At 64.9% G+C, this 57671-nt stretch carries 47 protein-coding genes and 1 pseudogene (1 of these 48 running past the window's edge); 25 read left to right on the top strand and 23 right to left on the bottom strand.

Annotated features, from left to right (window positions below):
- The first annotated feature begins 95 nt into the window (after positions 1-95).
- Both FJV83_RS16065 and FJV83_RS16060 read left to right on the top strand, forming a co-directional pair.
- A complete protein-coding gene (locus FJV83_RS16065; RefSeq protein WP_142885837.1) occupies positions 96-1655 on the top strand; it encodes an RNA-binding protein in 1560 nt (519 codons plus the stop codon).
- A gap of 844 nt (positions 1656-2499) precedes the next feature.
- Positions 2500-3903, top strand: a complete 1404-nt coding sequence (locus tag FJV83_RS16060) for an RtcB family protein (protein ID WP_185973370.1) — start codon at positions 2500-2502, stop codon at positions 3901-3903.
- Positions 3904-3942: 39 nt separating this feature from the next.
- Here the strand turns inward: FJV83_RS16060 and FJV83_RS16055 are convergent, their stop codons facing one another.
- Positions 3943-4821 (bottom strand): helix-turn-helix domain-containing protein, encoded by an 879-nt coding sequence (locus FJV83_RS16055; RefSeq protein ID WP_095792453.1) that lies wholly within the window; start codon positions 4819-4821, stop codon positions 3943-3945.
- A 95-nt stretch (positions 4822-4916) separates the two neighbouring features.
- Between FJV83_RS16055 and FJV83_RS16050 the strand changes: the two genes are divergently transcribed.
- Both FJV83_RS16050 and FJV83_RS16045 read left to right on the top strand, forming a co-directional pair.
- Entirely contained in the window at positions 4917-6461 is a 1545-nt protein-coding gene (locus FJV83_RS16050) for a 4-hydroxyphenylacetate 3-hydroxylase N-terminal domain-containing protein (protein ID WP_142885916.1), read from the top strand.
- A gap of 6 nt (positions 6462-6467) precedes the next feature.
- Positions 6468-6977, top strand: a complete 510-nt coding sequence (locus tag FJV83_RS16045) for a flavin reductase (RefSeq protein ID WP_027040919.1) — start codon at positions 6468-6470, stop codon at positions 6975-6977.
- A 31-nt stretch (positions 6978-7008) separates the two neighbouring features.
- Here the strand turns inward: FJV83_RS16045 and hpaR are convergent, their stop codons facing one another.
- On the bottom strand, positions 7009-7404 hold the full coding sequence (gene hpaR / locus FJV83_RS16040; RefSeq protein WP_245318148.1) for a homoprotocatechuate degradation operon regulator HpaR: 396 nt from the start codon (positions 7402-7404) through the stop codon (positions 7009-7011).
- A 212-nt stretch (positions 7405-7616) separates the two neighbouring features.
- Between hpaR and FJV83_RS16035 the strand changes: the two genes are divergently transcribed.
- The 5 genes from FJV83_RS16035 to hpaH all read left to right on the top strand — a co-directional run bounded on the left by FJV83_RS16035 (position 7617) and on the right by hpaH (position 12448).
- On the top strand, positions 7617-8003 hold the full coding sequence (locus tag FJV83_RS16035) for a 5-carboxymethyl-2-hydroxymuconate Delta-isomerase (protein ID WP_095792452.1): 387 nt from the start codon (positions 7617-7619) through the stop codon (positions 8001-8003).
- A gap of 12 nt (positions 8004-8015) precedes the next feature.
- On the top strand, positions 8016-9533 hold the full coding sequence (hpaE, locus tag FJV83_RS16030) for a 5-carboxymethyl-2-hydroxymuconate semialdehyde dehydrogenase (protein WP_142885838.1): 1518 nt from the start codon (positions 8016-8018) through the stop codon (positions 9531-9533).
- A 15-nt stretch (positions 9534-9548) separates the two neighbouring features.
- Positions 9549-10529, top strand: a complete 981-nt coding sequence (gene hpaD / locus FJV83_RS16025; RefSeq protein WP_142885839.1) for a 3,4-dihydroxyphenylacetate 2,3-dioxygenase — start codon at positions 9549-9551, stop codon at positions 10527-10529.
- Between the two features lie 243 nt (positions 10530-10772).
- Entirely contained in the window at positions 10773-11645 is an 873-nt protein-coding gene (locus tag FJV83_RS16020; RefSeq protein ID WP_142885840.1) for a fumarylacetoacetate hydrolase family protein, read from the top strand.
- Positions 11642-12448 carry a 2-oxo-hept-4-ene-1,7-dioate hydratase gene (hpaH, locus tag FJV83_RS16015; RefSeq protein ID WP_095788558.1) on the top strand — a complete coding sequence of 269 codons (807 nt, stop codon included), beginning with the start codon at positions 11642-11644 and terminating at the stop codon, positions 12446-12448. The genes FJV83_RS16020 and hpaH overlap by 4 nt, the downstream gene beginning before the upstream one ends.
- A gap of 9 nt (positions 12449-12457) precedes the next feature.
- Here hpaH and FJV83_RS16010 read toward each other — a convergent pair whose 3' ends face one another.
- Genes FJV83_RS16010 through FJV83_RS15985 form a run of 6 tightly spaced genes read right to left on the bottom strand, consistent with a single transcriptional unit; the run spans position 12458 to position 18908 of the window.
- Positions 12458-13480, bottom strand: a complete 1023-nt coding sequence (locus FJV83_RS16010) for a phosphotransferase (RefSeq protein ID WP_142885841.1) — start codon at positions 13478-13480, stop codon at positions 12458-12460.
- The gene (locus FJV83_RS16005; RefSeq protein ID WP_142885917.1) at positions 13477-14784 is read right to left on the bottom strand and encodes an aminotransferase class III-fold pyridoxal phosphate-dependent enzyme; all 1308 of its coding nucleotides are present in this window, start codon (positions 14782-14784) and stop codon (positions 13477-13479) included. The genes FJV83_RS16010 and FJV83_RS16005 overlap by 4 nt, the downstream gene beginning before the upstream one ends.
- 37 nt (positions 14785-14821) lie before the next feature.
- Positions 14822-16171, bottom strand: coding sequence for an aminotransferase class III-fold pyridoxal phosphate-dependent enzyme (locus FJV83_RS16000; RefSeq protein WP_142885842.1), 1350 nt, complete (start codon positions 16169-16171; stop codon positions 14822-14824).
- A gap of 21 nt (positions 16172-16192) precedes the next feature.
- Positions 16193-16861, bottom strand: a complete 669-nt coding sequence (locus FJV83_RS15995) for an HAD-IA family hydrolase (protein ID WP_142885843.1) — start codon at positions 16859-16861, stop codon at positions 16193-16195.
- Complete coding sequence (locus tag FJV83_RS15990; protein WP_142885844.1) at positions 16858-18138, bottom strand: Tm-1-like ATP-binding domain-containing protein; 1281 nt, start codon at positions 18136-18138, stop codon at positions 16858-16860. The genes FJV83_RS15995 and FJV83_RS15990 overlap by 4 nt, the downstream gene beginning before the upstream one ends.
- Entirely contained in the window at positions 18138-18908 is a 771-nt protein-coding gene (locus tag FJV83_RS15985; protein WP_142885845.1) for an IclR family transcriptional regulator, read from the bottom strand. The genes FJV83_RS15990 and FJV83_RS15985 overlap by 1 nt, the downstream gene beginning before the upstream one ends.
- A gap of 186 nt (positions 18909-19094) precedes the next feature.
- Between FJV83_RS15985 and FJV83_RS15980 the strand changes: the two genes are divergently transcribed.
- The 5 genes from FJV83_RS15980 (at position 19095) to FJV83_RS15960 (ending at position 25011) form a co-directional block, all read left to right on the top strand.
- Positions 19095-20543 (top strand): APC family permease, encoded by a 1449-nt coding sequence (locus FJV83_RS15980; RefSeq protein ID WP_142885846.1) that lies wholly within the window; start codon positions 19095-19097, stop codon positions 20541-20543.
- A 55-nt stretch (positions 20544-20598) separates the two neighbouring features.
- Positions 20599-22086: an aldehyde dehydrogenase gene (locus tag FJV83_RS15975; protein ID WP_142885847.1), complete on the top strand. Its 1488-nt coding sequence runs from the start codon at positions 20599-20601 to the stop codon at positions 22084-22086.
- A gap of 243 nt (positions 22087-22329) precedes the next feature.
- Positions 22330-23184, top strand: a complete 855-nt coding sequence (locus FJV83_RS15970) for a MetQ/NlpA family lipoprotein (RefSeq protein WP_142885848.1) — start codon at positions 22330-22332, stop codon at positions 23182-23184.
- Between the two features lie 92 nt (positions 23185-23276).
- On the top strand, positions 23277-24374 hold the full coding sequence (locus FJV83_RS15965; protein ID WP_142885849.1) for a methionine ABC transporter ATP-binding protein: 1098 nt from the start codon (positions 23277-23279) through the stop codon (positions 24372-24374).
- Entirely contained in the window at positions 24355-25011 is a 657-nt protein-coding gene (locus FJV83_RS15960; protein WP_095773447.1) for a methionine ABC transporter permease, read from the top strand. The genes FJV83_RS15965 and FJV83_RS15960 overlap by 20 nt, the downstream gene beginning before the upstream one ends.
- A gap of 9 nt (positions 25012-25020) precedes the next feature.
- Here the strand turns inward: FJV83_RS15960 and FJV83_RS37710 are convergent, their stop codons facing one another.
- The 5 genes from FJV83_RS37710 to FJV83_RS15935 all read right to left on the bottom strand — a co-directional run bounded on the left by FJV83_RS37710 (position 25021) and on the right by FJV83_RS15935 (position 29805).
- Positions 25021-25335 (bottom strand): Fic family protein, encoded by a 315-nt coding sequence (locus FJV83_RS37710; protein WP_348645163.1) that lies wholly within the window; start codon positions 25333-25335, stop codon positions 25021-25023.
- A 76-nt stretch (positions 25336-25411) separates the two neighbouring features.
- On the bottom strand, positions 25412-25537 hold the full coding sequence (locus FJV83_RS37705) for a hypothetical protein (RefSeq protein ID WP_348645164.1): 126 nt from the start codon (positions 25535-25537) through the stop codon (positions 25412-25414).
- Positions 25538-25540: 3 nt separating this feature from the next.
- Positions 25541-25747: a hypothetical protein gene (locus tag FJV83_RS15950; RefSeq protein ID WP_142885850.1), complete on the bottom strand. Its 207-nt coding sequence runs from the start codon at positions 25745-25747 to the stop codon at positions 25541-25543.
- Between the two features lie 271 nt (positions 25748-26018).
- Positions 26019-27704 carry a hydantoinase B/oxoprolinase family protein gene (locus tag FJV83_RS15940; RefSeq protein WP_142885918.1) on the bottom strand — a complete coding sequence of 562 codons (1686 nt, stop codon included), beginning with the start codon at positions 27702-27704 and terminating at the stop codon, positions 26019-26021.
- Positions 27705-27720: 16 nt separating this feature from the next.
- On the bottom strand, positions 27721-29805 hold the full coding sequence (locus FJV83_RS15935; protein ID WP_142885851.1) for a hydantoinase/oxoprolinase family protein: 2085 nt from the start codon (positions 29803-29805) through the stop codon (positions 27721-27723).
- A 220-nt stretch (positions 29806-30025) separates the two neighbouring features.
- Here FJV83_RS15935 and FJV83_RS15930 point away from each other — a divergent pair, with 220 nt between their 5' ends.
- From FJV83_RS15930 to FJV83_RS15910, 5 genes and pseudogenes are all read left to right on the top strand, one after another.
- Positions 30026-30853: a ferredoxin--NADP reductase gene (locus FJV83_RS15930; RefSeq protein ID WP_142885852.1), complete on the top strand. Its 828-nt coding sequence runs from the start codon at positions 30026-30028 to the stop codon at positions 30851-30853.
- A 184-nt stretch (positions 30854-31037) separates the two neighbouring features.
- Positions 31038-32058: pseudogene (gene deoC, locus FJV83_RS37700) on the top strand (deoxyribose-phosphate aldolase).
- A gap of 67 nt (positions 32059-32125) precedes the next feature.
- Entirely contained in the window at positions 32126-34498 is a 2373-nt protein-coding gene (locus FJV83_RS15920; RefSeq protein ID WP_142885854.1) for an aldehyde dehydrogenase family protein, read from the top strand.
- Positions 34499-34689: 191 nt separating this feature from the next.
- Positions 34690-35421: an SDR family oxidoreductase gene (locus tag FJV83_RS15915; protein ID WP_142885855.1), complete on the top strand. Its 732-nt coding sequence runs from the start codon at positions 34690-34692 to the stop codon at positions 35419-35421.
- A 193-nt stretch (positions 35422-35614) separates the two neighbouring features.
- Positions 35615-36460: a fumarylacetoacetate hydrolase family protein gene (locus FJV83_RS15910; RefSeq protein ID WP_142885856.1), complete on the top strand. Its 846-nt coding sequence runs from the start codon at positions 35615-35617 to the stop codon at positions 36458-36460.
- 211 nt (positions 36461-36671) lie between these two features.
- Here the strand turns inward: FJV83_RS15910 and FJV83_RS15905 are convergent, their stop codons facing one another.
- The 6 genes from FJV83_RS15905 to FJV83_RS15880 form a co-directional block, all read right to left on the bottom strand.
- Positions 36672-37670 carry an ABC transporter ATP-binding protein gene (locus FJV83_RS15905; RefSeq protein WP_142885857.1) on the bottom strand — a complete coding sequence of 333 codons (999 nt, stop codon included), beginning with the start codon at positions 37668-37670 and terminating at the stop codon, positions 36672-36674.
- A gap of 58 nt (positions 37671-37728) precedes the next feature.
- The gene (locus tag FJV83_RS15900; RefSeq protein ID WP_142885858.1) at positions 37729-38790 is read right to left on the bottom strand and encodes a Gfo/Idh/MocA family oxidoreductase; all 1062 of its coding nucleotides are present in this window, start codon (positions 38788-38790) and stop codon (positions 37729-37731) included.
- Positions 38787-39626, bottom strand: coding sequence for a carbohydrate ABC transporter permease (locus FJV83_RS15895; RefSeq protein ID WP_010912697.1), 840 nt, complete (start codon positions 39624-39626; stop codon positions 38787-38789). The genes FJV83_RS15900 and FJV83_RS15895 overlap by 4 nt, the downstream gene beginning before the upstream one ends.
- 9 nt (positions 39627-39635) lie before the next feature.
- Positions 39636-40565, bottom strand: a complete 930-nt coding sequence (locus tag FJV83_RS15890) for a sugar ABC transporter permease (RefSeq protein ID WP_095773339.1) — start codon at positions 40563-40565, stop codon at positions 39636-39638.
- Positions 40566-40801: 236 nt separating this feature from the next.
- Positions 40802-42061: an ABC transporter substrate-binding protein gene (locus FJV83_RS15885; RefSeq protein ID WP_010912695.1), complete on the bottom strand. Its 1260-nt coding sequence runs from the start codon at positions 42059-42061 to the stop codon at positions 40802-40804.
- Between the two features lie 2 nt (positions 42062-42063).
- Positions 42064-43023: an N-acetylmuramic acid 6-phosphate etherase gene (locus FJV83_RS15880; protein WP_142885859.1), complete on the bottom strand. Its 960-nt coding sequence runs from the start codon at positions 43021-43023 to the stop codon at positions 42064-42066.
- 198 nt (positions 43024-43221) lie between these two features.
- Here FJV83_RS15880 and FJV83_RS15875 point away from each other — a divergent pair, with 198 nt between their 5' ends.
- The 6 genes from FJV83_RS15875 to FJV83_RS15850 all read left to right on the top strand — a co-directional run bounded on the left by FJV83_RS15875 (position 43222) and on the right by FJV83_RS15850 (position 50337).
- On the top strand, positions 43222-44103 hold the full coding sequence (locus tag FJV83_RS15875; RefSeq protein WP_142885860.1) for an N-acetylglucosamine kinase: 882 nt from the start codon (positions 43222-43224) through the stop codon (positions 44101-44103).
- Entirely contained in the window at positions 44100-44882 is a 783-nt protein-coding gene (locus FJV83_RS15870; RefSeq protein ID WP_095773342.1) for a GntR family transcriptional regulator, read from the top strand. The genes FJV83_RS15875 and FJV83_RS15870 overlap by 4 nt, the downstream gene beginning before the upstream one ends.
- Positions 44879-45913 (top strand): SIS domain-containing protein, encoded by a 1035-nt coding sequence (locus FJV83_RS15865; protein ID WP_142885861.1) that lies wholly within the window; start codon positions 44879-44881, stop codon positions 45911-45913. Before FJV83_RS15870 ends, FJV83_RS15865 begins: the two co-directional genes overlap by 4 nt.
- Complete coding sequence (gene nagA, locus FJV83_RS15860; RefSeq protein ID WP_095792432.1) at positions 45910-47082, top strand: N-acetylglucosamine-6-phosphate deacetylase; 1173 nt, start codon at positions 45910-45912, stop codon at positions 47080-47082. The genes FJV83_RS15865 and nagA overlap by 4 nt, the downstream gene beginning before the upstream one ends.
- Positions 47083-47091: 9 nt before the next feature.
- Complete coding sequence (locus FJV83_RS15855) at positions 47092-48204, top strand: NAD(P)/FAD-dependent oxidoreductase (protein ID WP_142885862.1); 1113 nt, start codon at positions 47092-47094, stop codon at positions 48202-48204.
- Positions 48205-48279: 75 nt separating this feature from the next.
- Positions 48280-50337 (top strand): ABC transporter ATP-binding protein/permease, encoded by a 2058-nt coding sequence (locus tag FJV83_RS15850; protein ID WP_142885863.1) that lies wholly within the window; start codon positions 48280-48282, stop codon positions 50335-50337.
- 117 nt (positions 50338-50454) lie between these two features.
- On the opposite strand, the gene FJV83_RS15845 is transcribed toward FJV83_RS15850, so the two are convergent.
- From FJV83_RS15845 to FJV83_RS15830, 4 genes are all read right to left on the bottom strand, one after another.
- A complete protein-coding gene (locus tag FJV83_RS15845; RefSeq protein ID WP_142885864.1) occupies positions 50455-51969 on the bottom strand; it encodes a malonyl-CoA synthase in 1515 nt (504 codons plus the stop codon).
- A gap of 179 nt (positions 51970-52148) precedes the next feature.
- On the bottom strand, positions 52149-52892 hold the full coding sequence (locus FJV83_RS15840; protein WP_142885919.1) for a GntR family transcriptional regulator: 744 nt from the start codon (positions 52890-52892) through the stop codon (positions 52149-52151).
- A gap of 353 nt (positions 52893-53245) precedes the next feature.
- Entirely contained in the window at positions 53246-53923 is a 678-nt protein-coding gene (rpe, locus tag FJV83_RS15835; RefSeq protein WP_095773449.1) for a ribulose-phosphate 3-epimerase, read from the bottom strand.
- A 188-nt stretch (positions 53924-54111) separates the two neighbouring features.
- Positions 54112-57671 carry the 3' portion of a hypothetical protein gene (locus FJV83_RS15830; RefSeq protein WP_142885865.1) on the bottom strand. It continues 298 nt past the right edge of the window, so 3560 of the gene's 3858 nt are visible here — the last part of the coding sequence; its start codon lies off the right edge, out of view; the stop codon is at positions 54112-54114.

Raw genomic sequence — 57671 nt, 5'->3', positions numbered from 1 at the left:
CGGCTAGCCGAATTTAAGCGGATCGGCACGCGTTCATTCTTCAAACTGGCACGCCACCTGCTTTGATGCCGGTGTAAAAATGAAGGATGAGAACAATGGCGAACAAATCCGTGTTTGCGACGATCGCAGGAAAGCGGCTCCCGCCGGCTGACGCCAGGAATCGTGAAGGCGCCCAGGCTTACCGCCTGTCGCCGCATCAGGCTCTGGCGCAGCTGGCGGCGACGGGCACGTTCAACGCGACTTTCTATGCCGAGCCGCGGGAGCAGCTGGACGAGGTGCTGAAGCTCGCCTGGCAGGTCGAGCCGGGATTCCTGGCGCGCACCGCCGTCCACGCTTTCGAGCAGGGCTACATGAAGGATATGCCGGCGCTGCTGCTGGCCGTTCTGTCCTGCATGCAGGGCGACGAGTTCAATCGTGCTTTCGGGCGGATCGTCAGGAACGGCAGGATGCTGCGCAACTTCGTGCAGGTCATGCGTTCGGGCGCCACCGGGCGCAAGTCGCTCGGCACGCGGCCGAAGCGGCTTATCCAGGCGTGGCTCGAGCAGGCCGCCGACTTCGAGCTAATGCGGGCCGCTGTCGGCAACGATCCGTCGCTGGCCGATGTCATCAAGATGGTTCACCCGAAGCCGAAGTCGGCCTCGCGTGAGGCGCTTTATGGCTATCTGATCGGCAAGCCGCATGATGTGGCTATGCTGCCGGACGTGGTGAAGGCATTCGAGGCGTTCAAGCGCGATCCGTCGCTGCCGGTGCCGGAAGTGCCGTTCCAGATGCTGACCTCGATGCCGCTGTCGCGCGAGCATTGGGTGCAGATCGCGGCGACGGCCGGATGGCAGATGCTGCGCCAGAATCTGAACACTTTCGCCCGCAACGGCGTGTTCGAAGTGGACGGGTTTGGCGAGACGCTGGCGGCGCGCCTGCGCGACCCCGAGGAGATCCGGCGCGCCCGTGTGTTCCCGTATCAGCTCATGGTGGCGTTCACCATGGCCGGTGCGGAGGTGCCTGGCGTGGTCAGGGACGCGCTGCAGGATGCGATGGAGATCGCGCTCGGCAACGTGCCCCTGGTCAAGGGTAATGTGGTCGTATGTCCGGACGTTTCGGGCTCGATGAGTTCGCCGGCGACCGGCTACCGCAAGGGCGCGACGTCGGCCGTCCGCTGCATCGATGTGGCCGCCCTGGTGGCCGCCGCGATACTGCGCCGCAACCCCACGGCCCGGATCCTGCCGTTCGAGAACGATGTGGTGGAGATCCGCCTCAACGCGCGCGACACGGTGATGACCAATGCCGCCAAGCTTGCAGCCATCGGTGGCGGCGGAACCAACTGTTCGGCTCCACTGGCACGGCTGGTTCGTGAGAAGGCTGATGTCGACCTGGTGGTGTTCGTGTCGGACAACCAGTCCTGGGTGGATGCGACGGCGCATGCGCATCAGGGGACGGCGACGATGCAGGAATGGCGGAAGCTGAAGGGGTTGAACCCGGCAGCCAAGCTGGTCTGCATCGACATCCAGTCTCATCTGACGACGCAGGCCAAGCCGCAGGCCGACATCTTGAATGTCGGCGGCTTCTCCGACCGCGTCTTCGACGTGGTGGACACGATGGTGTCCTCGAACGACGACCCGGACCATTGGGTGCGCACGATCGAGGCGGTGGAGCTCTAGACAATGGTCCCGGCGGCGCGTCCGCCGGGACTAGCAGAAACAAAAATCCGGGCATGACGAATGCCGATGGAACTACAGGCTGTTCACCTCCAGGTCGCGGGTTCGAATCCCGTCGGGTCCGCCACTATGGACCCGTAGCTCAGCGGATAGAGCGGGACGTTTCGTCAAACCTTGTCGTCATGCCCGACGACTTTTGCGCGACATCGGTCGCAACTGGACAGAAAGGAACTGAACAAACGGCGTGACGAATGCCCGTGGAACTACATTCTAACTTTCGGGTCGCGGGTTCGATTCCTGCCGGAGCTGCCAATCGGCTCTGTAGCTCAGTCGGTAGAGCAGAAAGGCAGTTTCACAACAGACTTTGTCGTCACACCTCGCAAGAAACAGCCGCGGCGAATGCCCGATGGAACTACAGTACAACCAAGCGGGATGCTCCGTGAGGTTCGACTCCTCACCTTGCTGGCGCTCTCTGGCACGAGCGGGACTCCCGGGTTTCATCCTCTTTTGTCGCCGCGGCGACGCGAATACATGGCGAATGCAGGCAGGACTACAGGTAGCGCGCCCGCCGAAAAAGCGGGAGGTCGGGTGTTCAAATCACTCTCCCGCTCTGCGGAGCGGGGTGGCGCAGTCACCGTCTTGCCGATCCTTGTCGCCAGCCGATTGAAACAGGGCGAATGCCTGCGGGAATACACTGGTATCTGGCGGTTCGAATCCGCTCGTCGATCATCGATCGATCGGTTTCTCGCATCGACTTGTCGCCCGCCGGAGAGAAAGAGAACGAATGGCGAATGCAGGCAGGACTACAGGAAAGAGCAGTGCTTGATATGGACCGAAAGTGAAAGACATGACCGAGATTTTGAGTGGACAGGATTTGATCGACGCCGGCATGCCGCAGGGCAAGTGGTTCGGCAAGGCGCTCGCCGCCGCCAACGCGGTGCTGGAGAGCGGCGGATCGCAGGGCGATGCGCTCGAGGCCGCGCGTGCCTTCGCGCCGCAGCCGGCCATGAAGCTGAATGCGGCCGCGTCCATGCCGCTGCACCTGAACATCGAGGCCGAAACGCCTGACGAGGCTGCCAATGTCGAGGCGGTGACGCGCTCGATGGCCGAGCTGATGCGTACGCCGGTGATCCGTGCCGGCGCCATCATGCCGGATGCTTGTCCGACCGGTCCGTCGGGCACGATTCCCGTTGGCGGCGTCGCGGTCTCCGAGGCGATCCATCCCGGCATGCATTCGGCCGACATCTGCTGCTCGATGGCGATCTCAGTGTTCCCTGATGTGACGCCAGCCGTGTTGCTCGATGCCGTTCATGGCGTCACCCATTTCGGACCGGGCGGGCGTCCGCGTGGCCAGCAGATCCGGCCGGCCAAGGAGATCTTCGAGCGTTTCGAGGCCAACCCCTTGCTGCGTGACCTAACCAGTGCGGCGATCGAGCATTTCGGCACGCAGGGCGACGGCAACCACTTCGCCTATGTCGGCACGCTGAAGTCGAGCGGCGAAACGGCGCTGGTTACGCATCACGGCTCACGGTCGCCGGGTGCGCGGCTCTATGCCAAGGGCATGAAGATCGCCGAGGGCGTGCGCAAGACGCTGTCGCCGGAGACCTTGCCGCAGAACGCCTGGATTCCGGCCGACACGCGGGAAAGCGATGACTATTGGGAGGCCCTGCAGACGATCCGCGAATGGACCAAGGGCAACCATATGCTCATCCACGACCTGGCGGCGGAAAAGCTGTCGGCGAAGGTGTCGGACCGGTTCTGGAACGAGCACAACTTCGTCTTCCGCCGTTCGGACGGGCTGTTCTACCACGGCAAGGGCGCCACGCCGGCCTTCGACAACTGGGCCGACGACGCGACCGACCTGACGCTGATCCCGCTCAACATGGCGGAACCGGTGCTGATCGTGCGCGGCAAGAACGCGGCGCATGGACTTGGCTTCTCGCCGCATGGCGCCGGGCGCAATTTTTCGCGCACCCAGCACCGGCGCATGCAGGCGGGACGCAGCGACGCCGATATTTTCGCGCAAGAGACGAAAGGCATCGATGCCCGCTTCTTTTCCGGCGTGACGGATATTTCGGAGCTGCCTAGCGCCTACAAGAACGCGGCCTCGATGCGCCGCCAGATCGAGCATTTCGGCCTGGCGGAAATCGTCGACGAAGTGCTGCCCCATGGCTGCATCATGGCCGGCGACTGGGAAGCCAATGCGCCCTGGCGCAAGAAGCGGGAAGCGCGCCTACAGCAGGGGCGTTAGCCGGAAAATTGGATGCGGGTCGCGAGGCCCGCATCCACCCTATGTACGATCAGCGCCCTGCAGCTGCTTGCGCCGCCAGGCGGCAGGCGCTTCGCCTATCCGTTCGCGGAAGAAACGCGAGAAATAGGCGGGGTCGTCGAAGCCGATCTCGTAAGCGATGTCCTCGACCGTGCGCACGGTGAACAGCAAGAGCCGCTTAGCTTCCAGCAGCCGCCGCTCGCTGACGACGCGCTTGACGCCGCTGCCCAGCACCGCATGGGCAGCCTTGTCGAGGAGATGCGGCGTGGTGGCCAGCGTCGCGACGTAGCGGTCGACCGGCCAGTTGTCGCGGAAATGCGCATCGACAAGCCGGCGCAGGCCCATGGCCAGCGACGCATCGGAAGACGGTGCGGCGGCGACTGTCGCCGGCGCGAGACGCGCGATGTGGGAGAGCGCTACGGCAATCAGCGACGGCAGGATTTTGTCATTGCCGGCCTGCGCCTCGGCATATTCGGCGGCGATCATCTCCAGCACCGTCGCCAGCTTTTTCCATGCGGCGTGTCGGGGCAGGCCGTCGGCAAAGACCGGCCTGTCCAACGGCAACAGGCTATGGCCGGCAAGGGCGGCGAGCGCATCGTCCGCGACGGAGACGACGATGGCGTCGGTGCCGGGGCCGATCGAGAAGCCATGCACGATGGTGCTCGGCACGAAGCTGACGGCCGGCGCCGAAAAGTCCCAGGCGCGGTCCTCGATGCGGTAGGTGCCGGAGCCGCTGGTCCAATAGGTGATCTGACCCATCTGCGGATGCTTGTGCGCCGCCACCTGGCCGAGATGGATGTTGCTGCGCGCAAGCACTGTCTCGACATGCAGGAAGCCGACATCGAGCGGCCGCACCGGCTCGCCATAGACGAAGAAATCGGGAATACCAGTTTCGCTCATGCCAGTGGAAAAAGTCCAAGCGGATTCGTGCTTTTGTCCATAAACCTTTGTAACGGCCAGCGCTATTGTTAACACGTTAAGGGAGGATGATGATGATGCGATCGGAAGATTTCCGGGCCGACACGAAACGCCCGTTCACCGGGGCCGAGTATCTGGAGAGCCTGCGCGACGGCCGCGAGGTCTATATCAACGGCGAGCGTGTGGCCGACGTCACCACACATCCGGCGATGCGCAATTCGGTCCGCTCGCTCGCCCGCCTCTACGATGTCTTGCACGACCCGGCGCGGCAAGCGGCGCTGACCTCGCCGACCGACACCGGTTCGGGCGGCTACACCCACAAATATTTCCGCGTCGCCCATTCCGCCGCCGATCTCGCCGCCCAGCAGACGGCGATCGCGCAGTGGTCGCGCATGTCGTATGGCTGGATGGGGCGCACGCCCGACTACAAGGCGGCGCTGATGAACACGCTCGGCGCCAATGCCGACTGGTACGGGCCGTTCAAGGACAATGCGCTCGCCTGGCACAAACGGGCGCAGGACGCCGTGCTGTTCATGAACCATGCCATCGTCAACCCGCCGATCGACCGCCACAAGCCGGCCGAACAGGTGAAGGACGTGTTCGTCCACATCACCAAGGAGACGGATGCCGGCATCCATGTCTCCGGCGCCAAGGTGGTGGCGACGTCCTCGGCGCTGACGCACTACAATTTCCTGGCGCAGGGCTCGGCGACGGTCACCGAGGATCCGTCGCTGTCGGTGATGTTCATCGTGCCGATGAACGCGCCGGGGATAAAGATGTTCTGCCGCGTCTCTTATGAACAGACAGCCAATACGGTGGCGGCACCCTTCGACTATCCGCTGTCGTCGCGCTTCGACGAGAACGACGCGATCCTGGTGCTCGACAATGTCTTCATCCCCTGGGAGGATGTTCTGGTGCTGCGCGACGCGCAGAAGATCCTGTCGTTCCACCCGGCGTCGGGCTTCATGCATGGCTATTGTTTCCAGGGCTGCACGCGCTTCGCCGTCAAGCTCGACTTCCTCGCCGGTCTGCTCGCCAAGGCGCTGCGCGCCACCGGCGGCGACGCCTTCCGCGGCAATCAGGCGGCACTTGGCGAGGTGATTGCGCTCAGGCACATGTTCTGGAGCTTTTCCAACGCCATGGCCTACAATCCGATCCCGTGGGCGAATGGCGCGGTGCTGCCCAATCTCGACGCCGCCCTCGCCTACCGCACCTTCATGTCGGAAGCCTATCCGCGCGTCATCGACACGGTGCGCCGGGTGATCGCATCGGGGTTGATCTATTTGCCGTCATCGGTGCGCGACTTCAACAATCCCGAAATCGACAAGTACCTGGCGCAATATGTGCGCGGCTCCAACGATATGGGCCATGTCGAGCGCATCAAGATCATGAAGCTGTTGTGGGACGCGACCGGCACCGAGTTCGGCGGCCGCCACGCGCTCTATGAGCTCAACTATGCCGGCGCACCGGAAGAGGTGCGGCTGCAGGTGCTGAAGGGCGCCGAACGCGGCGGGCGGCTGAAGGCGATGGAGGAATTGGTCGACACCTGCATGGCCGACTATGACGTGAATGGCTGGACTGGCGACACCTGGCTGCCGCCGCTGACCTCGACGGCTGGATGAACTCCGATGGCCACGCAGATCTCGAAAACCGATTTCCGAGACGCCATGGCCAGGGTCTGCGCGCCGGTCAACATCGTCACGACGGACGGCCCGGCCGGGCGCGGCGGCTTCACCGCCACCGCCATGTGCAGCGTTTCCGACGAGCCGCCGACGCTGCTGGTCTGCATGAACGGGCGTTCGACGCAGGCCGCCATGTTCCTCGCCAACCGGCGCTTCTGCGTCAATGTGCTGACGCATGACCACATGCACCTGGCGGGAAAGTTCGCCGGTGCGACAAGGGACATGGAGGCCCGCTATTCGGCGGCGCGCTGGCAGACGCTGACCTCGGGCACGCCGGCGCTGTCGGACGCGATCGTCAATTTCGATTGCGAGATCGAGGACGTGCATATCGTCGGCACGCACAATGTCATGATCGGCCGCGTCATCGACGTGCGGCACGGCAGCGGTGGCTCGGCGCTGCTCTATGTCGACCGCAACTACACGCAGCCGACACGGCTCGGAAGCTTTGGAGGGTGAGGCGGGGCGAACGGCGCGGGACGGAGAGCGCTCAGCTCTCGCCGTCGATCAGCGCCTCCAGCAGATCGAGCAACTGCTCCAGCCGCTCATGGCCGAAGCGCTTTTCGATGTCGTCGTAGATGACGCGGCGTTCGGGGGACAGGGCGTCGATCAGGGCAGAGCCGGCCGGGGCGATGGTCAGGATGACGCGGCGGCCGTCGCCTTCCGCTTTGTTCCGGGTGATGAACTTTCGGCCCTCGAGCGCCTTGATGATGCGCGTCAGGCTGGGCGGCAGCACCGAGGCGCGATCGGCAAGCTCGGTCGCCTCGACCGGGCCGGCCTCGCTCAGCACGCGCAACACGCGCCATTGCTGTTCGGTCACGTCATGCGCGGCGAGCATCGGGCGAAACCGCGCCATCACCACTTCGCGGGCATGAAGGAGCGCCATTGGCAAGGAGCGGCGGGTGTTCTCGGGCAGCAAGTAAAATTCTCTCCAGCGCTGGCTTGCGATCGGCGGCGGGCTTTGCCCGGCAGCGCTGGCCGTCAAAGCCTGTCATCCCGTATCGTCGCCTCGGGCCGGATGCAAGGCTTGACTTCGGCGACATCGTATGTAATTAACGCGTTAACTACAACAAGCAATGTTCCAGGGAACGAGACGCGGTGCCTCACTTCTCCATCGAGTATTCAGCCAATCTCGATGCCAAGGTCGACATGGCCGAATTGTGCGCGCTGGTGCTGCGCACCGTGCTCGACACCGGGCTGTTCGAGACCGGTGCGGTGCGGGTGCGGGCCTTCCGCGCCGAGGCCTACGCCATAGCCGACAATCTGCCGGAAAATGGCTTTCTCGACATGTCGTTTCGCGTCGGGGCGGGTCGCGGCGCCGAGGACAAGAAACGCACCGGCGATGCCGTCTTCAAGGCGGTGAACGAATATCTGGCGCCGCTGTTCGAGACCCCGCATTTCGCTTTGTCCCTGGAGATCCGGGAAATTGATCCGGCGCTGAGCTGGAAGAAGAATGCCATCCACCCGCGGCTTCGCGGCAAGTGACGGAAAGCTGACATGTCCGACCTCGAAGGCAATCTGAAGAAGGCCGAGGCCTATCTGGCCCGTTTCAAGAGCGACGGCGTGCTGAACCAGATCGGCGGCGAACCGGTGCCGGCCGCTGACGGCTCGACCTTCGAGACGCTGTCGCCAGTCGACTTGAAGCCGCTGGCCAAGGTCGCGCGCGGCAACAGTGCCGACATCGACCGCGCCGCCAAGGCGGCCAAGGCGGCCTTTCCGGCCTGGGCGGCCATGCCTGGCGAAGCGCGCAAAAAGCTGCTGCACAAAATCGCCGACGCGATCGAGGCGCGCGCCGAGGAGATCGCCTTCGTCGAATGCATGGACACCGGCCAGGCGCTGAAATTCATGGCCAAGGCTGCGGTGCGCGGTGCGGAGAATTTCCGTTTCTTCGCCGACCGCGCGCCGGAAGCGCGCGACGGCGAGACGCTGCGGACGACCGGCCAGATCAATATGACCACCCGGGTGCCGATCGGCCCGGTCGGCATCATCACGCCCTGGAACACGCCATTCATGCTGTCGACCTGGAAGATCGCGCCGGCGCTGGCGGCAGGCTGTACGGTGGTTCATAAGCCGGCTGAGTTCTCGCCGCTGACGGCGCGCCTGCTGGTCGAGATCGCCGAGGAGGCCGGCCTGCCGAAAGGCGTCTGGAACCTGGTCAACGGGCTTGGCGAACATGCCGGCAAGGCGCTGACCGAGCACCCCGACATCAAGGCGATCGGCTTCGTCGGCGAGAGCCGCACCGGCTCGATGATCATGAAACAGGGCGCCGACACGCTGAAGCGTGTGCATTTCGAGCTCGGCGGCAAGAACCCGGTGATCGTCTTTGCCGATGCCGATCTCGAACGCGCCGCGGATGCGGCGGTGTTCATGATCTATTCGCTCAACGGCGAGCGCTGCACCTCGTCGTCGCGGCTGCTGGTTGAAGCCTCGGTCTACGACCGGTTCACCGATCTGGTGGCGGAGAAGGCCAAGCGCATCAGAATAGGCCATCCGCTCGATCCGAAGACCGTGGTCGGGCCGCTGATCCATCCGGTGCATGAGGAGAAGGTGCTGTCCTATATCGAGATCGGCAAATCGGAGGGCGCCGTGGTCGCCGCCGGCGGCGGCAAGTTCGCTGGCCCCGGCGGCGGCTGCTATGTCAGCCCGACGCTGTTTACCGGCGCCACCAACCGGATGCGCATAGCCCAGGAGGAGATTTTCGGGCCGGTGCTGACGGCAATCGCCTTCAAGGACGAGGCCGAAGCGCTGGCACTGGCCAACGACACGCAATACGGCCTGACCGGTTATCTCTGGACCTCCGACGTGACACGCGCCTTTCGCTTCACCGACGCGCTGGATGCCGGGATGATCTGGGTCAATTCGGAGAATGTGCGGCATCTGCCGACACCGTTCGGCGGCGTCAAGAATTCCGGCATCGGCCGCGACGGCGGCGACCATTCCTTCGATTTCTACATGGAGACGAAGAACATCGCCTTCGCCACCTCAGCGCATGCGATCCAGAAACTCGGCTGCTGACCGGAGGAGATCAGAATGGCCTTGCCCAAGCCCAACCTCTATCCGGCCTTCAACATCGTGCGCCTCAGCCATGTCGAGCTGGCGGTGACCGATCTGGCCAGATCGCGCGCCTTCTATGTCGACACGCTCGGCCTGCAGGTCACCGACGAGACATCGGGCGCCATCTACCTGCGCGCCATGGAGGAGCGTGGCCATCACTGCATCGTGCTGCGCAAGGCGACGACGCCGGAAGCCCGTGACCTCGGCTTCAAGGTCTTTTCGGACGAGGATCTCGACAAGGCGGCGCATTTCTTCAAGGGCAAGGGCCTGCCGGTGGACTGGGTCGAGCGGCCCTATCAGTCGCGCACCTTCCGCACGCGTGACCCGCACGGCATTCCGCTGGAATTCTATGCCGAGATGGCAAGGCTGCCGCCGATCCACCAGAAATACGCGCTCTATCGCGGCGTGAAGCCGCTGCGCATCGACCATTTCAACTGCTTCTCGCCCAATGTCGACGAGTCCGTCGCCTTCTACAACGAGCTCGGCTTCCGCGTCACCGAATACACGGAGGATGCCTCGAGCGGAAAGCTGTGGGCGGCCTGGACGCACCGCAAGGGCGGCGTGCACGACATCGCCTTCACCAATGGGATCGGACCGCGCCTGCACCATGTCGCCTTCTGGGTGCCGACGCCGCTCAACATCATCGACCTGCTCGATCTGATGGCGACGACCGGCTATCTCGCGAACATCGAACGCGGCCCCGGCCGGCACGGCATTTCCAATGCCTTCTTCCTCTATGTGCGCGACCCAGACAACCACCGCATCGAGATCTATTGTTCGGACTACCAGACGGTCGATCCGGACCTCGAACCGATCAAATGGGACCTCAAGGACCCGCAGCGCCAGACGCTGTGGGGCGCGCCGGCGCCGAAAAGCTGGTTCGAGGAAGGCAGCGCATTTGCCGGAGCGGAGGTGCGCCAGCCGGATCTGACGGCCTCGCCGATTGTGGCGCCCTGATGAGATTTGATCGATGACGGCATTCCTTCGCGCCCCCCTCTGTCCTGCCGGACATCTCCCCCACGAGGGGGGAGATTGGACGTCATCTCCGCCTTCGCCAATCTCCAACGCTGCAAGAAGAGCGCCATCCGTCCGAGCTGCCAATCTCCCTCCGTGTGAGGGAGATGTCCGGCAGGACAGAGGGGGGCGCCGTAGGGCTCCAACCTCGCCGATATTCCGCATCACCATCGGCGGAGCCGCCGCATGACCCCGTCACGCCTCGCCACCTTCACCGCCGGCGGCAAGGCGCGCTATGGCGCGGTCACAGGCAAGGGCGTCGTCGACCTGTCGGCCTGCTACAGCCAGTGGCCGACATTGCGCGAGGTGATCGAGGCCGGCGCCTTGCGGCGGCTGGCGGAAGAGGCGGAGGGGTTTGCCGCCGATTTTCCGCTCGACGCCCTCGCCTACGACATCCCTGTCCCGTCGCCGGAAAAGATCATCTGCGTCGGCGTCAACTATCCGGACCGCAACGAGGAGTACAAGGACGGGCAGGCGGCGCCGGCCAACCCGTCGCTTTTCATCCGCTTCCCGCGCTCCTTCGTCGGACACGGCGCGCCGCTGGTGCGGCCGCCCGAATCGCCACAACTCGACTATGAGGGCGAGATCGTCATCGTCATCGGCAAGGGCGGCCGGCGCATCGCGGAGACCCAAGCGCTCGGCCATATCGCCGCACTGTCGCTGTGCAATGAAGGCACCATCCGCGACTGGGTCCGGCATGCCAAGTTCAACGTCACGCAAGGCAAGAATTTCGACCGCACCGGCTCGATCGGCCCGTGGCTGGTGCCGTTCACGGACGAGGCGCAGATCGCCGACATTACGCTCTCCACCCGGGTCAATGGCGAGCTGCGCCAGCAGGACCGCACCAGCCGCATGATCTTTTCCTTCCGCAAGATCATCAACTACATCTCGACCTTCACCACGCTGGTGCCAGGCGATATCATCGTCACCGGCACGCCGACCGGCGCCGGCGCCCGCTTCGACCCGCCGGTCTGGCTGAAGCCGGGCGACGTGATCGAGGTCGAGGCCGACGGCATCGGCGTGCTGCGCAACAGCGTCGTCGACGAGGCAGCTTCATGACCCCGGAACAAGTGGAAGACGCCGCCAACCGGCTGTTCGAGGCCGAGCGCTCGCGCCGCCAGATCCGGCTGCTCAGCCTCGATTTTCCCGACGCCACCATGGAGGACGCCTATCGCGTCCAGGCGGCGCTGGTGACGCGCAAGATCGATGCCGGGCTGAAGCCGAAGGGCTGGAAGATCGGCCTGACCTCCAAGGCGATGCAATATGCGCTGGCTATCGACACGCCGGATTCCGGTGTGCTGTTCGACGACATGTTCTTCAACGACGGCGCGACGGTTCCGGCCGGCCGCTTCATCCAGCCGCGCGTCGAGGCCGAGATCGCCTTCGTCATGAAAGCGCCGCTCAAGGGGCCAGGGGTGACCCTCTTCGACGTGCTCAATGCCACCGACTACATCACGCCGGCGCTGGAAATCCTCGACACGCGCATCGAACGCGTCAACGCCGAGACGAAGAAGGCGCGCAGCTTCTTCGACACGATCTCCGATAACGCCGCCAATGCCGGCATCGTCATCGGCGGGCGGCCGCAGCGGCCCGATGAGGCCGACATGCGCTGGATCGGCGCCATCGTCTCGCGCAATGCCGAGGTCGAGGAAACCGGGCTCGGCGCCGGCGTGCTCAACCACCCGGCCATGGGCGTTGCCTGGCTGGCCGACCGGCTCGCCCGCTACGGGATGTCCATCGCCGCCGGCGAAGTGGTGCTGTCGGGCTCATTCGTGCGTCCTGTGGAGGCGCGGCCCGGCGACACGATCGTCGCCGATTTTGGCAGTTCAGGCACGGTCAGCATTCATTTCGCCAAGGGCTGACGGTGCCGCCTATTCGCCGCGCAGATAGGCGATCACCACATCGGCCGCGATGTTGGACATGCGCAGGCCGACCTCCCTGGTGATGTCGCCTTCGACGCGGCTCTGCACCCAGCCCAGAAAGGCGAATGACCGCAGCGCGGCGAACAGCGGTAGCGCGGCGACATCGTGCGGCGTCAACGTCCGCTCCTGCCGGTAGCCCTCGAGCAGCGATGCCTCGATCAGCGGATAGAGCGGCTCCTGCCGGTTCTGATACAGGGCGACGGCAAGGTCGTACATATGCCAGCCAAAGCCGCAATCGTCGAAGTCGATGATGCGCACCGCGCCGTCATGGATCAGCACGTTCTCGCGCACCAGATCGGCATGGATGATGCCGAAGTTGCGAGGGCTGCGCTCATGCTCCGAAAGCGCCTTCACGGCTTTGTCCCGTGCCTGCAAAACAAGGTCGCGGCGCGGACCATCGAGAAAGGGCGAGGTCTCGAAGCGGCCCCAGGTCGGGCTCGGGCCGAAGAAGCCGTCGAAATCCCAGGCATGGCGGGCAAAACCGGCGGGCGGCGTCCAGCTGGCGCTGATATTGTGCATCTGCGCGATGGTTCGGCCGATCGCGGTGAAGACCTGCCTTGCCTGTTCAGGAGTGTAGGCCAGGGGTACGCCCCGCGCGCCGACGGCGCGGCCTTCGAGCCAGCTCAGGCAATCGGCCTGGCGAGGCGGTCCTGAAGCGGCCTTCCTGACAAACACGAACAGATCGCCGGCCGGTGTCGGCACCGGAGACGGCGTGGCGATACCGGCGGATTGCAGAAACCTCATCCATTGCAGTTCCGAGCGCAGCGCGGCATCCGTGTGGTAGCCAAGCCGATGGATGCGCATGGCGGCCGGCTGGCCGTCCGGCAGAGAGACGCGGAAGACCGCGTTCTCGCGGTATTTCAGCAGCTCCGGTTCGCCGTCGCGGACGCCCCAATAAGCGAGCGCATGCCGGGCAAGTGCGGTAACATCCGCCGCCGTCTCGGGCTCGGCTCGCTCGAAAACCGCGTTCACGCCGTCCCTCCGCCGACTTCACCAAGCACTTCGTCGAGCGTGCCGATCAAAAGCTCGGCATGGGCGCGTGAAAACGGCATGGGCGGGCGGATCTTGAGCACATTGCCGTGGATGCCGGTCTTCCCCATTAGCACGCCGCGGTCGCGCATCGCGTTGATGACGCGCCCGGCGATATCGGGCGCGGGCTCGCGCGTCTCGCGGTCGCGGACCAGTTCGGCGCCGAAGAACAGGCCGGCGCCCCTGACTTCCCCGATGCAGTCATGCCGATCGGCCAGCGGCCGCAGCAGGCCGAGCGCATAGGCGCCGATATCGCGCGCATTAGCAACGAGGTTTTCGTCTTCCAGGACATCGAGGACGGCATTGGCGACCGCACAGGAAACCGGATTGCCGCCGAAGGTGTTGAAATAGCGGAAGGCGTTGCGGAACGTCGCCAGGATCTCTGTGGTGGTGACGACAGCGGCGACCGGGTGGCCATTGCCCATCGGCTTGCCCATGGTGACGATGTCGGGAACGAAGCCGGCGCGCTGATGGCCCCAGAAATGGCTGCCGGTGCGGCCAAAGCCGGGCTGCACCTCGTCGGCGATGACCAGACCGCCGGCCTCGCGCACCGCCGCCACGGTGTCGTCGAAGAATCCGGTGGGCAGCGTCGGGAAACCTTCATTGGCGAGCAGCGGGCAGAGGATCATGCCGGAAAGGCCGATACCGTCCTTTGCCAGCGAGGCGATGGCTTCGCGCACCGCGTCGCCGAACGCCTTGCCGTTGGCCATGGCGTGGGAATGGCGATAACTGTCGGGCGCCAGCACCAGCCTGACATAGGGCGCACGGCCGCCGACCGGAGGCATGCGCGTTGAGACCTGCGAAACGGCGGAAGTGTTGCCGTGATAGGTGGCGTCGGTGGCGATGATACCCATCTGGCCCGACGTCGCCTGCGCCATGCGCAGCGCGATGTCGTTGGCCTCGCTGCCGGTGCAGGTCAGGATGGCGGTGGACAGGCCGGCATCGAATGTCGCGGTCAGCCGCTCGACATAGTCGAGGATGGCGGTGTGGAGATAGCGCGTGTGGGTGTTGAGCAGGCCTGCCTGCCGGCACAGCGCCTCGACCACATGCGGATGGCAGTGGCCGACATGGGCGACATTGTTGTAGGCGTCGAGATATTGGCGGCCGTCGGCGTCGTAGAGCCAGACGCTTTCGCCGCGCACCAGATGGACCGGTTCGTCATAGAACAATTGCGATTTCGCGCCGAGCAGGCGGCCACGCCGGCCAATCAGCGTTTCTCCAGCCGGTTTCTTCTGGGATTGAGCCATCTGCATGTATCAAAACTCCGTTGTGTCAGCCGCTTTGTCAGACCTTCGAGAGGCCGGCGTCCAGCGCTTCGCCAATCTTCGCCACATCGGCGGCGCTGATGATGAGGGGCGGCGACAGGATGATGTTGTTGCCGGAGACACGCAGCATGACGCCGGCCTCGTAGGCCGCCTCCGAAACCACGGCCATGGTCTTCTTGTCGGTCGGCTTCTTGGTCGCGCGGTCGGAGACCAGTTCCAGTGCCGCCATCAGGCCCTTGTACCTGACATCGCCGACGATGGCGTGCCGGGCCTTCAGCCCTTCCAGCACCGCCCCAAGCTCGACGCCGCGCGCGGCCGCGTTCTCGTTCAAACGGAGCCGTTTGGTCTCGGCAAGTGCCGCCAATCCCGCCGCGCAGCCGACCGGGTGGCCGGAATAGGTGTAGCCATGGCCGATCGAGCCAAAACTGGTCTTGTCGGCCTCGAATACATCGGCCACCTTGGCGCCGATCAAGGTCGAGCCGAGCGGGAAATAGCCGGAGGTGATCGCCTTGGCGATGGTCATGAAATCCGGCTTCACACCGGTCAGCCGCGAGCCCGACCAGGCGCCTGTGCGGCCGAAGCCTATCACCACCTCGTCGGCGATCAGCAGGATCTCGTGGCGGTCGCAGATCTCGCGCACCAGCGGCATGAAGCTTTCGTGTGGAACGATGACACCGCCGGCGCCGAGCACCGGCTCCATGATGAAAGCGGCGATGGTGTCGCCGCCCTGGAAGGCGATCTCCTCCTCCAGCGCCCTGGCGCAGAGTTTGGCCAGCCGCGCCGGGTCTGCCTCGTCGAACGGGTTGCGGAAGGTCCAGGGTGCCGGGATATGGAACACGCCGGGCAGCAGCGGCTCGTAGTTGCGGCGGAAATTCGCGTTGCCGTTGACCGAAGCACCGCCGAAATGCGTGCCGTGATAACCCTTCTTCAAGGCGAGGAACTTGGTGCGGTCGGCCTGGCCGCGGATCTTCCAGTATTGCCTCGCCAGCCGCAGTGCTGTCTCGACCGAATCCGAGCCGCCCGAGGTGAAGAAGGTCCGCACCATGCCTTCCGGCGCGAACCATTCGGCGAGTTCGTAGGCGAGCTCGATCGACGGCCCGGTCGAGGTGCCGCGAAAGCCTGAATAGTAAGGCAGCGCGCCGAGCTGGTCGGCGATCGCCTTCTTGATCGGGTCGCAACTGTAGCCGAGATTGACGTTCCACAGGCCTCCGACCGCGTCGAGCACGCTCCTGCCATCGATATCGGTGACGGTGACGCCCTCACCCTTCATGATCACCTTGGGCGGATTGGCCCGCATCTCGGCCGGATGCGCCATCGGATGCCAGATCGGCTTGGCATTGGTCTCGGTGAGGAAATTGATGTCGCGCATCACAAGGCTCCGCAAATGGTCTCAGGCAACTGGGACGAGGTCGAAATGGGCAAGGACTTCGGCGTAGGAAAGCGCTGGCCGGGCAACGTCGAAATGCACCGTGCGCATGCCGGCGGCACGGCCGCCATCGACATTGCGCTGCTGGTCGTCGACGAAGACACAAGCCTCGGCAGGCAGGCCTAACGCCTCGGTGACGAAACCATAGGCGCGCGCGTCGGGCTTGAGGATGCCGGTATAGGTGGCGTCGACGATCACGTCGAACAGGCCGAGCAGCGGCAGCCGCCGGCGAAAATCGGCACCGTAGAACAGGTCGAGTTCGTTGGACAGGATCGCCAGGCGAAAGCCGGCGGCATGAACGGCGCGGATGGCATGTTCGGCTTCGGGCCGCACCACCTTTTCCGGCTCGGCCCCCCGTGCGCGCTGGACGAAGGTTTCCATTGCCTGCCAGTCCTCTCCGACGAGACGCCCGACCTCACTGGTGCGGGTGCGCCAATAGTCACGCTCGCTGATCTCGTCGGCCTGCATCGAGCGCCACAGCGGATCGCTGGCTGGATCGAACGGGCCGCGCCATTGCAGCGTTCCCGGCTTCAAGCCGAGCGCCTGTTCGGTCAGGGCATGGGTCTCGAACAGCGTGCGGGTGACGACGCCGCCGAAATCGAGGACGAGCGCCTGGGCCGGAACAGCGCTCACGCTGCCACCCCCTTGGCCGGCATGCCGCGCGGGATGACGCCTTCCTCGACCCAGCGGTCGAAGATTTCGAGTGCCTTGGCGACAAAATCGTCGCTGTTGATATGGGCGTCGATCTCGTGGAACTCGACTTCGGGGGAAATCGCCTTGCGCATCTCGTCGACGAAGGCTGCGAGGGCTTCCGGCTCATAAAGCGGCTCGCCCTGCATGTCCCATTCCTGGATGCCGCGGGAGGGCAGGATGAGGGCGGAGCGCCCTTTCGAGACGCCGAGCTTGGCGGCGATGGTCCTGGCGACCTCGCGGCGGTCGTCGGCATCGACGGTGATCGAGGCGATCAGCCTGTTATGGGCGTGAAACGGGCGCTCGGAAAATTTAGCCGGCAAATCCTGCCAGGTCGGCAGGTCGACCATGTCGACCGCGCCAGGGGCGGCGATCTGCGGAATGCCGCGGGCGCCGGCATTTTCCAGCCGGTCATTGCCGGAGGAGACGACGGAACCGGCCAGATGGTTGGTGATCTCCTGCAGGCTGAAATCGAAGACGGCGCAGAAATGATCCTGGCCGGCGATCGATTCGAAGGCGCGGCCGCCCATGCCTGTGGTGTGGAAGACGGCGACGTCATAACCCCGGCGTTCCAGCGCCGGCTTCAGCGTCTTCATGTAGCGCAGGCAGGAACTGCCGAGCGAGGTCATGCCGATGGTCGGGCCGATCGCCGGGGCCGAGGCGCGGTTCTCCAGCACGATCCTGGCCGCGCCGACCACCGCGCCGCAGGCCTGCGACAGGACCAGCCTGCAGATCGAGTTGAGGCCATAGAGCCCGCCGGCCCAGAGGATCATCATCAGGTCCGGTGCGACGCGTTCGGGCGGGATCAGGTGCGAATAGGCGATGGTGGAGACGACGAATTTCGGCACGCCGAGCGGCAGGGAAAGCGCGACGTCGAGCGCCAGGTCGGTACCCATCGAACCGCCTATGGCGATGAAGGCGTCGATCTCGCCATTGCGGTGCAGCTGGCGCACCAGTTGCACGGCCCCGCCCGCCATCAGCGTCATGGCAGTGTTCTCGTCACCGCTCGCGACGATCTCCTCGATCGTCACGTCGACGGCGCGGGCCACGCCGTGCTTGTCGTGATCGGGGCTGTAGGGCGGATTGCCCAGTACACTGACATCCATCATCACGGCGCTGCCGCCCGATGCCTCGATGCAGGCTTTCATGAACAGCAATTCGTCGGCCTTGGTGTCGCCGGTGCCGATGACCAGGATGCGGGGCGCGGTCTCTGCGGACATCAGGCCTGCCTCCTCAGACTTTGCAGATTGTCGCCATTGAGGCGCATCGAAATCTCCCGTGCCGTTGCCATGACCGCAAGTCCGCGTTGCGTGATGTCGGCCGTCGTCGTCCTGGCCTTCGGCGCGGCCACGGCGATGGTGCCGAGCGCGAAGCCGTCCGCCGCCAGGATTGCCGCCGCGACGGATATGACGCCTTCTTCCAGGCCCTGATCGCAGATCGAATAGCCGCGCTCGCGCGCCTCGGCCATGGAACGGGAAATGGCCGCGGGTTCGGTCAGCGTGTGCGCCGTGAAGGCCTCGAGAGGACCCGCCAGGCATGCCTTGACGACTTCCTCCCTGGCAAAGGCCAGATAGGCAATGCCCGACGCGGTCGAATGCAGGGGCAGAAGCTGGCCGATATCGATGTTGACGCGATTCGCCCGGGCCGGATGCTCGACATGGACCGTGACCAGCCTGTCGATGCCGATTTCCGACAGATGCACGGTCTCGGCCGTGGCGCTGGCCAGATCCCGCACCAGCGGTACCGCGGTCGGCAGGAAAGGGAAGCGCGCCTCGCGGATGCGTGCCAGCCGCGACAGGCCGGCACCGAGCCTGTAGTGCCGCGTGGCGGCGTCCTGCTCGACGAAGCCATGGCGCGTCAGCGCCACCAGCAGCCGCCGCGTCGTTGCCTTGTCGAAGCCCGAGCGGCGCGCCAGATCGCTCAGCCCGAGTTCGGGTTCGGCCACGGTGAACAGCTCCAGAAGTGAAATCGCCTTGCCGACCGTACCCAATGCATCCTCCCGGCATTTGCTCCCAGCAGGGGCAATCAATTAACGTGTGAATTAACTTGACAGCAAGCCGCTTGGTTTGCAAGTCTATATTCAAAATAACGGTTCAAATAATGAACCAGCATCCAGAGCATATGGGACAGGCCATTCGGCCGGCAAGCCAAACCGGTTTGCAAACAGGAGGGATCAATGACAGCAGTTTCGGAACAGGCGCCGGCCAACAGGCTGCGCAAGAACAGTCTCGGCGTCGGCGCCATCACCTTCATGGTGATCTCGGCGGCCGCGCCCCTTACGGCGGTGGCCGGCGGCACGCCGCTCGGCATGCTGATGGGCAATGGCGCGGGCTTTGCCGGCACCTACCTGATCGTGACGGTGCTGCTGCTGCTGTTCGCGGTCGGCTATGTCGCCATGTCGCGCCATGTCGGCAATGCCGGCGCCTTCTATGCCTATGCCGCGCGCGGCCTGGGCGGTTTCGCCGGCGGCGCCACGGCGCTGATCGCCATCCTGTCCTACAATGCCATGCAGATCGGCGTCATGGGTCTGCTCGGTGCAGCCACCTCCGGCCTGTTCGCCGGCGGGGGCATCAACCTGCCCTGGTGGGTGTGGAGCTTCATCGCCATCGCCATCGTCGCCGTGCTCGGCTACCGCCAGGTCGACCTGTCGGCCAAGATCCTGACGGTTCTGGTGCTGTGCGAATATGCCGTGGTGCTGATCCTCGATCTGACGATCCTCAAGACCGGCGGCGACAGCGGCCTGTCGGCCGCGCCGTTCAGCTGGAGCCAGATCATTTCGGGCGCACCGGCCATCGCCATCCTGTTCTGCTTTGCCGCCTTCATCGGCTTCGAGGCGACGACGATCTATGCCGAAGAAGCCCGCGACCCCAAGGTCACCATTCCGCGCGCCACCTATTTCTCGGTGCTTTTGATCGGCGTCTTCTACATGGTCACCGCCTGGCTGATGGCGGTGGGCGCCGGCGTCGACAAATTGCTGCCGGCGCTGCAAGGCCTGCAGGATCCGACGACCTTCCTGTTCGGCTTGTCCGACCGCTACGCCGGAACGCTGCTGACCCACGCCATGAGCATCCTGTTCGTGTCGAGCCTGTTTGCCGGCGTGCTGGCGTTCCACAATGCGGTCGCCCGTTACATCTATGTCTCTGGCCGCGAGAAGCTGTTGCCGCAGTCGATCGGCGTGACGCATTCGGCGCATCAGAGCCCGCATGTCGCCTCGGTGATCCAGAGCGTGCTTGCTGCCCTCGTCGTCGGCCTATTCGCCGTGCTCGGCCTCGATCCGGTGCTGGCGCTGTTTTCCTGGCTGACCAATGTCGCGACGCTCGGCGTCATCGTCATGATGGCGGTGGCCTCGCTGGCCGTGGTGATGTATTTCCGCGCCAACCCGTCGGCGCAGGAGAACGCGGTGAAGACCACCATCCTGCCCGGGCTGACCTTCATCGCCTTCGTCATCATCATCTATCTGATCGTCATCAATTTCGGCAGCCTGTCGGGAGCCGGCGGCTTCCTCGGCGTGTTCCTGCCGGGGCTGGTGCTGATCGCCGCGGTAGTCGGCCTGCTGCTGGCCGGCGCCCTGCGAGGCCGCGACCCGGTCGCCTTCGAGAGCCTCGGCCTGCCGCTGAGGGATTGAGCGAAATATCTGGGCGGCGTACCAAGCCGCCCAGCCCACCTGAAATGAGAAGATCATGATCAGTCAAAATGCCATCGACACGCTGCGCCACACGGAGATCGGCACGCGCGGCCTGTTCATCGATGGCGCACAATCGCAGGGAATAGCCGGCGCGACGCTGCCGGTGATATCGCCAATCGACGGCCGCGTTTTCGCCAGCATCGCCGACGGCAATGCCGCTGATGTCGACCGCGCGGTGACATCGGCGCGCAAGGCGTTCGAAAAGGGTTCGTGGTCGCGCGCCGCGCCCGCCTTCCGCAAGAAGGTGCTGAGCAGGCTCGCCGAATTGGTCGAAAAGCATGCCGACGAACTGGCGGTGCTCGGCGTGCGCGACAACGGCACCGAGATCGGCATGGCCTACAAGGCAGAGCCGCTGTCCGCGGCCGGCACCATCCGCTACTACGCCGAGGCGATCGACAAGGTCTATGGCGAGATCGCGCCGACGGCAGAGAACGTGCTGGGCCTGATCCACAAGGAGCCGCTCGGCGTCGTCGGCGTCATCGTGCCGTGGAATTTTCCGCTGATGATCGGCGCCTGGAAGGTCGCGCCCGCCCTTGCCGCCGGCAATTGCGTGGTGGTCAAGCCGCCGGAGATCGCCTCGCTGACGCTGTTGCGGCTGGCGGAACTGGCGGCCGAGGCCGGCCTGCCCGCCGGCGTGCTCAACGTCGTCACCGGCCGGGGCGCTGTCACCGGCGAGGCGCTCGGGCTGCATATGGATGTCGACGCCATCGCCTTCACCGGCTCGGGGCCGGTCGGCCGGCGGCTGCTCGACTATTCCGCCCGCTCCAATGTGAAGCGCGTCTTCCTCGAACTCGGCGGCAAGTCGCCCAACATCGTCTTCGCCGACGCCCCGGACCTGAAGCAGGCGGCGGTCGTCTCGGCCAACGGCATTTTTCGCAATTCCGGCCAGGTCTGTGTCGCCGGCTCGCGCCTGCTCGTCCAGGCATCGGTCTATGACCGTTTCATGGACGAGCTTGTGTCGGCGACCACGCGGCTGAAGGTCGGCGATCCGCTCGATCTCACCAGCGACATCGGCGCGGTGTCGAGCGCGGAACAGCTGGACAAGAACCTCGGCTTCGTCGCCCGGGCGCAAATCGAAGGTGCACGCCTGGTCACCGGCGGCGAACGCATCCTGGCCGAGACCGGCGGCAGCTACATGGCGCCGACGATCTTCGAAAACGTCACGCAGAACATGCAGCTTGCCCGCGAGGAGGTGTTCGGACCGCTGCTCGGCGTCATGCGTTTCGATACCGAGGAAGAGGCCGTGCGCCTTGCCAATTCCACAGTCTACGGGCTCGCCTCTGCGGTGTGGACCGCCAACCTGTCCACCGCGCACCGCATGGTGCGCGCCATCAATGCCGGCGTCGTCCACGTCAACACCTATGGCGGCGCCGACATCACCGTGCCGCTCGGCGGCGTCAAGCAGTCCGGTTTCGGCCGCGACAAGTCGCTGCATGCGCTGGAGAAATATCTGGAGCTGAAGACCGCCTGGATCGCGCTATGAGGACCCGCTGGGCCTCCAGAATCTGCTCCCTCCCGATTGCCCATCGGATCGCAGCGCTACATCGCCCCGGTCGATCCAATGGCGTCTTGTGCTCCCGCCCTTCAAATTTTTGAGAGAATATTCCGGGCTTTGCCGAGAACGGCGAAACACGTTCTTTGATAAACTCGATAGAATTTCTGACGATGTGACCAAGCTTGGGCAATCCGCCTTGCTGCCATGACTTCACAACCGCAGAGATCGATCATGTCCGACGTCAACAACACTTTGCCATCTTCCCTTTGGTCAACCATCAACCGCCGCAGCGGCCTGGCTCTGCTGTTCGCATCGGCCGTCGCGGTCGGCAGCCTGATGGCGCCGCATGCGTCTTTCGCCGAGGACAAGAAGGCGATCAAGGTCGGCATCATCAGCGGCGAGGACGAGGATGTCTGGCGCGTCGTGGTCGCCCAGGCCGCCGAAAAAGGCCTGACCATCGAGACCGTAGTGTTCAACGATTACACCCAGCCGAACGAGGCGCTGGAGCGCGGCGAGATCGACGCCAACGCCTTCCAGCACCAGCCCTATCTCGACAACCAGATCAAGACTCAAGGCTATCACATCGTGCGCGTCGGCTACACCGGCGTCTGGCCGATCGGCCTCTACTCCAAGAAGTACAAGGCGGTCGCCGATCTGCCCGAGAGCGCGGTGATCGGCGTGCCGAACGACCCGTCCAATGAAGGCCGGGCGCTGCGCGTGCTGCAGAACGAGGGCGTGATCAAGCTGAAGGACGGCACCGGCATCCTGGCGACCACGGCCGACATCGCGGAGAACCCCAAGAAGGTCGAGATCAAGGAACTCGACGCCGGCATCGTCGGCCGCTCGATCGAGGATCTCGATGCCGCCGTGGTCAACACCGACTGGGCGCTGAAAAGCGGCCTGACGCCGGAAAACCGCATCGCGCAGGAGCCCATCGCTGACAATCCCTACCGCAACTTCATCGCGGTCAAGGTCGGCAATGAGAACGAGGCCTGGGTGAAGACGCTGGTGGCCTCCTACCAGAACGACGCGGTGAAGGCCGAGTTCGACAAGGTCTACAAGGGCACCGGCCTCAGCGCCTATTGATCCGCGACCGGACGCCCGGTTCGAGAGCCAATGCGGTCCGCGCCTGAGCGCGGGCCGCACTTGCGTTTTCGATGGCGAGAACAGGAAACCGTATGAACCAGCATATCACGGCATCCAGGGAGATCGCCGATCCGCCCCACGCCGGACCCGACCTGTCGCAAGACGTTGTGCGCCTTGTCGACCTGAGGCGCCGGTTCGGTGCCACGCCGGCGATCGACAGCATCTCGCTGACGGTGCGCAAGGGCGAGATCCTCGGCATTATCGGCCGCAGCGGCGCCGGCAAGTCGACGCTGATCCGCTGCCTGAACGGGCTGGAGCGGCCCGATTCCGGCAAGGTCTTCATCGAGGGCCGTGAGATCAGCCGGCTCGGCGAGCGCGACCTGCAGCCGTTGCGGCGGCGAATCGGCATGATCTTCCAGCATTTCAACCTGCTGTCGGCCAAGACGGTCGAGGACAATGTGGCGCTGCCGCTCAAGATCGAGGGCCGTCCGAAGGCCGAGCGGCTGGCGCGGGCGGCGGAACTGCTCGAGCTCGTTGGCCTGTCGGAGAAGGCAAAAGCCTATCCGGCATCGCTGTCGGGCGGCCAGAAGCAGCGCGTCGGCATCGCCCGGGCGCTGGCCGCGCGGCCGGCGCTGCTGTTGTCGGACGAAGCGACATCGGCGCTCGACCCGGAGACGACGCGCTCGATCCTCGCGCTGCTGAAAGACATCAACCGGCAGCTTGGGCTGACCATCCTGCTGATCACCCATGAGATGGAAGTGATCCGCTCGATCGCCGACCGCGTGGCAGTGATCGACACCGGGCGCATCGTCGAGCAAGGCCCGGTCTGGTCGGTGTTCGCCGAGCCGCAATCGGACATCACCAAAAGCCTGCTCGGCGCCATCCGGCCGCAACTGCCGGCCGAACTGGCGGCGCGGCTGCTGCCGGCTTCCGGCGCGGAGACGATCCTGCGCGTGGACGTGGCCGGCGAAGCGGCAAGCGGCCCGCTGCTGTCCGACCTTGCCATTGCTGTTCCGGGCGCCTTCCGCCTCGTCCATGGCGGCATCGACCATATCCAGCAGCAGCCGGTCGGGACGCTGTTTCTCTCTGTCGCTGGCAGCGATGCAAGCCACCTCGCTGCCGTCATCACATTCCTGAAGGCCCGCCAGGCGCGGGTGGAGGTGCTTGGCCATGTCGCCAGTCCTGTTTGAGCTTCTGCTGCGGTCGATCTGGGAGACGGTGCTGATGACGGCCGCCTCCGGTCTGATCTCGCTGGTCTTCGGCCTGCCGCTTGGACTTGCCCTGATCGCCACCGAGCGCGGCGGCATCGCCGAGAGCCTGTGGGTCAACCGCGTGCTCGGCGCAATCATCAACGGCTTCCGCTCGGTGCCGTTCATCATCCTTCTGGTGGCGCTGATCCCGCTGACGCGGCTGATCGTCGGCACCTCGATCGGCACATGGGCGGCCATCGTGCCGCTGTCGATCGCCGCCACGCCGTACTATGCGCGCATCGCCGAAGTGTCGCTGCGCGAGGTCGACCACGGCCTGATCGAGGCGGCGCGCGCCATGGGCGGCAACCGCTGGACGATCATCCGCGAGGTGCTGGTGCCGGAGGCGCTCCCCGGCATCGTCGCCGGCTTCACGGTGACGCTGGTGACGCTGATCGGCGCCTCGGCCATGGCCGGCGCCATCGGTGCAGGCGGCCTCGGTGACCTCGCCATCCGCTATGGCTATCAGCGATTCGAGACCTCGGTGATGGTCGCGGTGGTGATCGTGCTGATCATCCTGGTGTGTGGCATCCAGTGGGCGGGGGATCGATTGGTGGCGCGGCTGGATCGGCGGGGATGACCCGGCGAGCTACGCGATGATGTCTTCGATGAGAGCCTGTAGTGGTGCCTCGGACCCACTGAAACTGTCTATCATGGCCTGAATCACCCGGTCACGGTCGAGGATATCGGCGTTGAACGTGAAGCCTGCGTGCTCGGCGAGCATGGCCAGGAATGTAAGCTGGGTACGGCCATTGCCTTCACGAAATGGGTGAACGGCATTGATCTCCGCGATGATGTGCGCCAGATGCTTCGCAAAGCTGACTCTGTCAAGATCAGCCAGGTGGTCGGGGTTGCCGAGTTCGCGGAACACCCGAGCCATCTCACTGGCTATGTGCTCAAGCACGCCATAGACATCCTGGAACAAGTGCCGGTGCAGGCTGAGGTAGTGAACGTAGTCGAGTTCGCCTGCCGGAAGAGGCTCATCGGCGCGAGTCAGGGGCGAGCTCAACCTCATCGAGTTCGGCCTGATCGCGGACGTCCAGCAGATTGATGAGCACCGTCGTGCCGGGATAGCAGAGCGGATCGAACTCGGCAGCGTAGGCCAATGTCTATTTCTTTTTGCGGATTTCTTCCGTGATGAGCGAACGCCGCTCATCACCGGACAGTCCGCGCCGCACGCCCTGGCTAAGTATTTCACCCATGCGAGGGGAGAGCTTCATGCCTTCCACGGCGCTGATTTTCTCGCCGCGCACGCTCGTCAAGACGAACTGGCCTGTCTTGGCCGAACGGATGATTCTTGAATTGGGAGCCTTCATTCGCAAATCATATCATGGACCCGGAGGGGAAACCAAAACGATTCCAGGCAAGCCGGGCTACCCCTCAATCTCATACCCTCGGGATCGAAGAACGGCATCGGCGCCAAGCGCAGATGCGCGGTCGCCAGCGCCTTGCCGTCGTCTTCGTAGCCGAACTCCGCCCCGCAACAGGAGCATATGGCATAGCAGGGTTCTCTGCCGCTCTCGCCCCACGGCATGTCGGGGGACTGATCGAGGCCGCAGACACGGCACTTGAACTTGCCCTGAGGGTTCATGTGGTCCCGAACAAATCCTTGGCTTGCTCGGCTGTATAATAGCCAAGCCGGACGTCGCGCGCGACCAATTCCGGGTCGCGCTGGCGCGGGTCGCCATAGCCGCCGCCGCCGGGCGTGCCAACGCGCACGCGGTCGCCGGCCTTGAGCGGAATGTCCTGCTCCTTGGACAGATGCGGCGGCACGTGTTCCTCGCCACCACGGAAGACGGTCACCGAGTTGGGCTCGCCGTCCTTGCCGCCGAGCGCGCCTTGCGGGCCGAAACGGCCGTGATCCATGACGAAGGAGGCCCGCGCATCGCCGCGCAGGATCTCGACCTCATAGGCGAGGCCGAAACCGCCGCGATGCTTGCCGGCGCCGCCAGAGCCTTCGCGCAAGGCGTAGTGGCGATAGAGCACCGGAAAGGCCTGCTCCATGATCTCGACCGGCGGCGATTTTGAAATGCCGATGGTCGAGCAGCCATTGGTCAGCCCGTCATGGCCCGAATTGCCGCCATAGCCGCCACCGGAGATCTGGTACATGACGTAATCGCGGCCGCGCGCCGGATCGTTGCCGCCGAGCGCGAAATTGCCGCTGGAGCCGGCGGGCGCCGCCGTCACCTTGTCGGGCAATGCCTGCACCATGGCCGCGAACACCGCCTCGGCGATGCGCTGCGAGACTTCCGCCGCGCAGCCCGAAACCGGCCTTGGGTACTTGGCGTCGAGGAAGGTGCCTTCCGGCCGCTTGACGATCAATGGTTCGAAGGCGCCGGCGCTGATCGGCACGTCCGGAAAGATGTGACGCATGGCGAGATAGACCGAGGACAGGGTGGTCGCCAGCACGCTGTTCATCGGCCCGGCGCAAGGCTTGGACGAGCCGGCGAAATCGAAGATCAGCGTGTCGCCTTGGTTTTCCACCGCAAGGGCGATGGTCAGCGGCTCGTTGACCACGCCGTCGGAATCGACAAAGGCCTTCGAGCGATAGGTGCCGTCGGGAATGGCCGCTATGTTGGCGCGCATCTGCTCGGCGGCGCGGCGGCGCAATTCGGCGATCGCCTCGACAACGGTTTCGTCGCCGTAACGATCCAGGATTCCATTGAGCCGATCCTGACCGATCAGCAGCGCGGCGGCCTGGGCCCTAATGTCGCCGATGCGCTGGTCGGCGACGCGGATGTTGGAGCAGATGATGGCGTAGATTTCGGGATCGAGCACGCCCTTCTTGAATAGTTTGACGGGCGGCAGCCGCAGGCCTTCCTGTTCGACCGCCGTCGCCGAGGCCGAGAAGCCGCCGGGCACCGAGCCACCAATGTCGGGCCAGTGGCCGGTGTTGGACAGCCAGCAGAAGATCTTGCCGTCCCGGTAGACCGGCATGGCGAAGCGCACATCCATCAGATGCGTGCCGCCAAGATAGGGATCGTTGACGATGTAGATGTCACCCGGCTCAGGGGCCAGGCAACGGCCATCGGCGATCATCTCGATCACCGTTTTCGTCGAATATTGCATGACGCCGACGAACACCGGCAGGCCCTGGCTTCCCTGTGCGATCAGTGAGCCGTCGACGGCCGAATAGATGCCGTCGGAGCGGTCGTTGGCTTCCGCAATGACCGGAGAGAAGGCAGCGCGGGAGAATGTCAGGTCCATCTCATCGCAGACCTGCTGCAAGGCCGCCTGGAGGACCGAAAGGGTGATGGCGTCGAGCTTTGCCATGTCAATGTCAGGCATCTCAGGCCCCGCCAATGTCGATGATGATGTTGCCGTCGGCGTCCGACCTTGCGCGGTCGCCGGGTTCGAGCACGGTGGTGGCGTCCATCTGTTCGAGGATCGCCGGGCCTTCGATGACGGCATCGAGCGGCAGTTTTTCCCTGATATAGACCGGCGTGTCGTGCCACTGGCCTGCATACCAGACCGGCCGGATCTCGCGCCGCGCCTCGTCCAGCGTCTCGGCGCGCCCGGCCGGGTCGATCAGCCGCGACAGGTCGATCGCCGGGCGCACGCCGGTGACCGAGGTGTTGAGGTTGACGAGGTTGGCGCGGATTTCCGGCAGCTCGACCTTGAAGCGGGCAAAATAGGCCTTTTCGAACAGGGCCTGCAGCTCCTGCCGGGTCACGGACGAGGACGGCAGCGGCACGTTGATGATATGGGTCTGCCCGACGAACTGCATGTCGGCGGAGTGGGTGACGCGGATCGTCTCCGGCTTCACCGCTTCCTTGCCGATCAGCTCCTCGCCTTCGTTCCGGTGCCGTTCCAATACTTGATGAAGCTGACTTTCGTCCAGAACCGCGACCGGCTGGTTGATGGTGTTGACGAAGTCATGGCGCAGATCGGCAACGACGCAGCCGAGCGCGTTGGTGATGCCGGGGCGCGCCGGCACCAGCACACGGGGCAGGCCGAGTTCGCGCGCCAGCGCCGTCGCATGCAGCGGCCCGGCGCCGCCGAAGGCAAACAGCGCGAAATCGCGCGGGTCATGGCCGCGCGACACCGAGACCATGCGGATGGCGCCGGCCATCTTCATGTTGCCGAGCCTGAGCACCGCACCCGCCGCCTCGACACCGGACAGGCCGGTGGCCTTGCCGATCTTGTCCTCGAAGATGCCGGTGACGCGCTCCACGGTGACCGGGTTTTCGACGGCCAGCAGCTTCTTCGGCGCCAGCCGGCCAAGCACGAGATTGGCGTCGGTGATGGTCGGCTCGAGGCCGCCGCGGCCATAGCAGATCGGCCCGGGATTGGCGCCGGCGCTTTCCGGACCGATCTGGATCAGGCCGGCGGCGTCGACGCGGGCGATCGAGCCGCCGCCGGCGCCGACCGTGTGCACCGCCACCATCGGCACGTGGATCGGCATGGCATATTCGATCTCGATCTCGTTGGAGACCGCCGGCTCGGCGTTGCGGATCAGCGCCACGTCGGTCGAGGTGCCGCCCATGTCGTAGGTGACGAGGTTCTCGAAGCCGGCACGCTTGCCCGTATAGGCGGCGGCGATGACGCCCGAGGCCGGGCCGGACATGACCGTCTTGGCCGATTCACGTGTGACGAAGCGGGCCGAGATCATGCCGCCATTGCCGTTCATGATCAGGAAGTCGCGGGCATAGCCTTTGGCGGCCAATTCCTTGCGCAGCCGCTCGACATAGCGCTCGAGGATCGGCTGCACCGAAGCGTTGACGGAAGCCGTCACCCCACGCTCGAATTCGCGCGCTTCCGACAGCAGCGCATGGCCCGTGGTGATGTAGCCGTTCGGCCAGAGCTCGGCGGCGATCTCGGCGGCGCGCCGCTCGTGCGAAGGGTTGGCGTAGGAATGCAGGAAATGGATGACGAGGGATTCGCAGCCGGCCGCGATCAGCGCCTTCACCGCCTCACGCATCCCGGCCTCGTCGAGCGGCGTGCGCACCGCGCCGGAAGCCTCGACGCGTTCCGACACTTCGAGCCTGAGATTGCGCGGGATGACGGGAACGAAAGTGCCGGTCATGCCATAGGGTTGCGGCCGCGTGCGCCGGCCAAGCTCGATCACGTCGCGAAAGCCGCGCGTGGTGATCATGCCGGTCTTGGCCAGCCGGCGCTCCAGCACCGCATTGGTGGTGGTGGTCGTGCCATGCACGATGAGGTCGATGCCGTCGATCGCAAACCCGGTGGCGCCAAGTGCCGAAACCACACCGAAGGCCTGGTTGTCGACCGTCGTCGGGGTCTTGGCGATATGCACCTTGCCGCCGTGCTTGCCGTCGATCAGAAGCAGGTCGGTGAAGGTCCCGCCGACATCGATGCCGGCCACGACGCTGCCCAGGGAATCCGGCGGCTGCACCGAAAAATTCTCTTTCATTGTCGAAACCCGAAATGCTGGGACTACGGATATGGCACAGTTTGGAAAGGTGTTTCGCGACGGTATCTTGACGCAAATATCGTTTGTATACTAATAAATTCCGGACACAAGAGCCTACCGCTTTGGAGTGTGCGAGCAGCACGCCGGGACCTGAACGGTCCGGGCGCGCAGGAAAAGGTTTGGCGCCCGCGTCCCCGGCTGGGCCAGAAAGTTGGATTTGATGAACACCACAGCCGCCTTCAACACCGCCGGCGCCCGCCCGCTGCAGTTTCCTATACCGGCCAATGTCTATGCCGAAACCGTCGTCTCGGTGAAGCACTACACCGACCGGCTGTTCTCGTTCCGCATCACCCGCCCGCAGTCGCTGCGCTTCCGCTCCGGCGAATTCGTCATGATCGGCTTGCCCAATGCCGAGAAGCCGGTGTTCCGCGCCTATTCGGTGGCAAGCCCGGCCTGGGACGAGGAGCTGGAATTCTTCTCGATCAAGGTGCCGGACGGCCCGCTGACCTCGGAACTGCAGAAGATCCAGGTCGGTGACACCGTCATCATGCGCCAGAAGTCGACCGGCACGCTGGTGATCGACGCGCTGACCCCGGCCAAGCGGCTGTTCATGATCTCGACCGGCACCGGCATCGCGCCCTTCGCCAGCCTGCTGCGCGACCCCGACACCTATGAGAAATTCGACCAGCTGATCCTGACCCATACCTGCCGCGACAATGCCGAACTGACCTATGGCCAGGAATTGGTGGCGGCGCTGGAAAGCGATCCGCTGATCGGCGAACTGACCACCGGGCGCGTCACGCTCTACAATTCGACGACCCGCGAAGAATCGGCCCGCATGGGCCGCATCACCGCGCTGATCGGCTCGGGCAAGTTCTACGCCGATCTCGGTATCGAGAAGCTCAATCCGGAAACGGACCGCATCATGATCTGCGGCTCGATGCATATGCTCAAGGACGTCAAGGAACTAGCCGAAAGCCTCGGCTTCCAGGAAGGCTCGCTCAGCCATCCCGCGACCTTCGTCGTCGAGCGCGCCTTCGTCGGCTGAGGGCCGCACGCCCGGCACCTTAAAACCCGCATTTTGACCATGCGGTCAAAAACTAGCTGCTTTTGCGGCCTTTTTCAGCTATCCCTCGCTTGAGGACTCGTGAAGCGTGGCTTCACGGGCTATCTTGTCGGGAAACGACGCGCACCAAGACATAAGCGCAAGTCGCTGAATGAAAGGGCAGGACATGAGCAGCACAATCCGCGAAGCCGATCTTGGCACCAAGGTGACGCCGCTGCCGGCCCGCGCCGCCGCCAACACCCCCGTACCGCTGGACCATCGCATTGCGCGCAATCCGGGCATGAAACTCGACCTCGGCTTCATGGAATCGGTGCGCAGCGTCAACCGCTCGGCGCTGGAACGGCGCGTCGCCAGCCTGACCAAGCGGCGCTCGATCAAGGCCGACAACCAGGCGGCCTGGCTGCTGCGCGCCGTCGCCTGCATGGATCTGACGACGCTGAACTCCAACGACACCGAGGAGCGGGTGCGTCGGCTCTGCGCCAAGGCGATCAATCCCTTCCGCCGCGACATCGTCGACGGCCTCGGCATCGCAGGTGAAACCATCCGGCCGGCTGCCGTCTGCGTCTACCACCCCTTCGTCGCACGGCATCCACGTCGCCGCAGTCTCCACCGCCTTTCCGCATGGCCTGGCACCCCTGTCGACCCGGCTGCAGGAAATCGAGGCTTCGGTGCGCGACGGCGCCGACGAGATCGACGTCGTTATTCCGCGCGGGCTGGTGTTCGGCGCCAAGTGGCGGGAGCTCTATAATGAGATCGTGTCGATGCGTGCTGCCTGCGGCGATGCGCATCTGAAGGTCATTCTGGGCACTGGCGACCTCGCCACTTTGCGCAATGTCATGCTGGCCTCGATGGTGGCGATGATGGCGGGCGCCGATTTCATCAAGACCTCGACCGGCAAGGAAAGCGTCAACGCCACGCTGCCCGTCGGCCTCGCCATGGTGCGCGCCATCAGGGCCTATTTCGAGGAAACCGGCTATCTCATCGGCTTCAAGCCGGCCGGCGGCATATCCACGGCAAAAGCCTCGCTCGACTGGCTGGTGCTGATGAAGGAAGAGCTCGGCCGGCCATGGCTGGAACCGGAACTGTTCCGCTTCGGCGCGTCGAGCCTTTTGACCGACATCGAGCGGCAGCTCGAGCATCATCTGACCGGGCACTATTCGGCCAATCACCGCCACGCAATGGCTTGAGCACCCACCCCGATCGGCCTGGCCGATCGACCCTCCCCGCCAAGGGGAAGGGTGAAGGAGGCACCCCATGAATATTCTCGACCGCTATCACGCCATGGAATACGGACCGGCGCCGGAAGCCCGCAACGAGGCCGATGCGTGGCTTGCCGCGCGCGATTTCGGCAAGGCGCTGTTCATCGACGGCGGCTGGAAAGCCGCTTCCGGCGGCAAGACTTTCGAAACCAGCGAGCCGTCTTCCGGCAAGCTGCTGGCCAAGGTCTCCGACGCCAGTGCCGCCGATATCGACGCGGCGGTTGCGGCCGCCACCAAGGCGCTGCCGAAATGGAGTGCCAGTTCAGGCTACCAGCGCGCCAAGGTGCTTTATGCCATCGGCCGTGTCATGCAGCGGCATCAGCGCCTGTTCGCGGTGCTCGAGTCCATCAACAACGGCAAGCCGATCCGCGAAAGCCGCGACATCGACGTGCCCCTGGCGATCCGCCATTTCATCCATCACGCCGGCTGGGCGCAGGCGCTGGACAAGGATTTTCCCGGGCACAAGGGCGTCGGCGTCGTCGGCCAGATCATCCCTTGGAATTTCCCGCTGCTGATGCTGGCCTGGAAGATCGCGCCGGCACTGGCCGCCGGCTGCACGGTGGTGCTGAAGCCGGCGGAGTTCACGCCGCTCACAGCCATCCTGTTCGCCGAGATCTGCGAGCGTGCCGGCGTACCGAAGGGCGTCGTCAACATCGTGCAGGGTGGACCGGAAGCGGGCGCGGCCATCGTCAACCATCCCGGCATCCAGAAGATCGCCTTCACCGGCTCGTCGGAAGTCGGCAAGATCATCAGGAAGGCCACCGCCGGATCGGGCAAGAAACTGTCGCTGGAGCTCGGCGGCAAATCGGCCTTCATCGTCTTCGAGGATGCCGATCTCGACAGCGCCGTGGAAGGTCTGGTCGACGGCATCTGGTTCAACCAGGGCCAGGTCTGCTGCGCCGGATCGCGGCTCCTGGTGCAGGAAGGCATTGCCGAAGCCCTGATCGCCAAGGTCAAGACGCGGATGAGCCGGCTGCGCGTCGGCAGTCCGCTCGACAAGAACACCGATATCGGCCCGCTGGTCGATCCGACGCAGCTCGACCGCGTCAAGGGTCTGGTCGCCGAAGGCGCGAAGCAGGGCGCCGTCTGCTGGCAGCCGGATGCGGCGCTGCCGGCCACCGGCTACTATCACCTGCCGACACTCGCCACCGGTGTTTCGCCGGCTAACATCCTGGCGCAGGAAGAGGTGTTTGGGCCAGTTCTGGCGACCATGACCTTCCGCAACACCGAGGAAGCGATCGAGCTTGCCAACAACACGCGCTACGGGCTCGCGGCGAGCGTGTGGAGCGAGAATGTAAACCTCGCGCTCCATGTCGCGCCGCAGCTGAAGGCCGGCGTCGTCTGGGTCAACGGCACCAACATGTTCGATGCCGCCTGCGGCTTCGGCGGCTACCGCGAAAGCGGTTTCGGCCGCGAGGGCGGGCGCGAAGGCATGTTCGAATATCTCGCGGCAAATCTGCCGCTCGGACCGGTCATCAAGCCGGCGGTGGTCTCGGCGCAGCCGGTCGAGCAGGCTGACGGCGCGGCCATCGACCGCACCGCAAAACTGTTCATCGGCGGCAAGCAGGTGCGGCCGGACGGCAACTATTCGCTGGCTGTCGCCACCGCCAAGGGCAAGCTGGCCGGCGAAGTCGGCTTTGGCAACCGCAAGGATATCCGTGACGCCGTCGCGGCCGCCCGCGCTTGCAAAGGCTGGCCGGAGGCGACCGCCTATAACCGCTCCCAGGTGCTGTATTACCTGGCCGAGAACCTTTCCGGCCGCGCTGGCGAGTTTGCCGCCCGTCTCAGCGAGCTGACCGGGGCTACGCCCAAGGCGGCGCGGGAAGAAGTGGACCAATCGATCGAACGGCTGTTCCTCTATGCTGGTCTTGCCGACAAGTTCGAGGGGCGCGTGCACCAGCCGCCGGCCCGCGCGGTGACGCTGGCGCTGCATGAGCCGGTCGGCGTCGTCGGCATCGTCGCACCGGACGCATCACCGCTGCTTGGCTTGATCTCGCTGGTGGCGCCGGCGCTGGCCATGGGCAACACGGTGGTCGCGGTGCCTTCGGAACGCTATCCGCTGCTCGCCACCGATCTCTATCAGGTGATCGAATATTCGGACGTTCCGGCCGGCGCCATCAACATCGTCACCGGCCGCACCGCCGAGCTTGCCGGCGTGCTGGCCAAGCATGACGATGTCGACGGGCTCTGGGTGTTCGCCGATGCCGAGACCTGCGCCAAGGCGGAAGCAGAGTCCATCGGCAACCTCAAGCGCGTCTGGAGCGGCAATGGCCGCGGCCTCGACTGGGCATCCGACGAGGCGGCCGGCGATGCTTTCCTGCGCCGCGCCGTCGAGGTCAAGAATGTCTGGGTGCCTTACGGCGACTGACATTTCCCGGCTGTCGCAATGGTGATCGTGTTCGGGCTTGACGCCCGGACATATGTTCTTTAACGAGAAAAAACATCTTTATCAGTGAACTGGCTGCGACGCAGGCCGCACAATCGAGCCTGACTGGCACATGACGCCTCGGCCGGCCGCCGATAAAGGCAGTTGACACCCAAGCAGGCGAGGAAAAAGGCATGGCGGATCTGGCAGGCAAGGTCGTTGTCATCACGGCGGCGGCGCAAGGCATCGGCAAGGCGAGCGCGCTGGCCTTCGCCAAGACTGGAGCCACCGTCCACGCCACCGACATCAACGAGACGCTTCTCGCCGAACTCGCCAAGACGCCAGGGATCAAAACCCGCAAGCTCGATGTCCTCAACGACGAGGCGGTCAACGCCGCCTTCGCCGAGATCGGCCGCGTCGACGTGCTGTTCAACTGCGCCGGCTTCGTCCATTCCGGATCGATCCTGGAGATGAAGGATGGCGATCTCGATTTCGCCTTCAACCTCAATGTCCGCGCCATGATCCGCACCATCCGGGCCGTGCTGCCCGGCATGCTGGAGCGCGGCGACGGATCGATCGTCAACATGTCTTCCGTCGCCGGCGCCGGCAAAGGCGTGCCGAACCGCTTTGCCTATGGCGTCACCAAGGCCGCCGTCATCGGCCTGACCAAGGCGATCGCCGCCGACTATGTCGGCAAGGGCATACGCTGCAACGCCATCTGCCCAGGCACGGTCGAGAGCCCGTCGCTGCAGGACCGCATGCACGCGCAAGGCGACTATGAGGCGGCCCGCGCCGCCTTCATCTCCCGCCAGCCGATGGGCCGGCTCGGCACGCCGGAGGAAATCGCCGATCTCGCCGTCTATCTGGCCGGCGCGACCTACACGTCCGGGCAGGCCTATAATATCGACGGCGGCTGGTCGATCTGAGATCGGGCTGCGCCCTAATTTTTTGCCGTGGATCGGGAAGTCTGAAAATCCGGCGCGCCGGCCCGCCCAACAGCTGTCCGTGCTTGCCTGGGATAAGGCCGATGGGTAGGGTCCGCCCGGCTCCCTGGGGAGCCATCGCCTCGGCGGAGAGTTTGCAAAAGGCCGCGAGGCCGCAACCAGGAGAAGGATTTAGATGAAACTGCTGCGCTATGGCGAGGCGGGGAGCGAACGCCCCGGCCTGCTCGATGCGGATGGAACGATCCGCGATCTCTCCGCCCATGTCGCCGACATTGCCGGCACAACGCTTCATCCGGTCTCGCTGGAGATGCTGGGCAAGCTTGATCCGAAGTCGCTGCCGGCGGTTTCCGGCAAGCCTCGCCTCGGGCCCTGCGTCGCCGGCACCGGGAAATTCATCTGCATCGGCCTCAACTACTCCGACCACGCCGCCGAAACCGGCGCCACCGTGCCGCCGGAACCGATCATCTTCATGAAAGCAAGCTCGGCCATTGTCGGTCCGGATGATGACGTGCTGATCCCGCGCGGCTCTGAAAAGACCGACTGGGAAGTCGAGCTCGCCGTGGTTATCGGCAGAAAAGCCAAATATGTCAGCGAAGCCGATGCGCTCGACTATGTCGCCGGCTATGCCGTTGCGCATGACGTCTCCGAGCGCGCCTTCCAGGCCGAGCGTCAGGGCCAGTGGACCAAGGGCAAGAGCTGCGACACGTTTGGCCCGACCGGCCCGTGGCTGGTGACCAAGGACGAAGTCGCCGATCCGCAGAACCTGAAGATGTGGCTGACCGTCAACGGCAAGACCATGCAGAACGGCTCGACCAAGACCATGGTCTATGGCGTCAAATATCTGGTGTCCTACCTCAGCCAGTTCATGTCGCTGCACCCCGGTGACATCATTTCGACAGGTACCCCGCCCGGCGTGGGCCTCGGCATGAAGCCACCGGTGTTCCTCAGGGCTGGCGACGTGGTGGAACTGGGCATCGAGGGCCTCGGCCAGCAGAAGCAGACGTTTAGGGCTGACGTGTAGGCGCGGCGGCTCCTGACCTTCTCCCCTTGCGGGAGAAGGTGGCCTCGCGAAGCGAGGTCGGATGAGGGGTGCGCGAAGGATCTCAGGTTTGCAGAAGTAAGCGCCTGAAATCTTTCGATCTTTTCACGCCTCACTCCGCTGGAACACCCCTCATCCGTCTCGGCGCTGCGCGCCGATCCACCTTCTCCCACAAGGGGAGAAGGTCAGGGCGCTACTTTATCGTCTTCCCATCCGCGCCAAACCGGTAGGTCTTTGCCGGATCCGGTGTCGCATAAAGCGTCGCGCCCGGCTCGGCGTCGTAGACGCCAAAAATCCGCACCGTGATCAGTCCGGCCTTCTCGCAGTCGAGATAAAGATTGGTGTCGGCGCCGAGATGCTCGGCATGCACCACCGTGCCCTTCCAGCTGCCTGACTTCGTGTCGACGGTCAGATGTTCCGGCCGCACGCCGATGGTCTTGGCCGCCTCGCCAAGGCGAGCGCCGTCGATGAAATTCATCTTCGGCGAGCCGATGAAGCCGGCGACGAATTCGTTTGCCGGTGAATTGTAGAGCTCCATCGGACCGCCGATCTGCTCGATGCGGCCGGCGTTCAGCACGACGATCTTGTCGGCCAGCGTCATCGCCTCGACCTGGTCGTGGGTGACGTAGATCATCGTTGCCTTCAGCCGGCGGTGCAGCTGCGCGATCTCAAGCCGGGTGTTGACGCGCAGTGCTGCGTCGAGATTCGACAAGGGCTCGTCGAAGAGGAAGAGCTTGGGCTCGCGCACCACGGCGCGGCCGATGGCGACGCGCTGGCGCTGGCCGCCGGAGAGTTCGGCCGGGCGCCTTTCGAGATAAGGCTCCAGCGACAGCATGGACGAGGCGATGCCGATGCGGCGGTCGATCTCGGCCGCCGGCGTGCCGGCCTGTTTCAGCCCGAGGCCCATATTGTTCTTCACCGTCAGATGCGGGTAGAGCGCATAGGTCTGGAACACCATGGCGATGCCGCGCTTGGCCGGCGGTGTGGCCGACACATCCGCGCCGTCGATCACCACCCGGCCCGAGGTCGAATCCTCCAGCCCGGCGATGACCCTGAGCAAGGTCGACTTACCGCAGCCCGACGGGCCGACGAAGACGACGAATTCGCCATCCGTCACTTCGAGGTTGATGCCTTTCAACACCTCGACCGGCCCGAAGGCCTTCTTCACATTTTCGATCTTCAGCGAGCCCACGGCAGTCCTCCAAATTGATGAGTGAGCGCCAAGGCACCCCCCGATGACAATGCCCCGGTCACAATCGCACCGCCTTTCCGCTGCGCACGCTCTCGTCGGCGGCAAGGCAGACGGCGAGCGACTTGACCGCGTCGTCCATGTGGCGGGTGAGATCCATGTCCTCGCGGATCGCCTTCAGGACGAAGGCCTGTTCGAGATCGCAGAGGTCCTGATGTCCGGGTTCGCCGGCCATGGACAGCATCTCGTCCGCCTTGACGAATTTGCCGTCCGGGCCGGTCGCCGCACCGTGCAGGCGGATGGTCGAGGTCTTGGTATGGGTGTCGATGTCGTCCGACTTCACACCTTCTTTCATGACGATCGACACGCAGCCATTCGGCGAGATGACGTCCTTCACGAAGAAGGCGGTTTCGGAAATCATCGGCCCCCAGCCGGCTTCGTACCAGCCGACCGAACCGTCATCGAACAGCACCTGCAGGTGGCCGTAATTGTACATCGTCGGCGCCACCTCCTGCGTCAGCCGCACGCCCATGCCGCGCACCTCGACCGGCCTGGCGTCGGTGATCTGCAGCATGACGTCGAGATAGTGGACGCCGCAATCGACGATAGGCGACGTCGTCTGCATCAATTGCTTGTGCGTCTCCCAGGTAGGGCCTGAGGACTGCTGGTTGAGATTCATGCGGAAGACATAGGGGCCGCCGAGCTTGCGCGCCTCGGCGATCAGCCGGATCCAGGACGGGTGGTGGCGCAAGATATAGCCGATCACCAGTTTTTTGCCGTTGGCCTTGGCGGCCGCGACGACGCGTTTTGCGTCGGCCACCGTCGTTGCCAGCGGCTTCTCGACAAAGACATGGCAGCCGGCCTCGAGCGCTTTCACGGCATAGTCGGCATGGCTGTCGGAATAGGTGGCGACGCAGGCGACATCAGGCTTTTCGTCGCGCAGCGCCTCGTCGAAGGAACGCCTGATGCCATAGGCCGACAGGCCTTCCGGCAGCGGCACGTCGGAACGGTTGATCAGTGCCGCAATCTCGAAGCCAGGATTGGTGTGATAGGCCAGCGCATGGCTGCGGCCCATATTGCCGAGGCCGGCGACGACGACGCGAAGGGGTGGTTTTGAGCTCACTTGACGGCTCCGGACGTAATGCCGCGGATCAGCTGCCGCGAGAAGATGACGTAGAGGATCAGCACCGGCATGATCGCCAGCGAGAGTGCCGCCAGGATGGCGTTCCAGTTGGTGACGAACTGGCCGAGGAAGAGCTGCGCGCCGAGCGTCACCGTCTTGGTCTCTTCCGAGGGCGCCAGGATCAGCGGAAACCACAGATCGTTCCAGATCGGGATCATGGTGAAGACGGCGACCGTCGCCATCGATGGCCGCACCAGCGGCAGCACCAGCCGGAAGAAGATGGTGTATTCCGACAGGCCGTCGATGCGGCCGGCATTCTTCAGGTCGTCGGACACCTGCTTCATGAATTCCGACAGGATGAAGACGGCGAGCGGCAGGCCTTGCGCGGTGTAGACCAGGATGAGTGCGGTCAGCGTGTTGACCAGCCCGCTCGCCACCATCAATTGCAGGATGGCGACGGTGCCGAGCCGGATCGGGATCATGATGCCGAGCGCCAGATAGAGCCCCATCAGCGAATTGCCGCGGAAGCGGTATTCCGACAGTGCGAAGGCCGCCATGGCGCCGAACAAAAGCACGAAGAACAGCGAGGCGACGGTGACGACGAGGCTGTTCTGGAAATAATGGATGAAGTCGCCCTGGCCGATCACCGTGGTGTAGCCGATCAGGTCGAATGTCTTCGGCGTCGGCGGCGTCAGTGGCGCGCCGAAGATACCGGCGCGGGACTTGAACGAATTCATGATGACCAGGATCACCGGAAACAGCGCAATCGCTGTATAGGTCAACAGGATCGCGTGGGCGCCGATGGTGCGGGGCAGCGAACGGGTGGCGGTGCTCATCTCTTGCCCTCAGAACTGGTAGCGACGCAGGCGCGTCTGGACGAGGAAGAGGTAGACACAGACGCCGCCGAGGATGATCAGGAACATCATCGTGGCGATCGCCGCGCCCATGTTGGGGTCGCCGACCTGCAGCTGGAAGCCGAAGAAGGCGCGGTAGAGGAAGGTGCCGAGAATGTCGGTCGAATAGTTCGGCCCGGCGAGCGCCCCCTGTGCGGTGTAGATCAGGTCGAAGGCATTGAAATTGCCGACGAAGGTGAGGATCGAGATGATGCCGATCGACGGCAGGATCAGCGGCAGCTTGATCTTCCAGAACTGCGACATGCCGGTGATGCCGTCGCATTCGGCGGCCTCGATCACCTCGTCGGGGATCGACAGGAGTGCTGCGTAAATCAGCATCATCGGGATGCCGACGAACTGCCACACCGAGATCAGGCTGAGCGCGGTCAGCGCGTATTCTTCCTTGCCGAGCCACGGCGTGAACAGGCTTTTCAGGCCGATAAGGTCCAGCATGTGCGGCGCCACGCCCCAGAGCGGCGAGAGGATCAGCTTCCAGGCGAAGCCGACGATGACGAAGGACAGGATGGTCGGCACGAAGATCGCCGTGCGGTAGAAGGCCGCGAATCTTAGCCTCGGGCTGGACAACAGGGCTGCCAGCATCACGCCGATCGGGTTCTGCACCAGCATATGGATGATGAAGAACCAGACGTTGTTGCGCAGCGCATTCCAGAAATTCACCGACCAGTTGGGGTCGCCGAACAGCGTGCGGAAATTGTCCAGTCCGACAAAGACCTGGTGCTGCTCGATGTTGCGGAACAGCGACAGCTGCAGCGTGCCGGCGAGTGGCAGGATCATGATTGCCGTATAGACGAGCACGGCCGGCGCCAGGAAGATGGCGATGTGCCAGCGAAACGGTCTTTTCGGTCGGATATCTGCGGCCATGAGTTCGGTTCCCGCCGTCTCTCGGTTCCAGACGATGTTGTTGCTAGATGATGCCTCGATGCACGGCCCCAGACATCCTTGCCCGGTGCGGCAAGAACAGAGGCCTGCGACTGATCAGCTAGCCTTCCCCAAGACGAGCAAGGGTAAGGCCGCGAGGCGGTGCCGACAATCGCTATCTGAACGGGGTATCCGGAACCGGCCAGGCATGCGCCCGGCCGGTTCCGTTGCCTGAGCTCTTACTTCGCCGGCTTATACCAGCTGTCGAGACCGGTCTGCAGCTTCTTGGCCGCGGCTTCCGGCGTGTCGGTGCCGTTGATGACGTTGGCCGATTCAACCCAGGTCTCGTTTTCGAGGTTCGGCGTGCCGCGCGACAGGATCTGGTAGGTCGAGCGGATCGTCGACTTGCACTTGCCGCGCCAGGAGACGAATTCCTGCGCCAGCGGGTCCGCCATCTTCACCGGCGAGGAGTTCAGGCTGAAGAAGCCCGGCAGCGCGTTGGCGTAGATGGTGGCGAAGTCCGGCGAGGCGACCCACGACAGGAAGGTCTTGGCCGCGTCGGCATGCTTGGAGGCTGCATTCAGGCCCATGCCGATATCGGTATGGTCGGAGATGTAGCAGGTGTCGCCGGCCTTCTCGACCGGCGGCGGGAAGGCGCCCATCTTGAACTGGGCCTGGGTGTTGAACAGGCCGATTTCCCACGAGCCGGCCGGGTAGATGGCGGCGCGGCCGAGCGTGAACAGGTTCTGGCTGTCCGGATAGGTCTGCGCCTCGAAGCCGTCGCCGAGATACGGCTTCCACTTGGCCAGTTCCTCATAGGGAGCGACCCAGTCCTTGTCGGTCAGCTTCTGCGTGCCCTTGATCAGCGCCTGACGGCCGTCCTCGCCCTTCCAGTAGTTGGGGCCGATGTTCTGGTAGCCCATGGTCGCGGCTTCCCAGAGGTCCTTGGTGCCCATCGCCATCGGGATGTAGGTGCCGTCGGCCTTGATCTTGTCAAGCGCGGCGAAGAACTCGTCGCGGGTCGTCGGCACCTTGATGCCGAGCTTGTCGAAGGCGTCCTTGTTGTAGATGAAGCCGTGGATGACGGATGCCATCGGCACGCAGAAGCTCGCCTTGCCGTCATCGGTCTGCCAGGCGGACTTGGCGACCGGCGAGAAGTTCTCCATGCCGGGCAGCGCCGAAAGATCGGCGAGGTTGCCCTTCTTGTAGAGTTCAAGCGACTTGTCGAAGGGGCGGCAGGTGATCAGGTCGCCCGCCGAGCCGGCGGCGAGCTTGGCGCCAAGGGCGGCGTCATATTCGGTCGGAGCCGATGGTGCGAACACCACCTTGATGCCGGGATTCTTGGCTTCGAAGGCCGGGATCAGCTTGTCCTTCCAGATGGCAAGGTCGTCGCCGCGCCAGCTTTCGATGTTGAGCGTTACGTCCTCGGCGTGAGCCAACCCGGCCGAGCCGAGAATGCTGGTGCCCAGAAGCAGTGCCGTCAGTAGTTTCGTTGTCATGCTCAGTCTCCCTGTTGACCTTTTTCAGGTTCGGTTTTGATGAGAACGGAGGCAGTGCGCCCCTTGCTCCCCTCGATCGCGGAAAGCGCCGGCCTCAGCCTCTGGCCGGTTCCTTCCAGCAGTTTCTCCGCCGCGTCGGCGCTGTCGGCGCCGGCGGCGAGCAGAATGGCGGTCTTGACCGCGCCGCCGCTCTTTTCGAGCAGCCGGGCGGCTTCGTCCCTGTCGCGCCCGCTGATGGCGGCGACGATGCGCGCGGCGCGGTCGCGCAGCTTGATGTTGTCGGCCATGAGATTGACCATGTACCCGTCATGGACATGGCCGAGATGGACGGCGGTCAGCGTCGACAGCATGTTGAGCGCGATCTTCTGCGCGGTACCGGCGCCCATGCGCGTCGAGCCGGCGATCACTTCCGGCGGCGTTTCCAAGAGGATGGCGGTTTCGGCCTGGCGCAGCAGGGCCGAGTCCCGATTGTTGGCAATGCCGATGGTGGCTGCACCCTGGCTGGCAGCTTCCTCGATGGCGCGCACTGCATAGGGCGTGGCGCCGCTGGCGGAAAGGGCGATCAGGCAATCGCCCACGCCGATACCGGCATTGGCGACGGCAGCCGCCGCCTCCTCCGTATCATCCTCCGGGCCGCCGGCCAGGGTCCTCAAGGCCTCGTCGCCGCCGGCGATCAAGATGGCGATGCGGTCGCGGCGGATGCCGAAAGTGCCGGGAAGTTCCAGGGCGTCGGCCAGCGCCATCAGGCCGGAACTGCCGGCCGCGGCATAGGCAAGCTTGCCGCCGCCGCTCAACCGGCCGGCGATGATCTCGGCTGCCTTGGCGATGGCGGGGATTGCGTTGCGGACGGCCTTTGCGGCTTCGATCTGCGCATCGGCCAGCGAAACAAGGATGGCTTCCGGAGCCTGGATATCCAGCCCCTCGGCATTCCTGTGAAGCGCTTCGGTGCGCGTTTCAGCCATCCGTGTTCCTCCAATACCAGAACAATACCAAAAAAATACCACTTGTCCACATGCATTAACGAATTCGCGGAGAGGAAATCGCTGAGCCGGCGAAATGTGCAGGGTTTTCAATAAAATACGGCTTAATCTTTTTGAAACGGAAATTAACTCTTGGCTATTGGTATTTTATTGGTATTATCCGCCCGGAGGAGAAATCGCGTGAAATTCGTGCTCGGCATCGATGGCGGCGGCACCAGCTGCAGGGCCGCCCTGGCAACAGTTGAAGGTTCGGTCATTGGCCGTGCCAAAAGCGGCGCCGCCAACATCCGCACCGATCTCACCGGCGCGCGCTCGAACATTGTCGACGCCGCGCGGCAGGCTTTCATTGCCGCCGGGCAGGATCCCGAACTCATCCCGCAAACACCGGCCATTCTCGGCCTTGCCGGCGCCAATGTCGGCACCTACCGGCAGCAGCTCGAAGCCATCCTGCCGTTCAGCATCAGCCGTGTCGAGACCGATGCCGAGATCGCGCTCGAAGGGGCCGTCGGTTCCGGTGACGGCGCCATGGCCATCCTCGGCACCGGCACCGCCTATATGGCGCGCAAGCATGGCACGTCGCGAGCCATCGGCGGCTGGGGCTTCCAGGTCGGCGACCAGGGCAGCGGCGCCCGCATCGGCCGAGATCTGCTGGAGCAGACATTGCTTGCCTATGACGGCGTGCGCGCACGCTCGCCGCTGACCGACGCCATGATGGCGATCTTCCGCAACAATCCCGAGGATGTGGTGGAGTTCACCACCAACGCCAAGCCCGGCGATTTCGGCGGCTTCGCGCCCAAAGTGTTCGAGCATGCGCAAAAGGGCGATGCCGTCGCCAATTGGATCGTCGACAAGGCGGTCGGCGATGTCGAGGCCTCGCTGGGCGCACTCGGCCTTTCGAATGACGCGCCGCTTTGCCTGCTTGGCGGGCTGGCGCCGCTTTATGCGCCGCGCCTGTCGGCGCGCTACCGGGCACTGCTCAAGCCGCCGCTCGACGACGCGCTGGGCGGCGCGGTGCAGATGGCGGTCCGGCTTTTCGCCAAGCCGGTGGAGGCGGCGCGATGAGCGACGCCGCCGACCAGATCTTCGCCACGCTGAGGCAATCCGCGCAAAGCGGCGCGCCGCTCTATCTGCAGCTGCGCAAGAGCATCGAGGACGCCGTCAACCGTGGCCTGATCGGGCCGGGCGATGCGCTGCCCTCCGAGCGCGATATCGCCACCAAGGCCGATATTTCGCGCGTCACCGTGCGCAAGGCGGTGCAGGACCTGGTCAAGGGCGGCATTCTCGTCCAGCGCCACGGCTCCGGCACTTTCGTGGCGCCGCGCATGGAACGCGTCGAGCAATCGCTGTCGCGGCTGACCTCGTTTACCGAAGACATGGCGCGGCGCGGCATGGCGGTGCGTTCGGCATGGCTGGACCGCGGCCTCTATGCGCCCTCGCCCGACGAGATGATGGTGCTTGGCCTGTCGTCGAGCGAGCTGGTGGCGCGCGTGGCGCGCCTGCGCATCGCCAACGACACGCCGCTGGCGATCGAACGCGCCTCGCTGTCGGCCAGCGTGCTGCCCGACCCGGCGGGTATCGGCTCTTCGCTCTATGCCGCGCTGGAATTGACCGGCAACCGGCCGGTGCGGGCGGTGCAGCGCATCTCGGCCGCCAATCTCGGCGACAGCGATGCGCGCCTGCTCGAGGTGCCGCCGGGTATCGCCGGCCTGCATATTGAACGCATTTCCTATCTGGCGAGCGGCAAGGTGATCGAATTCACCCGCTCCATCTACCGGGGCGACGCCTATGATTTCGTCGCCGAACTGCGGCTGACAGGGCCGAGCGAAGAGGGCCGACCATGATCTCCAACATCACCCATATGCAGCGCGAGATCGAGGAGATCCCCGAGGCCGTCGCCCGCCTGCTCGACGGCTCCGGCGCCGTGCTCGCCGAGGCCGGGCGCGGTATCAAGGAGCGCGACCCGCATTTCGTCGTCACCGTGGCGCGCGGCTCGTCCGACCATGCGGCGACCTTCATGAAATATGCCGTGGAGCTGACGGCGGGCCTTGCCGTCGCTTCGGTCGGTCCGTCCATCGCCTCGATCTATGGCCGCAAGCTGAGGCTCGACGGCTCGGCGTGTCTGGCGATCTCGCAGTCGGGCAAGAGCCCCGACATCGTCGCCATGGCTGAAACCGCACGCGCCGGCGGCGCGCTGACCATCGCCGTCACCAACACCGCCGACTCGCCGCTGGCGCGCGTCTGCGACTATTCGATCGACATTCTTGCCGGACCCGAGCGCAGCGTCGCGGCGACCAAGACCTTCGTCAATTCCGCCGTCGCCGGTCTCGCCTTGATGGCGCATTCCACCGGCGACGAAGCGCTTCTGGCAGCGCTGGCCCGCTTGCCCGAGCATTTCGGCAAGGCGATCGCCTGCGACTGGATGAGCGTGCTGGCCGAAACCATCGAGAAGCAGAAATCGCTGTTCATCCTTGGCCGCGGCCCGTCGGCGGCGATGGCCAACGAGGCGGCGCTGAAGTTCAAGGAAACCTGCGGCATGCATGCCGAGGCCTATAGCGCGGCCGAAGTCATGCATGGCCCGCTGGCGCTGATCGGCCCCGACTTCCCGGTGCTGGCATTGGCCGCGCGCGATGCGTCCGAACCGTCCGTCGCCGAAGCAGCCGACGGCCTGGCGGCCAAGGGAGCGCCGGTGTTCGTCACCTCAACGCTCGCCAACCGCGCGACGCGCCTGCCGCATGTCGCCACCGGTCACCCGCTGACCGATCCGCTGACGCTGATCGTTTCGTTCTACGTGTTCGTCGAGGCCTTCGCGCGCCATCGCGGCCTCGACCCGGACACGCCGCGCAATCTTCGCAAGGTGACGGAGACCGTATGAGCGACCGTTTTGCCCTGACTGGCGCCCGAATTTTCGACGGTGACGACTGGCATGAAGGCCACGCCCTAGTCGTGCGCGACGGCCTGGTCGAGGCGATCTTACCCTCGGGCGCCATTCCCTCGGATATCCGTGCCGTCGACGCCGGCGGCGGCATGCTGGTGCCGGGCTTCGTCGACATCCAGGTCAATGGCGGCGGCGGCGTCATGCTCAACGACCATCCCGATGTGGCCTCGATCGAGACCATCTGCCGGGCGCATGCGCCGTTCGGCACGACGGCGCTCTTGCCGACGCTGATCACCGACACGCCCGCGATCACCGCTTCCGCCATCGCCGCCGGCGCGGCCGCCGCTCGACAAAAGGTGCCGGGATTCCTCGGCCTTCATCTCGAAGGCCCGCATCTGTCGATCGCGCGCAAGGGCGCGCATGACCCGGCGCTGATCCGGCCGATGACAGATGCCGACCAGGCAATGCTGATCGCGGCGCGGCCGAAACTACCGGTGCTGCTCACCACGATCGCGCCGGAATCCGTCGATCCGGCGCGCGTTGCGGCCTTGGTCAAGGCCGGCATCATCGTCAGCCTCGGCCATTCCGACACGGGTTACGCCACGGCAAAAGCCTTTGCCGAGGCCGGTGCCGGCGTGGTCACGCATCTGTTCAACGCGATGAGCCAGATCGGCAACCGCGAGCCCGGCCTCGTCGGCGCGGCTGTCAGCATCGGCACATTGTCAGCCGGGCTGATCGCCGACGGCATCCATGTCCATCCGGCAACCATCCGGATCGCGCTCGACGCCAAACAGGGGCCGGGCAAGATCGTGCTGGTCACCGATGCGATGGCGACGATCGGCACCGACATGACCTCGTTCACGCTCAACGGCCGCACCATCTACCGCAAGGACGGGAGCCTCCGACTTGCCGACGGCACGCTGGCCGGCGCCGATCTCGACATGATCTCGGCTGTGCGGTTCATGCACGATGTCGTCGGTGTCGATCTGTCCGAGGCCTTGCGCATGGCTTCGCTCTATCCGGCGCAGGCGATCGGCCAATCGCACCGGCTTGGCCGCCTGGCCAACGGCACGGCGGCCGACATCGTTGCGCTGTCGGACGATCTTGGCATAGGAAGCGTCTGGATCGGCGGCGACAAGGTGTTCGAGGCCGGCGCTTCACGCTGAAGGCGGGCCATGCAGACAATCGATTGTGTCGTCGCCGGAGCAGGCGTCGTCGGGCTTGCCATCGCCAGGGCGCTTGCCGTGTCGGGCCGCGAGGTGGTGGTGGTCGAGCAGGCGGATGCGATCGGCACCGTCACCAGTTCACGCAATTCCGAAGTCATCCATGCCGGGCTCCATTATGCGCCGGGAAGCCTGAAGGCCCGGCTCTGCGTCGAAGGGCGCCGGCGTCTCTACGCCTACTGCGCCGAGCACGACATCGCCCATAAGCGTACCGGCAAGCTGATCGTCGCCAGCGAGCCAAGCCAGACCGACGGATTGCGGAAGATCGAGGCCAATGCGCGACGCTGCGGGGTCGACGACCTGCAATTCCTGACGCGTGACGAAGCCGAAAACCTGGAACCTGCACTGACATGCGCGGGCGCGCTCCTGTCGCCATCGACGGGCATTGTCGACAGCCATGCGCTGATGCTGTCGCTGCGCGGCGAGGCCGAAGCCGCCGGTGCGTCCTTGGCTTTCCTGACCACCGTTGCCGGGGCGACGATCGGGACCGGCGGGATCCGGATCGACACGCGCGATGCCAATGGCGAGACCTTCGCCCTGGAAGCGGCTGCCTTCATCAATGCCGCGGGCCTCGAGGCTCAGGCCCTGGCCGCCCGGATCGACGGTTTCCCCGAGGATTTCATCCCCCGGCAGTGGCTGGCGCGCGGGAATTATTTCGCGCTTCCCGGCCGCTCGCCTTTTTCGCGGCTGATCTATCCGGTTCCGGTCGACGGCGGCCTCGGCGTCCATCTGACGCTCGACCTTGGCGGCGGTGCGCGCTTCGGGCCCGATGTCGAATGGATCGACCGTGTGGATTATACGGTCGACCCCGGCCGAAGCGCCGTCTTCTACGAAGCGATCCGGCGCTATTGGCCCGACCTTGCCGAGGGCGCCCTGCTACCGGCCTATGCCGGCGTCAGGCCGAAATTGTCTGGCCCCGGCCAGCCTGCCGCCGATTTCATCATCCAGGGTCCGGCCGATCATGGCGCCGGGCGGATCGTCAATCTGTTCGGCATTGAGAGCCCCGGCCTGACGGCAAGCCTGGCCATCGCCGACCATGTCGTCGAACTGCTGCACCCGCGATAACGGGCGCGGTCAGGAATTTGTCATCTCAAGCGGCCATCATGAAACCTTTTGATTTCGAGCTCGTTGTCGGGGCGTATGTCCGAGGCGAAACCCAGATCCAGACCGGCCGACGGCATCAAACCGCGCGGCGCCCCCAAGCCGCGACGGCAGCGTGACGATCGCTCGCGCGCCGAGGAGCCGCGCGAAAAGAAGCCACGCAACAAGAGGATGTCGACCGTCGAAGCGGCCGCGTCCGGGACTGCCGGCGAAGCTCCGCCGCCGGAAGCCGTCGAACCCGATCCCGAACTGACGCCCAAGCAGGCAGAGGAGGCGCGCAAGAAGTACCTGCTGAAGCGATTCTGGATCAGCGGACGCGGCTATTGGGGACGGCACGGCGACAAGCTCGGCTGGCCGTTGACGGTCGGACTGCTGGTCCTGATCGTCGTCAATCTCGGCTTCCAGTACGGGATCAACGTCTGGAACCGCTCGATCTTCGACGCCATCGAGAAGCGCGACGCCCACACCGTCTATTTCCTGAGCGCGGTGTTCGTGCCTGTCGTGCTTGGCAGCATCAGCCTTGTCGTCGCGCAGGTCTATCTGCGCATGACCATGCAGCGCCGCTGGCGCTCCTGGCTGACCGCCTCGGTGATAGCGCGTTGGCTCGCCAACGGCCGCTATTACCAGCTGAATCTCGTGCAGGGCGACCACCAGAACCCCGAGGCCCGCCTCTCGGAAGATCTGCGCGTCGCCACCGAGGCGCCGGTCGATTTCGTCGCCGGCGTGATCGTTGCCACCCTGTCGGCGTCGACCTTCATCGTGGTGCTGTGGACGATTGGCGGGGCCTTGAGCTTCACCCTGGGAGGCTCGACCTTCACCGTGCCCGGCTTCCTCGTCGTCACGGCGGTGATCTATGCCGCGATCACCTCCACCTCGATGTTCGTCATCGGCCGCGATTTCGTGCGGCTGTCCGAAGAGAAGAACCAGACGGAAGCCGAATTCCGCTACGTGCTGACGCGCGTGCGCGAAAACGGCGAGAGCATCGCCTTGCTCGGCGGCGAGGAGGAGGAACGCAGCGGCATCGACAGGACCTTCGGCGGCGTGCTGAAGCGATGGGCGCAACTGACCGGCCAGCATATGCGCACGGCCCTGGTCTCGCAGGGCTCGAGCCTATTCGCACCCGTCGTGCCGGTCTTGCTCTGTGCTCCAAAGTTCCTTGAAGGCTCGATGTCGCTCGGCCAGGTCATGCAGGCGGCCTCCGCCTTCGCCATCGTGCAGGGCGCTTTCGGCTGGCTGGTCGACAATTATCCGCGCCTCGCCGACTGGAACGCCTCCGCGCGCCGCATCGCCTCGCTGATGATGTCGCTCGACGGGTTGGAGCGCGCCGAGCAGAGCGACGAGCTCGGGCGCATCCAGCACGGCGAGACCAAGGGCGATACGATGCTTTCCCTCAACGAGCTCTGCGTGACGCTCGACGACGGCACGTCTGTGGTCAAGGAGACGGAGGTCGCCGTCGAATCGGGCGAACGGGTGCTGGTTTCAGGCGAATCCGGCTCGGGCAAGTCAACGCTGGTGCGGGCGCTCGCCGGTCTGTGGCCGTGGGGAAGCGGCAGCGTCGATTTCCATCCCGACAAGCGGTTGTTCATGCTGCCGCAGCGGCCCTACGTCCCTTCGGGCACACTGCGCCGGGTGGTCGCCTACCCAGCGGCCCCCAACAAGTGGAAGCTCGACCAGATCAAGGCCGCCCTCGACAAGGTCGGCCTCGGTTACCTCGCCGACCGGATCAAGGAGGAAGCGCCCTGGGACCAGACGCTGTCGGGCGGCGAAAAACAGCGTGTCGCCTTCGCGCGCCTTTTGCTGCATCGCCCCGACATCGTGGTGCTGGACGAGGCAACGTCGGCGCTGGACGAAAAGAGCCAGGACCAGATGATGCAAACGGTGATCCGCGAACTGCCAGAGGTGACCATCGTCAGCGTGGCGCATCGCGCCGAACTGGAAGCGTTCCACACCCGCAAGATCACGCTGGAGCGGCGTAAGGGCGGCGCGAAACTGGTCGGGGATATCGACCTCGTGCCGCGCAACCGCAAACGCGGCCTATTTCAGCGCGCCTTGTGGGGCTCCGGCACGAGGACCGAAAAGCCGCGGAAGGCGAAGTAACGGGGCCCCCCACTACCTAGAGCAATTCCAGGAAAAGTGTGAGCGGTTTTCCGTCAGGAATTGCGTCAAAACAAAGAGTTAGAGCGGTTCGCCGTTTCCATGAAACGGTGAAACGCTCTAGGACGTGTAGAGATCCTTGTAGGCGTCGCGCAGAAGATTCTTCTGGACCTTGCCCATCGTGTTGCGCGGCAATTCGTCGACGAAGATCACCTGCTTCGGGTGCTTGTACCTGGCTAGGCGCTCGGCGATGGCGCCGAGGATTTCGGCTCCGCTGATCGCCGCCCCCGGCGCCCGCACGACGACCGCGGTGACGCCTTCGCCGAAATCCGGATGGGCGACGCCGATGACGGCGCTCTCGCTCACGCCGTCAAGCGCGTCGATCTCGCTTTCCAGTTCCTTCGGATAGATGTTGAAGCCGCCCGAAATGATCAGGTCCTTGCCACGGCCGACGATATGGACATAGCCGTCGGTGTCGATCATGCCGAGATCGCCGGTGATGAAGAAACCGTCGGCGCGGAATTCCGCCTTGGTCCTTTCCGGCATGCGCCAGTAGCCGCCAAAAACGTTCGGACCCTTGACCTCGATCATGCCGACCTCGCCTTGGGCCAGCGGCTTGCCGCTGTCCGGGTCGGCGATACGCAGCGACACGCCAGGCAAGGGGAAGCCGACCGTGCCGGCGCGCCGTTCGCCCTCATAGGGGTTCGAGGTGTTCATGTTGGTCTCGGTCATGCCGTAGCGTTCGAGGATGGCGTGGCCGGTGCGTTCGCGCCAGGCCTTGTGCGTGTCGGCCAGCAGCGGCGCCGAACCGGATACGAACAGCCGGATGGTCTTCGTCGCCTGTCGGTCCAGTCCATCCTGCTGCAGCAGCCGCACATAGAAGGTCGGCACGCCCATCAGCGCGGTGGCGCGCGGCAGCAGCGCGACGATGCGGGCCGGATCGAATTTCTGTTCGAACAGCATCGAGGCGCCCGCCATCAGGACGACATTGGTGGCGACGAACAGGCCATGGGTGTGGAAGATCGGCAAAGCGTGGATCAGCACATCGCCCGATGTGAAGCGCCATTGCTCGACCAGCACCCGCGCATTCGAGGCCAGGTTTTCGTGGCTGAGCATGGCGCCTTTCGAGCGGCCTGTCGTTCCCGACGTGTAGAGGATTGCCGCGAGATCATCCGGCCCGCGCACCACATCGTGAAAATCCGACGGCAGATGCGAGGCCTGGTCCGCCAGCGATCCCCGGCCATAGCGGTCGAGCGTGACGACGACGGCGCCGGATGGCTCGACCATGCGGCCGATATCGGCCGCCTTTGCCGGATCGCAGACGATGACGCGCGGCGCTGCATCCGAGAAGAAATAGTCGAGCTCGGTCAGCGTGTAGGCGGTGTTGAGCGGCAGGAAGACGGCGCCGGCGCGCACGCAGGCGAGATAGAGCAGCAGCGCTTCCGGGCTCTTCTCGACCTGCACGGCGACCCGGTCGCCGGGCTCGACATCCAACTGCAGGAGCGCATGCGCGAGCTGCGCCGACCGCGCCAGCATGTCGCCATAGCCGAGCGCGCGCCCGTCATCGGTTTCCATCAACAGATGCCCGGGCGCCGGCATCCGGGACCGGAACGCGTCGAACAGATGATTGCTCATGAAGTCTTCCTGCGGTGACAGCAATGGCGACGCCGGCAGTGCCCCTGGGGCGACATGAGTCGGCGGCGAAGAGTTCGCGTTTCCCGGCCATGCCGTCAAGGCCGCAAACGGCGGTCCAGCACGTCACCTCCGCCGAAAGGTGGCGAAGGATCGCGACAAGGCGCCAAGGGAAAAGATCGTTACGGCCGGGCGCGTGCGGCCGAGGCGGCGACCTTTGAGACTTCGCCTTGCTTGAAACGCGCCATGCATATGGAAGCGGTCAGCTGGTAGTGCTCGATCAAGGCCTTGACCGCGCCGTCGGCATTGCCGTCCAGTGCGCATTCGGCGATCAGCCGGTGCTCGGCGAAATCGTCGCGCGGGATGCTTTCGCCGTCATTGGCCATTTGCCGGTAGCGGTAGGCGTGATCGGAAAGCTGATCGCAGAAACCCACCAGCCAGTGCGACCGGCAGGCCGAAATCAGCACCCGATGGAAGGTGCGGTGCAGTTTCTCCCAATCGGAATCGAGCGACGTGGCATTTTGGAGCGAAAGACGCGAGGCGCGGCCCAGGCGATGCAGCGCCAGCACCAGCTGTTCCTCCCATTCGGCGGTGCGATGGTCGATGGATTCGCGCAGCGCCCGCTCCTCGAGCCAGCAGCGGGTGCGCGTCAGCTCCTCGAGCTCCGCCGCACTGACCGGCATGATGAAAAAGCCACGCTGGTCGTGGCGACCAAGAAGTCCTTCGGAGGCAAGACGATTGAGAGCTTCGCGAACCGGGGAAGCGCCGGCGCCATATTTGGAAACAACCCACTCGACCCGCAGCTTGCTTTCGGTTTCAAGAGCGCCGCTGAGCAGATCCTCCCGCAGTTGATGATAGACGGTGCTGGCAAGCGTGCTTTTGGATCCTGTGCCGTCGTCGTTCAGATTGGCAGCTCCGTACGTCAAAGCGACTCCTCGTCCCAATTTCTGGCCTGGGCAATTCGAGTCCGAAAAAACGTCCCTCTCCGTACATGTATTATACAGCCTCTGCCGTCGGGCGCTCAAGCAGAAGATCGCGTTATTGTACTTTAGCACAAAGAAATATACCCCAGACCGCTGGCGGGTCGGGCAAACTCGCTCATCTCCACAACCAGCGGAAACTTAACGTGTTTCGTATGCACGCAGAATCATCTGTTCTTCGTGTGCTCGTGCGAGCGTCTTTTCTGCCGCGCGCAAAGATGCCGAACCGGGCGGCCGAATCAGCCTTGTCCGGGCTCGACACTCGGCGCATGGATGCACAAGGCGGCCCGCACGAATCCTTAGCCGGCGGCCTTGTCGGCCGCTGTCCTGATCGCCTCGATGTTGGCGCGGTAGGCTTCGATGCTGCCGCCCTTGAAGATGGCCGCGCCCGCCACCAGCACATCGGCGCCGGCTGCCGTGACCAGGGGGGCTGTTTCGGGCGAAACGCCGCCGTCGATCTCGATGCGGATCGGCCGGTCGCCGATCAGCGCCTTGACCCTTCTCACCTTGTCAACGATCCCCGGGATGAAGGCCTGGCCGCCAAAACCCGGATTGACGGTCATGATCAGGATCAGGTCGAGGCGGTCGAGCACATATTCGATCATCGTTTCAGGCGTCGCCGGATTGAGCGATACACCGGCCTTCTTGCCGAGATTCCTGATGGTCTGCAACGAGCGGTCGAGATGCGGCCCGGCCTCGGCATGCACGGTCATGCCGTCACAGCCGGCTTCGGCGAAAGCGGCGAGGTAGGGATCGGCCGGCGCAATCATCAGATGGCAGTCGAAGAAGGCCTTGGTGCGGTTGCGGATCGCCTTGATGACGGGCGGGCCGAAGGTGATGTTGGGGACGAAATGGCCATCCATGACATCGAGATGGATCCAGTCGGCGCCTGCCGCCGCGACGGCTTCGACCTCGTCGCCGAGCCTCGAAAAGTCCGAAGCCAGCACCGACGGTGCGATCAAGGTCTTTCTGCTCATCCTGCGGCCTTTCCAAGCGTCCTTTTTCATCGGGCTCTGAACCGACTGCCTAATGCGCTCCAGATGACTTGTCGAGGGCGCAGGTACGGGCGCCGCCTGCAGCGTATGGCGCGGCAGGATTGCCAAGGATCAAAAAAGAACCCGCCGGATCGCTCCGGCGGGTTTCTGGTCTGGTGTCGAGCAGCTGGTTACTGCTGCTGGAGCTTCAGGATTCTGTTTGGATCCTGCTGCTGGTCGACCTGCGGCTGACGCCGTGGCAGCACTTGCTGCAGCAGCAATCCCGGGTTGATCTCCAGCGATGGTTGTCCCCGGATCGGCCGGCAGTTCGGATACCGTCCAATCGTGCCTTCCGGGCAGCGCCGCTTGAAGATCGGCTGGCACTGGCCATTGATCATCTGCGTGCCCGGCGCGCACTCCGTCTGCTGCCTGGGCCTGCGGCATGCGCCGTCGATCACCTCGGTGCCGCGCGGACAGACACACTCGCCGCGCTTGTTGTGGACCTGGCCGCGTATGTCGCATTGCTCCAGTTGCGGCTGCTTGCGCCGGCACGCGCCGTCGACCACCTCTGTACCCCGCGGGCAGACGCAATCGCCATTGGCATCGTGCACCTGGCCGCGGATAGCGCACTGCTCGGGCTTCGGCCGGACCGGCCGGCAGGCCCCATTGCGCACCTCGGTGCCCTGTGGACAGACGCAATCGCCATCGCCATTGCGGATCTGTCCGGGGATGCGGCACTGCTCAGGCTTCGGCCGCACCGGACGGCAGGCGCCGTTGCGCACCTCGGTCCCTTGCGGGCAGACGCAGTCGCCATCGCCATTGCGGATCTGGCCGGGGATGCGGCACTCCTCAGGCTTTGGCCGCACCGGGCGGCAGGCGCCGTTGCGCACCTCGGTCCCTTGCGGGCAGACACAATCGCCATCGGCATTGTGGATCTGGCCGCGGATGGTGCACTGTTCGGGCCTGTCGGTCCTGACGCACTTGCCGTTCTCCAGCGCCGTGCCGCGCGGGCAGATGCAGCGCCCGTCCTCGGTGCGGATCTGGCCTTCGAGCAGCACGCAGCGCTTCGGCGGTGGCGTCGGCAGAATGTTGGTGCCGCCGCCGGTGCACTGGCCGTTGCGGAAGGTGGTGCCTTCCGGGCAGACGCAGCGGCCGGCATCGTTCATGACGAAGCCCGGCGAGCATTCCTTCTTCACCTCATGGGTGATGTTGAAGGGATGGCACGCATAGGCCTTGCCGCGATCGCCCAGCACATTGGCCGCATCCTTGGACAGCACATCGCCGCCGCCCTGCACCCGTGTATCGGGAGACAGGACGCCAACGCAGTTCTGGCCATTGACGTTGCCCTGCAAATTGGCCAGACGCCCGTCGTCGGGAATGACCACGGTGACGTGATGCGACTGGCTCTCGCCGGCCCCGAGCGTCAAGTTGGCAATACAGGACAGAGGCAGGGTCGCCGGTTCGGGCGAGCAGCCGAAGGGCGGGTCGATCGAGGTGATCGCAACGCCGTCCAGCCGGCCGAGACCCTCCACGCCGATCGCATCGCCGATGCGAACCGGACCGGAGAAGGGACTCGTCCCGTCATTGGTGATGGTGATGTCGAACGAGCAGGGCTGGCGGAGCTGGCATTCGCGGTCGCCGGTCTTCTCGACACGGATGGTCGAGGAGCCGCCACCCTTGGCGCAGGCCTGGCCGATCGGATAGACGATGTCGTCGCCAGGCGCCGGACCATAGGAGCCGCGCGCGCAGTTCTCGAACTCGCCATTGGCCGAGACGGTGACGTCGAAGTGCCTGCTGGTTCCGGGCGTCATGACGGCGCCGGGAATCTGGCACGACAGCGTGTTGGCCGGAACCGGTCCGCACGCCCATTCCGCGCCGTCGGGGGTGACGGTCTGGACCTGGGCGGGCGCGCCGCCCGACACCAGCGTGGCGGCATCGTTGACCCGCACCGGGCCGGTGGGGGCGGCCGTGCCGGCGTTGGAGACGGTGACGCGGCAAGAGACGACCGCGGCACCGGCCAGCGAACCGTTGCACACCTTGGTGATGCGCAGGCCAGGCTTGCCGCCATTGGGACGACGGATGCGTTCCTTGGCGCAGGCCTTGTTGTTGGTGAGGTCGACCTCACCGGGAATGGCCTTCACCGCGGCGCAGTTCTCGACCGTATCCGACTGGTAGCCGGCCGGCATGACCGCCTTGACGAAGATCGGCGTCGAGGCGCCCGCGGGCAGCGAGATGCCGGCATTGTCGCAGCGGAACTGGCCGGGGCCGTTCGGACCGCATGTCCAGGGCGGGCTCGGCCCGAAGGTCGAGGAGCTCGGCGCGCCGCTGGGATAGTTGTCGATCACCGTCAACGGCCCGTTATAGGTCGATGTTCCGTTGTTGATGATGTCGATCACGAAGGTGCAGACGCCGTCCGGCGTGCAGATTTCGGTACGGGCCCGCTTCTTCAGGATCAGGTCGACCTTCTTCTCGACCGGCGGCTGGCAGTCGCGGTCACGATCGCCACGGCGGCAGATCGGGATCGAGGCGCAGCCACGGTCGTTCGACTGGCTGCCGAACAACGGCTTGCCGCTGGCGGCATAGTTGTAGGTCGCGCAGTTGCGCAGTGCACTGCCTTGCCAGCCCCCGGCCGGCTTGAAGCCGAGCTTGAGGTCGACAAAGGCCCCCGGGTTGAGCGTGGTCACCGGATAGGTGCACGTCATCGGGGTGGTGCCGGGCACGCAGACCCAGGGCGGATTGGGCCCCGAACTCAGCGTCGAGCCGGCCGGCAGCGTCACCTCGTCGAGCACGATCTTGCCGTTGTAGGGTGCGCTGCCGACATTGGTGACCCGGATGGTGAAGTCACAGCCGCCGGCCATCGTGCAACGTGGCACGTCGGCGCGTTTCTCGACCTTGAGGTCCGGCTGCTTTTCAGGCGGGCATCTGACGTCGCGCGGGATGACGATGTCGATGGTCTGCGTGCAGCACAGGCCCCAGCCTTCCTTCGGCCCGGCATAGGTCTCGATGCCGGTGACGATGACGTGGATGACGTCGCCGGGCGATGCGCCGACGATCTTCCAGTTCAGCACGCCGCCGCCTGGAGGCACCAGCTGGGTGTCAGGCATGATGGTGATGCCGGGCGTCGTCGTCGAAACCTGCACCCATTTGCCGCCCATCTCCGGGCCGACCGGCATGTGGTAGATGAAGGCGCCGCCGCCGGGCACGCAATCGACGGTGCCGCGTTCCACCTTGAAGCATTCCTTGCCGGGAGGTGGCGGCGGCGGGTTGCATTTGGTGACGTCGATCTTGATCGAGGTCTTCACACCGGTCTTGTAGTCGCCGTCGTCCGGCTTGCCCGGATCCTGCGACGGGATGACGGTCGCCGGGCCGCCCCTCAGGCTCACTCTGATCTGGCCCTGGTTGTCGACCGTCGTCGGCGCAGGAAACGCCGCATGGTCTATCTTGGCGGTGATCCGGAAGGTGATGATGCGTTCGTTCACGGCGCCTGACCCGTCGAGGTCGGAGGCGGAAATCCGGAAATCGGAAACATCGGCGGTATCGTCGGGTCCGGCCGAATTGCTGATGACGGCCGCCGGCAGCGGTCCGCCAGAAGCGTCCGTGCCGTCGCCGGCGACCTGCACGTTGACGATCGACAGTCCGTGCGGCAGCTGGTCCTTGAAGTCGATCCTTGCGGCTTTCAGCAAGGCGGCGAGGCTCGGATTGTCGAAGCCTTTCGGATCGCCGCGCAGGCCGAAGCTCAGGAAATATTCGA

This window comes from Mesorhizobium sp. WSM4307 (assembly GCF_007003945.1).
Lineage (GTDB): Bacteria > Pseudomonadota > Alphaproteobacteria > Rhizobiales > Rhizobiaceae > Mesorhizobium.
Note: the sequence above shows the minus strand (reverse complement) of the source record. Positions and strands in the feature narration are given on the sequence as shown.

Bases quoted from the DNA above. Each gene is read 5' to 3' on its own strand.
- FJV83_RS16005 (WP_142885917.1), bottom strand. From the start codon at position 14,784: ATGGCTCAATCCCAGAAGAAACCGGCTGGAGAAACGCTGATTGGCCGG.
- FJV83_RS15930 (WP_142885852.1), top strand. From the start codon at position 30,026: ATGAACACCACAGCCGCCTTCAACACCGCCGGCGCCCGCCCGCTGCAG.
- FJV83_RS16050 (WP_142885916.1), top strand. From the start codon at position 4,917: ATGCGATCGGAAGATTTCCGGGCCGACACGAAACGCCCGTTCACCGGG.
- FJV83_RS15855 (WP_142885862.1), top strand. From the start codon at position 47,092: ATGCAGACAATCGATTGTGTCGTCGCCGGAGCAGGCGTCGTCGGGCTT.
- FJV83_RS15960 (WP_095773447.1), top strand. From the start codon at position 24,355: ATGTCGCCAGTCCTGTTTGAGCTTCTGCTGCGGTCGATCTGGGAGACG.
- FJV83_RS15865 (WP_142885861.1), top strand. From the start codon at position 44,879: ATGATCTCCAACATCACCCATATGCAGCGCGAGATCGAGGAGATCCCC.
- FJV83_RS15915 (WP_142885855.1), top strand. From the start codon at position 34,690: ATGGCGGATCTGGCAGGCAAGGTCGTTGTCATCACGGCGGCGGCGCAA.
- FJV83_RS16060 (WP_185973370.1), top strand. From the start codon at position 2,500: ATGACCGAGATTTTGAGTGGACAGGATTTGATCGACGCCGGCATGCCG.
- FJV83_RS15850 (WP_142885863.1), top strand. From the start codon at position 48,280: ATGTCCGAGGCGAAACCCAGATCCAGACCGGCCGACGGCATCAAACCG.
- hpaE (WP_142885838.1), top strand. From the start codon at position 8,016: ATGTCCGACCTCGAAGGCAATCTGAAGAAGGCCGAGGCCTATCTGGCC.
- FJV83_RS16045 (WP_027040919.1), top strand. From the start codon at position 6,468: ATGGCCACGCAGATCTCGAAAACCGATTTCCGAGACGCCATGGCCAGG.
- FJV83_RS15975 (WP_142885847.1), top strand. From the start codon at position 20,599: ATGATCAGTCAAAATGCCATCGACACGCTGCGCCACACGGAGATCGGC.
- FJV83_RS15940 (WP_142885918.1), bottom strand. From the start codon at position 27,704: ATGGCAAAGCTCGACGCCATCACCCTTTCGGTCCTCCAGGCGGCCTTG.
- FJV83_RS15990 (WP_142885844.1), bottom strand. From the start codon at position 18,138: ATGTCCGCAGAGACCGCGCCCCGCATCCTGGTCATCGGCACCGGCGAC.
- FJV83_RS15895 (WP_010912697.1), bottom strand. From the start codon at position 39,626: ATGAGCACCGCCACCCGTTCGCTGCCCCGCACCATCGGCGCCCACGCG.
- FJV83_RS15910 (WP_142885856.1), top strand. From the start codon at position 35,615: ATGAAACTGCTGCGCTATGGCGAGGCGGGGAGCGAACGCCCCGGCCTG.
- FJV83_RS16055 (WP_095792453.1), bottom strand. From the start codon at position 4,821: ATGAGCGAAACTGGTATTCCCGATTTCTTCGTCTATGGCGAGCCGGTG.
- nagA (WP_095792432.1), top strand. From the start codon at position 45,910: ATGAGCGACCGTTTTGCCCTGACTGGCGCCCGAATTTTCGACGGTGAC.
- rpe (WP_095773449.1), bottom strand. From the start codon at position 53,923: ATGAGCAGAAAGACCTTGATCGCACCGTCGGTGCTGGCTTCGGACTTT.
- FJV83_RS15970 (WP_142885848.1), top strand. From the start codon at position 22,330: ATGTCCGACGTCAACAACACTTTGCCATCTTCCCTTTGGTCAACCATC.
- FJV83_RS15950 (WP_142885850.1), bottom strand. From the start codon at position 25,747: ATGAAGGCTCCCAATTCAAGAATCATCCGTTCGGCCAAGACAGGCCAG.
- FJV83_RS15935 (WP_142885851.1), bottom strand. From the start codon at position 29,805: ATGAAAGAGAATTTTTCGGTGCAGCCGCCGGATTCCCTGGGCAGCGTC.
- hpaD (WP_142885839.1), top strand. From the start codon at position 9,549: ATGGCCTTGCCCAAGCCCAACCTCTATCCGGCCTTCAACATCGTGCGC.
- FJV83_RS15880 (WP_142885859.1), bottom strand. From the start codon at position 43,023: ATGGCTGAAACGCGCACCGAAGCGCTTCACAGGAATGCCGAGGGGCTG.
- FJV83_RS16000 (WP_142885842.1), bottom strand. From the start codon at position 16,171: ATGCGCGACATCAATTTCCTCACCGAGACCAATGCCAAGCCGATCTGG.
- FJV83_RS15920 (WP_142885854.1), top strand. From the start codon at position 32,126: ATGAATATTCTCGACCGCTATCACGCCATGGAATACGGACCGGCGCCG.
- FJV83_RS16065 (WP_142885837.1), top strand. From the start codon at position 96: ATGGCGAACAAATCCGTGTTTGCGACGATCGCAGGAAAGCGGCTCCCG.
- FJV83_RS15870 (WP_095773342.1), top strand. From the start codon at position 44,100: ATGAGCGACGCCGCCGACCAGATCTTCGCCACGCTGAGGCAATCCGCG.
- FJV83_RS15845 (WP_142885864.1), bottom strand. From the start codon at position 51,969: ATGAGCAATCATCTGTTCGACGCGTTCCGGTCCCGGATGCCGGCGCCC.
- FJV83_RS15980 (WP_142885846.1), top strand. From the start codon at position 19,095: ATGACAGCAGTTTCGGAACAGGCGCCGGCCAACAGGCTGCGCAAGAAC.
- FJV83_RS15885 (WP_010912695.1), bottom strand. From the start codon at position 42,061: ATGACAACGAAACTACTGACGGCACTGCTTCTGGGCACCAGCATTCTC.
- hpaR (WP_245318148.1), bottom strand. From the start codon at position 7,404: ATGGCGCTCCTTCATGCCCGCGAAGTGGTGATGGCGCGGTTTCGCCCG.
- FJV83_RS16020 (WP_142885840.1), top strand. From the start codon at position 10,773: ATGACCCCGTCACGCCTCGCCACCTTCACCGCCGGCGGCAAGGCGCGC.
- FJV83_RS15890 (WP_095773339.1), bottom strand. From the start codon at position 40,565: ATGGCCGCAGATATCCGACCGAAAAGACCGTTTCGCTGGCACATCGCC.
- hpaH (WP_095788558.1), top strand. From the start codon at position 11,642: ATGACCCCGGAACAAGTGGAAGACGCCGCCAACCGGCTGTTCGAGGCC.
- FJV83_RS15965 (WP_142885849.1), top strand. From the start codon at position 23,277: ATGAACCAGCATATCACGGCATCCAGGGAGATCGCCGATCCGCCCCAC.